This window comes from Psychrobacter piscatorii, assembly GCF_001444505.1.
Lineage (GTDB): Bacteria > Pseudomonadota > Gammaproteobacteria > Pseudomonadales > Moraxellaceae > Psychrobacter > Psychrobacter piscatorii_B.
Genome location: NZ_LNDJ01000054.1, coordinates 1 through 49,547 on the forward strand (window position 1 = coordinate 1; position 49,547 = coordinate 49,547).

The 49,547-nt window shown below is 45.1% G+C and carries 41 protein-coding genes; 19 read left to right on the forward strand and 22 right to left on the reverse strand.

Going from position 1 to position 49,547, the window contains the following annotated elements; genetic code table 11:
- The first annotated feature begins 172 nt into the window (after positions 1-172).
- Positions 173-919, forward strand: coding sequence for a siderophore-interacting protein (locus AS194_RS04390; protein ID WP_058024259.1), 747 nt, complete (start codon positions 173-175; stop codon positions 917-919).
- A gap of 75 nt (positions 920-994) precedes the next feature.
- Here AS194_RS04390 and AS194_RS04395 read toward each other — a convergent pair whose 3' ends face one another.
- The 4 genes from AS194_RS04395 to hppD all read right to left on the reverse strand — a co-directional run bounded on the left by AS194_RS04395 (position 995) and on the right by hppD (position 5,161).
- Positions 995-2,401 carry a Na+/H+ antiporter NhaC family protein gene (locus AS194_RS04395; protein WP_058024260.1) on the reverse strand — a complete coding sequence of 469 codons (1,407 nt, stop codon included), beginning with the start codon at positions 2,399-2,401 and terminating at the stop codon, positions 995-997.
- A 104-nt stretch (positions 2,402-2,505) separates the two neighbouring features.
- Entirely contained in the window at positions 2,506-2,847 is a 342-nt protein-coding gene (locus AS194_RS04400; RefSeq protein WP_058024261.1) for a 4a-hydroxytetrahydrobiopterin dehydratase, read from the reverse strand.
- 115 nt (positions 2,848-2,962) lie between these two features.
- The gene (phhA, locus tag AS194_RS04405; protein WP_083499591.1) at positions 2,963-3,904 is read right to left on the reverse strand and encodes a phenylalanine 4-monooxygenase; all 942 of its coding nucleotides are present in this window, start codon (positions 3,902-3,904) and stop codon (positions 2,963-2,965) included.
- Between the two features lie 141 nt (positions 3,905-4,045).
- Positions 4,046-5,161, reverse strand: coding sequence for a 4-hydroxyphenylpyruvate dioxygenase (hppD, locus tag AS194_RS04410; RefSeq protein ID WP_058024262.1), 1,116 nt, complete (start codon positions 5,159-5,161; stop codon positions 4,046-4,048).
- 161 nt (positions 5,162-5,322) lie between these two features.
- Between hppD and AS194_RS04415 the strand changes: the two genes are divergently transcribed.
- From AS194_RS04415 to AS194_RS13475, 5 genes are all read left to right on the forward strand, one after another.
- On the forward strand, positions 5,323-6,270 hold the full coding sequence (locus AS194_RS04415; protein ID WP_058024294.1) for a LysR family transcriptional regulator: 948 nt from the start codon (positions 5,323-5,325) through the stop codon (positions 6,268-6,270).
- Positions 6,271-6,427: 157 nt separating this feature from the next.
- On the forward strand, positions 6,428-7,624 hold the full coding sequence (locus AS194_RS04420) for an aromatic amino acid transaminase (RefSeq protein ID WP_058024263.1): 1,197 nt from the start codon (positions 6,428-6,430) through the stop codon (positions 7,622-7,624).
- Positions 7,625-7,824: 200 nt separating this feature from the next.
- Complete coding sequence (gene fahA, locus AS194_RS04425) at positions 7,825-9,114, forward strand: fumarylacetoacetase (protein WP_058024264.1); 1,290 nt, start codon at positions 7,825-7,827, stop codon at positions 9,112-9,114.
- 127 nt (positions 9,115-9,241) lie between these two features.
- Positions 9,242-9,817 carry a VOC family protein gene (locus AS194_RS04430; protein WP_058024265.1) on the forward strand — a complete coding sequence of 192 codons (576 nt, stop codon included), beginning with the start codon at positions 9,242-9,244 and terminating at the stop codon, positions 9,815-9,817.
- A gap of 58 nt (positions 9,818-9,875) precedes the next feature.
- On the forward strand, positions 9,876-10,031 hold the full coding sequence (locus AS194_RS13475; protein WP_200960317.1) for a hypothetical protein: 156 nt from the start codon (positions 9,876-9,878) through the stop codon (positions 10,029-10,031).
- Positions 10,032-10,262: 231 nt separating this feature from the next.
- Here AS194_RS13475 and AS194_RS04435 read toward each other — a convergent pair whose 3' ends face one another.
- The gene (locus AS194_RS04435; protein WP_058024266.1) at positions 10,263-11,120 is read right to left on the reverse strand and encodes an IclR family transcriptional regulator; all 858 of its coding nucleotides are present in this window, start codon (positions 11,118-11,120) and stop codon (positions 10,263-10,265) included.
- A gap of 182 nt (positions 11,121-11,302) precedes the next feature.
- Between AS194_RS04435 and maiA the strand changes: the two genes are divergently transcribed.
- Positions 11,303-11,950, forward strand: a complete 648-nt coding sequence (gene maiA / locus AS194_RS04440) for a maleylacetoacetate isomerase (protein WP_200960318.1) — start codon at positions 11,303-11,305, stop codon at positions 11,948-11,950.
- A 38-nt stretch (positions 11,951-11,988) separates the two neighbouring features.
- On the opposite strand, the gene AS194_RS04445 is transcribed toward maiA, so the two are convergent.
- From AS194_RS04445 to AS194_RS04455, 3 genes are all read right to left on the reverse strand, one after another.
- Positions 11,989-12,735, reverse strand: coding sequence for a hypothetical protein (locus AS194_RS04445; RefSeq protein WP_083499593.1), 747 nt, complete (start codon positions 12,733-12,735; stop codon positions 11,989-11,991).
- A 186-nt stretch (positions 12,736-12,921) separates the two neighbouring features.
- Complete coding sequence (locus AS194_RS04450; protein ID WP_058024269.1) at positions 12,922-14,520, reverse strand: sensor histidine kinase; 1,599 nt, start codon at positions 14,518-14,520, stop codon at positions 12,922-12,924.
- On the reverse strand, positions 14,520-15,206 hold the full coding sequence (locus tag AS194_RS04455) for a response regulator transcription factor (RefSeq protein ID WP_058024270.1): 687 nt from the start codon (positions 15,204-15,206) through the stop codon (positions 14,520-14,522). Before AS194_RS04455 ends, AS194_RS04450 begins: the two co-directional genes overlap by 1 nt.
- 275 nt (positions 15,207-15,481) lie before the next feature.
- Here AS194_RS04455 and AS194_RS04460 point away from each other — a divergent pair, with 275 nt between their 5' ends.
- Positions 15,482-15,997, forward strand: a complete 516-nt coding sequence (locus AS194_RS04460; RefSeq protein WP_058024271.1) for a Spy/CpxP family protein refolding chaperone — start codon at positions 15,482-15,484, stop codon at positions 15,995-15,997.
- A 110-nt stretch (positions 15,998-16,107) separates the two neighbouring features.
- On the opposite strand, the gene AS194_RS04465 is transcribed toward AS194_RS04460, so the two are convergent.
- Positions 16,108-17,694, reverse strand: a complete 1,587-nt coding sequence (locus AS194_RS04465) for a hypothetical protein (RefSeq protein WP_058024272.1) — start codon at positions 17,692-17,694, stop codon at positions 16,108-16,110.
- Positions 17,695-17,749: 55 nt separating this feature from the next.
- Positions 17,750-19,882: a hypothetical protein gene (locus AS194_RS04470; protein ID WP_058024273.1), complete on the reverse strand. Its 2,133-nt coding sequence runs from the start codon at positions 19,880-19,882 to the stop codon at positions 17,750-17,752.
- Positions 19,883-20,199: 317 nt separating this feature from the next.
- On the opposite strand from AS194_RS04470, the gene ggt reads away from it, so the two are divergent.
- The 5 genes from ggt to cysE all read left to right on the forward strand — a co-directional run bounded on the left by ggt (position 20,200) and on the right by cysE (position 28,597).
- Complete coding sequence (gene ggt / locus AS194_RS04475; RefSeq protein ID WP_058024274.1) at positions 20,200-22,149, forward strand: gamma-glutamyltransferase; 1,950 nt, start codon at positions 20,200-20,202, stop codon at positions 22,147-22,149.
- A gap of 297 nt (positions 22,150-22,446) precedes the next feature.
- Positions 22,447-26,166 (forward strand): DNA polymerase III subunit alpha, encoded by a 3,720-nt coding sequence (dnaE, locus tag AS194_RS04480; RefSeq protein ID WP_058024275.1) that lies wholly within the window; start codon positions 22,447-22,449, stop codon positions 26,164-26,166.
- Positions 26,167-26,237: 71 nt separating this feature from the next.
- Entirely contained in the window at positions 26,238-26,618 is a 381-nt protein-coding gene (locus AS194_RS04485; protein ID WP_058024276.1) for an Hpt domain-containing protein, read from the forward strand.
- The gene (locus tag AS194_RS04490; RefSeq protein WP_058024277.1) at positions 26,618-27,496 is read left to right on the forward strand and encodes an RNA methyltransferase; all 879 of its coding nucleotides are present in this window, start codon (positions 26,618-26,620) and stop codon (positions 27,494-27,496) included. Before AS194_RS04485 ends, AS194_RS04490 begins: the two co-directional genes overlap by 1 nt.
- 189 nt (positions 27,497-27,685) lie before the next feature.
- Entirely contained in the window at positions 27,686-28,597 is a 912-nt protein-coding gene (cysE, locus tag AS194_RS04495; protein WP_058024278.1) for a serine O-acetyltransferase, read from the forward strand.
- A gap of 170 nt (positions 28,598-28,767) precedes the next feature.
- Here cysE and AS194_RS04500 read toward each other — a convergent pair whose 3' ends face one another.
- From AS194_RS04500 to pheA, 6 genes are all read right to left on the reverse strand, one after another.
- On the reverse strand, positions 28,768-29,271 hold the full coding sequence (locus tag AS194_RS04500; protein ID WP_227511575.1) for a 2-amino-4-hydroxy-6-hydroxymethyldihydropteridine diphosphokinase: 504 nt from the start codon (positions 29,269-29,271) through the stop codon (positions 28,768-28,770).
- A 19-nt stretch (positions 29,272-29,290) separates the two neighbouring features.
- Positions 29,291-29,728, reverse strand: a complete 438-nt coding sequence (gene folB, locus AS194_RS04505) for a dihydroneopterin aldolase (protein WP_058024279.1) — start codon at positions 29,726-29,728, stop codon at positions 29,291-29,293.
- 57 nt (positions 29,729-29,785) lie between these two features.
- Positions 29,786-30,736, reverse strand: a complete 951-nt coding sequence (gene rarD / locus AS194_RS04510; RefSeq protein ID WP_058024280.1) for an EamA family transporter RarD — start codon at positions 30,734-30,736, stop codon at positions 29,786-29,788.
- 226 nt (positions 30,737-30,962) lie between these two features.
- Complete coding sequence (locus tag AS194_RS04515; protein WP_058024296.1) at positions 30,963-33,254, reverse strand: bifunctional prephenate dehydrogenase/3-phosphoshikimate 1-carboxyvinyltransferase; 2,292 nt, start codon at positions 33,252-33,254, stop codon at positions 30,963-30,965.
- Between the two features lie 222 nt (positions 33,255-33,476).
- Positions 33,477-34,619 (reverse strand): histidinol-phosphate transaminase, encoded by a 1,143-nt coding sequence (gene hisC, locus AS194_RS04520; RefSeq protein ID WP_058024281.1) that lies wholly within the window; start codon positions 34,617-34,619, stop codon positions 33,477-33,479.
- A gap of 95 nt (positions 34,620-34,714) precedes the next feature.
- Positions 34,715-35,887, reverse strand: coding sequence for a prephenate dehydratase (gene pheA, locus AS194_RS04525; RefSeq protein WP_058024282.1), 1,173 nt, complete (start codon positions 35,885-35,887; stop codon positions 34,715-34,717).
- 499 nt (positions 35,888-36,386) lie between these two features.
- On the opposite strand from pheA, the gene AS194_RS04530 reads away from it, so the two are divergent.
- Together AS194_RS04530 and AS194_RS04535 are read left to right on the forward strand one after the other, a co-directional pair.
- A complete protein-coding gene (locus AS194_RS04530) occupies positions 36,387-37,331 on the forward strand; it encodes a transaldolase (protein WP_058024283.1) in 945 nt (314 codons plus the stop codon).
- Between the two features lie 102 nt (positions 37,332-37,433).
- Entirely contained in the window at positions 37,434-37,886 is a 453-nt protein-coding gene (locus AS194_RS04535; RefSeq protein WP_058024284.1) for a hypothetical protein, read from the forward strand.
- A gap of 86 nt (positions 37,887-37,972) precedes the next feature.
- On the opposite strand, the gene AS194_RS04540 is transcribed toward AS194_RS04535, so the two are convergent.
- Positions 37,973-38,539: an adenine phosphoribosyltransferase gene (locus AS194_RS04540; protein WP_083499595.1), complete on the reverse strand. Its 567-nt coding sequence runs from the start codon at positions 38,537-38,539 to the stop codon at positions 37,973-37,975.
- Positions 38,540-38,888: 349 nt separating this feature from the next.
- On the opposite strand from AS194_RS04540, the gene AS194_RS04545 reads away from it, so the two are divergent.
- Together AS194_RS04545 and AS194_RS04550 are read left to right on the forward strand one after the other, a co-directional pair.
- Complete coding sequence (locus AS194_RS04545) at positions 38,889-39,053, forward strand: rubredoxin (RefSeq protein WP_057759803.1); 165 nt, start codon at positions 38,889-38,891, stop codon at positions 39,051-39,053.
- A gap of 27 nt (positions 39,054-39,080) precedes the next feature.
- The gene (locus AS194_RS04550; RefSeq protein ID WP_058024285.1) at positions 39,081-40,130 is read left to right on the forward strand and encodes an alpha/beta fold hydrolase; all 1,050 of its coding nucleotides are present in this window, start codon (positions 39,081-39,083) and stop codon (positions 40,128-40,130) included.
- A 111-nt stretch (positions 40,131-40,241) separates the two neighbouring features.
- Here AS194_RS04550 and AS194_RS04555 read toward each other — a convergent pair whose 3' ends face one another.
- A complete protein-coding gene (locus tag AS194_RS04555) occupies positions 40,242-41,252 on the reverse strand; it encodes a WG repeat-containing protein (protein WP_227511576.1) in 1,011 nt (336 codons plus the stop codon).
- 380 nt (positions 41,253-41,632) lie between these two features.
- On the opposite strand from AS194_RS04555, the gene AS194_RS04560 reads away from it, so the two are divergent.
- Positions 41,633-42,565, forward strand: coding sequence for a DMT family transporter (locus AS194_RS04560; protein ID WP_058024287.1), 933 nt, complete (start codon positions 41,633-41,635; stop codon positions 42,563-42,565).
- Between the two features lie 155 nt (positions 42,566-42,720).
- Here the strand turns inward: AS194_RS04560 and AS194_RS04565 are convergent, their stop codons facing one another.
- Positions 42,721-44,172, reverse strand: a complete 1,452-nt coding sequence (locus tag AS194_RS04565; protein WP_058024288.1) for a solute carrier family 23 protein — start codon at positions 44,170-44,172, stop codon at positions 42,721-42,723.
- Between the two features lie 548 nt (positions 44,173-44,720).
- Between AS194_RS04565 and AS194_RS04570 the strand changes: the two genes are divergently transcribed.
- On the forward strand, positions 44,721-46,154 hold the full coding sequence (locus AS194_RS04570) for an L-serine ammonia-lyase (protein WP_058024289.1): 1,434 nt from the start codon (positions 44,721-44,723) through the stop codon (positions 46,152-46,154).
- A 119-nt stretch (positions 46,155-46,273) separates the two neighbouring features.
- On the opposite strand, the gene AS194_RS04575 is transcribed toward AS194_RS04570, so the two are convergent.
- From AS194_RS04575 to xthA, 3 genes are all read right to left on the reverse strand, one after another.
- The gene (locus AS194_RS04575; RefSeq protein WP_058024290.1) at positions 46,274-46,672 is read right to left on the reverse strand and encodes a DUF4377 domain-containing protein; all 399 of its coding nucleotides are present in this window, start codon (positions 46,670-46,672) and stop codon (positions 46,274-46,276) included.
- A 406-nt stretch (positions 46,673-47,078) separates the two neighbouring features.
- Entirely contained in the window at positions 47,079-48,302 is a 1,224-nt protein-coding gene (argJ, locus tag AS194_RS04580) for a bifunctional glutamate N-acetyltransferase/amino-acid acetyltransferase ArgJ (protein WP_058024291.1), read from the reverse strand.
- 173 nt (positions 48,303-48,475) lie between these two features.
- Positions 48,476-49,300 carry an exodeoxyribonuclease III gene (gene xthA / locus AS194_RS04585; protein WP_058024292.1) on the reverse strand — a complete coding sequence of 275 codons (825 nt, stop codon included), beginning with the start codon at positions 49,298-49,300 and terminating at the stop codon, positions 48,476-48,478.
- Positions 49,301-49,547: the final 247 nt, after the last annotated feature.

The window sequence follows — 49,547 nt, forward strand, 5'->3', positions numbered from 1 at the left end:
CGAATGTTCAACACGCCCTAATAAAATCATCCACTTTCTAAAACCATTTTTACCCATACATTTTTAAGATAGTCAATCATCAAAGCAATATGCTAGCCTTACAAGCTATCAGACGACAATAAATCATGCTTTGCGCGCTATCGTTACATGCTACAAAAGAAGGACATAGCAAATGGCAAAACCTACCCCTAGATTACTCGATGTGATCGGTAGCAAATACCTCACCCCAAATATGTGCCGCGTCACGCTTGGTGGTACGGGGCTGACGGATTTCCCCGTAGATCAAGAAAGCGCCTATATCAAACTGATGTTCCCTCAGGGTGAGGATGCTCGGCCCTTAGTACGCACTTATACCGTCAGCGCTCAGCGTGATGATGAGATAGACGTTGATTTTGCATTACATGAAGCTGAAGGTCCTGCGTCGATATGGGCACGCAACACTAAAGCTGGCGATCAAATATTGGTGGGCGGCCCTGGCCCAAAAAAACTCATCAACAATGACGCCGATTGGTTTTTATTGGTCGGTGATATGACAGCATTGCCAGCGATCACGGTCAATTTGGCACAATTGCCTGCCGATGCTCGCGGCTATGCCGTGCTTGAAGTGACGACTGAGGCAGACCAGCAAACACTCAAAAAACCAGATAACGTCGAGATTCAATGGGTGGTCAACCCTCATCCAAATGCAGACAGCAGCCCGTTACTTGACTGCGTCAAATCACTGACTTGGCTTGAGGGACAGCCCGCGGTTTGGGCGGCTTGCGAGTTTCATAGTATGCGAGTATTGCGCCAATACTTCAAAGTTGAGCGCGACGTACCAAAGACGCATCTATATGTGTCTAGTTATTGGAAAGTCGATAGCACAGAGGATCAGCATAAAGTGGTGAAAAGTCAGGATGCCCAAACGGCAGATCAATAAAAGCTTATTTAATGAATATTTAAATGCAAAAGACGCGGCTTATATAAGCCGCGTCTTTTTATAGATCGTCACCTATTATGCTTCGACGACTTTTGCTTCTTTATCCACTCGGCTAATCGTCAGCCCCGTAAACCCGAACAGCAGTGTTAATAGCAATGACAAATAACAGAAAAAAGCATACGGCAAATACTCTAATACTGGCACCTCTAGTGCCTGACTGATAAACACCCCGCACACACTCCATGGCACTAATGGATTAATCACCGTTCCTGCATCCTCAATCGTCCGAGACAAATTCTTTGGATGCAGGTGCAAACGCTCAAACGTTGACCGAAATGCCGTACCGGATAATAAAATACTCAAATACTGCTCACCGATCAGCACATTGATACTGAGCGCCGACATCGCTGCCGCAAAGATCGCTCGTCCTGATGTCGTCAAGGTGTCCTTAATACCAGACAGTAATGCAGGTAGAATCCCTAGTGCCGTTAATAACCCGCCCAAACTCAGTGCCAGTATCACAATCGCTTGGGTAAAGAACATACTCTGTACACCGCCGCGCGACAGCATACCGCCTACTTCCCCTAGCTCTAACGACTCAGCAGGGGCATAGCCGGCAAACAGATAACCACCTAATTGACCAAAGCTTGGTGAGCTGTGCATATAAGTGATGATCAGTGCTGCGGCAATGGTACAGATAATCGTATAAATCGCATTGACCCGAAACAATGCCAATCCTACCAATATCACAAAGGGTAATACCGAATACCCATGCACCAGACCACTCTCTATTAGCTGTCCTTGTAGTATGGTCACTTGACTCAAATCAGCACTGACGGTCTGACCTGAGAATATCCAGAACAAAATTACCGTGAGTATCCACGCAGGGACGGTGGTATACATCATATTGCGAATGTGCTCAAACAGATCAATACCCACCACAGAGGAGGCAATGGTACAGGTATCAGACAAGGGCGACATCTTATCGCCAAAGAACGCACCTGATACCACCGCCCCAGCCGCTATCGCCACATTGGCATCAAAGGCATTACTCATGCCAATAAAGGCCACTCCCAGTGTGGCAGCAGTGGTCAAACTACTACCCAAGGCAATACCAATAATGGACGTCAAGATAAAGGCGGAGATATAGTAATACTCAGGGGAGATGAGCTGAAAACCAAAGTACATCAAGGTAGGTATGGCCCCTGACATCATGAGGGCGGCGACCATGAGGCCAATAAAGAAGAATAGATAGATGGCGCCGATACCGCGCATGACGCCTGAGGCCATTTGTGCTTGCATGTCGTTAAAGCTGAGTCCTTTATACATACCGATAGCCAGCAATACACAGATGGCAAGGATAAGAGACAGGTGCGGTACCCAACCAAAGCCAATCATGGTAATACCCATGATGGCGATGACGATGGCTGAGATAATAAAGGCAAGCTTGGCGCTGATCTGGGTGAGCGGTTTTGGTGGCATGACACATCCTTAAAAAATGCCAGTGGAAACTGGCATTAGATTGGGTTTGAGTTTGGAAGGGTTAGCATATGGGTTTGCTAGTGAACAACCGAATGACTGATGCGTTACTTATCAAGTAACGCATCGGTTTTAGCTGCCATGACGAAGTCATTACGATGCAACCCTTTGATACTATGTGACCACCATGTGACGGTCGCTTTGCCCCACTCTACCAATATGCCGGGATGATGCCCTTCTGCTTCAGCAATGTCTGCCAATTGATTGGCAAAATCCATCGCTGCGACGAAGTTTTTAAATTTGTACTGACGCTGCAACTGCTGAATACCCTCCACCTCAATCAATGACCAATCAGGAATTTGTGTCAATAGCTCGCGTGCCTCGGCCTCGTCGACTTTTGGTGCGCCAATACGGCAAGCTTCGCAACTGCTTTGTGATAATACTGTCATGATAATGTCCTTTTATCGAGTTTATTGTTTTGTGATGCTGATTTGTGATACTGAGGTTTGTTGACGCCACTCCACTGCTATGTGCTTATGTAGTAGAGCGGCTGTTTATAAAATTTTAATGGGATTTTTCTGGATAGGTCGGCTCAAATAACCCAAGTGACATCGCCTGCTTGACCGTCCCCATGATGTCGCTATCAACGATATCAAATAGCGTATCTAATTCGTCAATCACATAGTAAATCGGCTGTATTTGATCAATCCGATAAGGCGTACGCAGCACATCGAGTAAATCAAATACTCGGTGCTCAGGTTGGGGTGTGGGCTGCTGGTTAGATTTATGTTGGTGCTGACGTTGTGATTGGTCATTCAGTGCATAGATCGTTTCAGAAGGCGAGCTTAATATACCGCCGCCGTAAATTCTACGGTCTCCAGGCTGACTACCGACCAAGCCAAACTCAATGGTAAACCAATACAGCCGTGCTAAAAACCATCTTTCTTCTTTGGTTGCACTAAGACCAAGCTTGCCATACGTCTCGTTAAAAGCTGCAAAGGCTGGATGAGTCAATAGCGGGCAGTGTCCAACGATTTCGTGAAAAATATCAGGCTCTTCGATATAGTCCATATCCTCAAATCGGCGAATAAACGTTGCCACAGGAAAGGATTTATCGGCTAATAGTTTGAAGAATTTGCCAAAGCTGATTAATGCAGGCACCGCCGCGGTTTGCCAACCGGTGGTCGCTTGCAATACCTCGTCAATATCATGCAATTGCGGGATATGCGTCGTTGGCAAGTTTAGCTTCGTCAAACCTTCTAGATAGGCAGGACAAGCGCGGTTAGGGATTTGCTCATCTTGACGCGTAAGCAACGCTTGCCACATTGCATTTTCATCATCACTATAATGAATATGACCATGGCTATCTGGCTGATGTGAGATATAGGGCTGCTTTTTATCGGTCGCATTATGATGAGCAGATGCATCACCGCCCTGCTGCTTGGCTACAGAACTATTGGCACCGATGGCTGTATTAGGAGAATCTATCTGTGAGAGGCGTTCCATGCCTGTGTTCCTTTTATCGCAGTGAATATTTGCACTCATACTGATTAGTCAGTGGCTAATATCAGTCACTCATGCAGGACAAGCCAAACTCCTTTTGCCTTGTCCGTTTGTTTTTTAAATTTTTTCTAAATGTAGTGTGATCTACGGCGTTTCTGTTTCTGATTGATTGGTCTCTTGCTGACCGACCGTGCCACGACGCACTTGGTCGCGCTCTATGGATTCAAACAGGGCTTTAAAGTTACCTTCACCAAAACCGTCTGCATAATCCCCTTTACGCTGGATAAATTCAAAAAACACTGGGCTACCCAAGATGGTTTCAGAGAAAATCTGTAGTAGCAGACGCGGTGCGCCGCCCTCTGTCGTACCATCTAACAAGATACCGCGCGTTTGCAAGTCAGCGACGTTTTCACCATGGTTTGGTAAGCGCTCGCTCAGCATCTCGTAGTAGGCTGCATTTGGTGCAGTCATAAGTGGAATACCGGCGGCTTTTAGCATATCGATACTGGCAAATAAGTCATCACTAGCCAAAGCAATGTGCTGAATCCCCTCGCCATTGAAGTGCATTAAGTACTCTTCGATCTGACCACCGCCCTGCTTGGCTTCTTCGTTGAGCGGAATACGGATTTTGCCATCAGGGGCAGTCATCGCTTTGCTGGTCAGACCTGTATACTCACCTTTGATATCAAAATAGCGAATCTCGCGGAAATTAAAGATGCGCTCATAAAATTTTGCCCAGTACGCCATGCGGCCGCGATAGACGTTGTGCGTGAGGTGATCGATAACTTTGAAACCATATCCAACAGGGTTTCTATCGATATCTGCAAAAAACTCAAAGTCAACATCATAGATAGATTCACCGTCTTTATAACGGTCAATCAAATAGATCAGTGAGCCGCCGATACCTTTAATCGCTGGCAGTCTCAGCTCCATCACACCTGTTGGCACCTCTACTGGCTGCGCACCCATCTCCACCGCACGCTCGTAGGCTTTTTTGGCATCTTTTACCCGAAAACCCATGCTGCAAGCACCAGCACCATGCTCTTCGACGAAGTAACTGGCTGGGCTTCTTAGCTCACGGTTTAAGATTAGGTTGATGTCACCTTGGCGATATAGCGCCACATCTTTTGATCTGTGATTGGCCACGTGGGCAAATCCAAGCTGTTTAAACAATGCATCGACCGCATCAGGCTGCGGAGAAGCAAACTCGACGAAGTCAAACCCGTTTAGTCCCATTGGGTTGTCAAATAAATCTGCCATTGCAATCATCCTTAATGTCAATTGGTGGTAAAAAGTCGATTAGTAATAAAATGCGATAAAACGATTGATAATCAATCTTTATTGTTGACGTTGTATTTATATTAGATTAGCTTTATTTATAAGACTAATTGTTTTTTATGATTTATTTATCAGGTTTACTTATGAATATTAGCATTCGTCAACTGACCGCTTTTATCAAAGTCGCTGACAACGGCAGCTTCACTCGTGCCAGCGAACAGATGTATCTGACCCAATCTGCTGTTAGCGGACTGATCAAAGAGCTGGAGACTGGCCTCGGCATCGTGTTATTTGACCGTACTACCCGCCAGCTGTCGCTATCCGCTGTCGGACGCCATCTGTTGCCACAAGCGCGGCGTATCTTGAATGAGATGCAGCTGTTCGAAAACGAAGCAAGTAGCTTGACCAGCTTGGCGCAAGGTCAGGTGCGCTTAGCGGTGTCGCAGTTTGCGGCATCCTCCCTGCCCGCCGTCATCGCGCAATTTGCTAAGGAATATCCAAATATCGGGGTGTCGCTATTGGATTGCTCAGCAGAAAATTTGCTCAAGCATGTTCAAGACATCGAGGTCGATTTGGGGGTTGGTACTGAACTTGGTTTTATAGAAACTGAAGATGATATCGGTGCTGATCTGTTATACAAGCTGCCGTTTTGCGTGGTCATGCCAGACGATCATGCACTGGCGCAAAAAGACGAAATCACTTGGCAGGAGTTGCTTGATATTCCACTTATCACTCTACAAGGCCCGTTTCTTGAGCAGGTGACAGTCGAGCTGGATGACTCTATCGCCGCTCAGATTCAGCAAGCGCGCTACAAAGTCAACTTTATGTCCACCGCGCTTGAGATGACCCGCCAAGGATTCGGCATTACCTTATGCCTTCCCTATATGCCTGAGGTCATCGATTGGGTCAGCGCCAACGGCTTGCAAATGCGCCCATTGACGCAGCCTATAAAAATGCGCCAGTTCTTTATCTATCAGCGTGCCTCACGGGCGCTGTCTCCTGCAACCATCGCCTTTAAGCAGTTTTTGCAGACTTACTTTGCCACCCATTATCACGATTTACATCAGCCTGAAACACTGTCGATTAAGTGATGCATCACGCCACAAACTCATCTGCCAGATAAAGAGACAAGATATTTGGTGATTTATTTTATTAATTGCGCAAGATAACGCACTCGCGTGTTGAGTTCATCAGCAATTTGCTCTATGATTTTCGGCTGCTTGGTTTATATTATTATAAGGAAATGGCATGTTTGAACGTATCGATTATTACGCTGGCGATCCAATTTTAGGTCTGATGGAAAAATACTCAGCAGATAACAATCCTAACAAGGTTAACTTGGGCATTGGCATCTATTATGATGAGAATGGCGTACTACCTGTGCTCGACTGTGTGAAAACAGCTGAGGCGCGTATTGCTGATCCTATCGCGCCACGTCCCTATCTACCTATGGCAGGCTTGCCTGGACACCGCAAAGGCTGTCAGGAATTATTGTTCGGTAAAGATTCACAAATCTTACAAGACGGTCTGGTTGCGACCATCGCCACTATCGGTGGTTCTGGCGCGCTAAAAGTGGGCGCTGAGTTTATCCATGAATGGTTCCCGCAGTCTAAGTGCTATGTGAGCGACCCGACATGGGGCAATCATATCGCTATCTTTGAAGGTTCTGACGTAGAAGTCGGCAAATACCCGTACTACGACAAAGCCAACAGCAGCATCAAATTTGATGAGATGATTGCGTTTTTTGAGACATTGAACAAAAATGATGTCATCTTGCTACATCCTTGTTGCCACAATCCAACGGGGCTGGATTTGACTCAAGCGCAATGGGACACGGTACTCAACGTCATCAAAGCACGTGAATTGATTCCATTCATGGATATCGCTTACCAAGGGTTTGGCGAAGACATGGACAGCGATGCTTACGCTATTCGTAAAGCCGTTGAGATGGGCTTGCCACTGTTTGTCAGCAACTCATTCTCTAAAAACCTATCGCTATATGGCGAGCGCGTTGGCGGTCTATCAGTCGTCTGTCTCACCGTAGACGAAGCCGAGCGCGTATTTGGTCAGCTAAATGCGATGGTACGCCGCATCTACTCAAGCCCGCCATCACATGGTGGTCATGTGGTTGATATCGTCATGAACGATGAAGCGCTACATGAGCAGTGGGTTGGCGAAGTCTATGCCATGCGTGACCGTATCAAAGCCATGCGCCTAAAGCTAAAATCGGTACTAGAAGCAAAAATCCCTAACCGTAATTTTGACTACATCACGCGTCAAAACGGTATGTTTAGCTTTACTGGATTGACGCCTGAACAGGTCGAGCGCCTACAAAGCGAGTATGGTATTTATATGGTATCTAACTCACGTATGTGTGTAGCTGGCCTAAATACCAGTAACATCGACTATGTGGCCAACGCGATGGCAGATGTTTTAAAAGACTAAATTCATCAGAAGTAAAGACTAAGAAATGAAAAAAGGCTGAGCGATTGCTCGGCCTTTTTTTGTGCTTAGGGTTTGTTTCATCAATCAGCAAGCAAAAGACATGGCACAAAAAACTTGCAATCAACATATCAATAAATTACATTATACGTAAGTCATTAACTATAACGTAATTAAATTATATTTTTAGCAAGGAGCAAACCATGTCAACGACTGACAGTACTCTCACCTCTTTTATCGACATCAAAGCGGACTCTGACTTTTCCATCCACAATCTGCCTTATGGCATCTTTAGCGACACTAAAGATAGTGCTCGCCGTGCAGGGGTTGCCATTGGCGATCAAGTACTAGACTTGTCTGTGCTAGAGTCAGAAGGGTTACTGAGCCTAAATGGTGGGCCTTACTTTGATCAGTCGACGCTAAACGCTTTTATTGATTCTGGTCGAGACAATTGGACAAAAGCACGCACGACCATTCAGTCGCTACTATCTAGTGACAACAGCGACTTACGTGACAATGCCGATCTGCAAAAAAAGGCGCTGTTCAAGCAAGCAGACGTTACCATGCATCTACCTGTTCAAGTACCTGGCTTTACCGATTTTTATTCATCGAAAGAACACGCGACCAACGTCGGTACGATGTTCCGCGATCCAAACAATGCCCTGCTACCCAACTGGACGGAAATGCCAGTTGGTTATAACGGACGCGCCAGCACCGTCATCATTAGCGGGTCTGATATCATCCGCCCTTCAGGTCAGCTAAAGCCTAACCCTGATGAGCGTCCTGTTTTCACCGCCTGTAAGCGTTTGGATTTTGAGCTCGAGACCGCTTTTGTCGTTGGTAAAGGCAACCATATCGGTCAACCAATCGCCGTAGACGATGCCGCTGATCATATCTTTGGTATGGTACTGCTCAACGACTGGTCGGCTCGAGATATCCAAAAGTGGGAATATGTCCCTTTAGGCCCATTTAATGCCAAGACGTTCGCCTCGCAAGTTTCTCCGTGGATAGTGACGATGGATGCATTGGCACCATTTAGCACCGCTTGCCCAACCCAAGAGCCTGAACCACTGGCTTATCTCAATGAAAAAGACAAAGAGAGCAGCTTTGATATCAATCTGTCGGTCGAGCTACTGCCTGAAAATGCAAAAACGGCTACGGTTATTTGCGAGACCAATTTTAAATACATGTATTGGTCAATGGCGCAGCAATTGACGCATCACACCATCACTGGCTGCAAAGTTGAAGTCGGTGACATGATGGGCTCGGGCACAATCTCAGGGCCAACGCCTGATTCTTATGGCTCGATGCTAGAGATCGCTTGGAATGCCACCAAACCCGTAGCACTTGAGGGCGGTGAGTCGCGCACCTTCATCGAAGATGGCGATACCGTCATTATGAAAGGCTATAGCGAAAAGAACGGTGTGCGCATTGGCTTTGGGGAAGTACGCGGCAAAATACTGCCCGCACTTAGCTTTGATTTTAACAAATAATAATGGCATAGAAAAAAGGCGTAGTGACAGTGGATTTGAGCCGTTAGAACCATCATGACATTTGGTCTATTAGTACGGGCATCGTTCCTCTTACATTCACGCTACGCCTTATCAAAAGGAGTTGGATATGAGCTTTCAAATTGAAAAAATCCATCATGTGGCTTATCGCTGCAAGGATGCCAAAGAAACGGTCGAATGGTACAAAAAAAACCTCAATATGGATTTTATCTTGGCATTTGCAGAAGATCACGTACCTTCGACCAAAGCCTTTGACCCCTATATGCACGTCTTTTTGGACGCTGGTAATGGCAACGTATTGGCGTTTTTTGAAGTGCCCAACCAGCCTGAAATGGGCTTTGACCCCAATACTCCAAACTGGGTACAGCACTTGGCGCTCAAGGTAAAAGACCGAAATGAGCTGATGGCAGCCAAAGAACAACTAGAACGTGCAGGTATTGATGTCATTGGCGTGACCAATCACGGTATCTTCCACTCGATATATTTCTTTGATCCTAATGGGCATCGTCTCGAGCTGACTTATGACGATCCGACCTCAGAGGACAAAGTCTCGATGATTACGGAGGCCATCAAGCACGACATGCTAGATGAATGGTCACGTACCAAACGCGCCCCAGCCCACACACAGTTTTTACACAGTGATGAGTTCGCTGAAGCCCGTGACATTGCGCCTGTCGGCGAGTAACTGCGTCGTCTTTCTACCTGCTACTTTTTTTACATTATCTATCAATCGTTACTTTGTCATGATCGATATCTCTGACCCACTCAATGATCCCGACTGGAGGGGCCCATTGATGGAAGGCTCAAAGCACTATCTAGATGAAGTCAATGCCACTGGTCTAGATGCTAATAATGTATACGAAAAAGCAAAAGCCGCAAGTAGCGCCTGCGTGGTTTAGAGAATGGACTGAATCAGACAACATGAGTAAATAAATCTCTCGACGCGATAACGCGATATAGTGAAACCATTACAAAAATGGTATAGCAAGATTAAACGCTATTTTTCGCAGCCTCTGGAGACGCAGTCACAGCAAGCAAGAAAAGTAGCGTTTAATCGAGCGCGTTTCCTATGCTGTATTAATTTTATTAAGGTTCTACTATAGCCAATCAGCTTGTAGTTAACATTTTGGCTATGCTATTTGATAGCGCTGCGCGATTGCTAGTATTTGCTCAACCACGTTCTGTTGCTCACTCATTGGTAGTTGCTCTGTGGTTCCAATGATAGTAATGGCATATTCTAGCGGCAGAGCCTCGTTAGCAGTTTTATCACTGCTCGTGGATAGATTGGCAGCACTATTGGCAAAATGCGGCAATATCACAGGTATCGTAATAGCATTAATACCCATGAGCATATCGCCTGTCACTGTCGCATAGCCTTGAGTACGTATCTTGGCTTGCAGCTGAGCAAAACTCTGCAACTTCTCTGTCATATCTGCTACGGCATTACTTGACTGCCATTCAGCGGTGACCAATGGCTGAATGACCGCGTCAGGTTGATAGCTGGCAAACAATTGTCCTGTGGCTGATGTCGTCAAAGGCATACGTGAGCCGATGCGAGTGATGATGCTAATCGGACTGTCTGGTTCAACAGACTGAATAATAATTGGGCCTTCGCTAAACCACTTAGCAATTTGCACACCGCAATTTAGGGTATCTTTAATCTCATTGGCCACCTGCGTGAGACGCGCCAAGAGATTGTTTTGACTGAGCTCAGTATGTCCTAATGCTGCCAATGCATTTACTCTATCGCCAAGCCCATAGCGCCCATCATCAAGCTTACGAACATAGTTTTTGCGAATAAGACTCACCAAATAACGATGGGATTTTGCGGGATGCATCTGCATGGCCTCAGCGATATCCTTTAGCATCATAGGCTCATGGCGATCGATAAGCACATCTAGTATCGACAATCCAATCTCAAGTGACTGAATACCCCCTTGGTTTTTGGTATTAGCGGATTGATCTAAAGCGTTTTTGGCTACTGGCATGATTGGCTCGATTCTAGTGTACTTAATTATGTTTTCTTGATACTGAGTTGCTCAATGAGAATTGCTCAATGAACTGGCGGTGACATACAGGCCAAATTAATAGTGACACGACTCAATAATACTAACTTTATCTCACATAAGCTTGATACAAATAACCTATCACAATAAGGGCATAAATAATGATGACACTTTACGGCTATTTTCGCAGTGGTACTTCTCACCGTACCCGTATTGCCTTGAATTTAAAAGGCTTAGATTATGATGATATCGCGATCAATCTGGCACAAGATGAGCAGTTAGAGGACGCATTTAAAGCGATTAATCCGCAAGGACTGGTGCCAGTCTTAAAAGCGGACGATTTATTATTATACCAAAGTCCCGCTATCTTGGAGTGGTTAGAAGAAGCCTACCCTGAGCACGCTTTATTGCCCCAAGATGCCGCTGGTCGCATGCACGTGCGTGCGCTAAGTGCGATGATTGGCTGCGATATCCATCCGATTAATAACCGCCGTATTTTACAGTACTTACGTAATGAGTTGTCAGTAGATAAAGAGGCAGTCATTGCATGGTGCAATCGTTGGATTACTGAAGGGTTTGCAGCGTTAGAGACACGGTTGGCAGCAGATAAAAACCGGGGGCAGTTCTGCTATGGTGACAGGCCCACTTTTGCAGATTGTTATTTGATTCCACAAGTCTCTTCTGCTCGCCGCTTCAAAGTAGATTTGAGCGCTTACCCCAATATCGTCGCCATTGATACTCATTGCCGTACACTAAAGGCATTTGCAGTTGCGGATCCTATGATGCAACCTGATGCGCCAAAACATGCATAAATATCAATATATTAAAACAGGACTTAATAAGGATATTATTATGTTAACTGTTGATTGTAAATAATATCGACTCTCAACTTCCCTATTACTTGCAGTTTCTTTACAAGGATTCGTATGAAACATACTACAAAAGCATTAATAGCAGCCATGGCATTTTTCGCTTGCTGAAGCACCGATGCCAAAGGCAAAAGACGCAACACCAGATGACGATGACTGCACACCAATTGCGGTAGATAATGCGCCTTCAGATAGCGCTTTTGCTCCAATAGCGATGGAGGCGGCGCTGCCTGATTCGGTATTAATCTTATAGCGAGGTGTTTCAACCAGATCACGACCTGTGTAGGAGAAAAAGTAGTATTGACATCGCCGCCATTGAGGGTGGATGCTGAGATCCCATTGATGTTCGCTTTGGAGGCATCATCTAGATCATCGCCGCCAATAGCAATAGAAGAATGCCCTTTTGAAACGACGTTTGCACCGATGGCAATAGACTGCTGTCCACTAGCTACGGTGTTCTGACCACTTTGACCGCTACCAATAGCGATGGCTTGCCCGCCATTAGCACTAGCATTGGGTCCGGTTGCACCATCGTTGTTGACATTGCCAATAGCGGTTGAATTAACACTATAGTACTTGGTTTTGTTAGCGGCGACGGTCTTAGCTAAGTTATCTAACTGTGAGCCATTCACTGCATCTTTACTTGTAGAGTTGATTGTCCCATTAGCGACATTGATTATTTTGTTATTGCCTTCATTAGCCCAAGTGCTATGGCACTTAAGCGTAATGTTAGGAAACGCGCTCGATTAAACGCTACTTTTCTTGCTTGCTGTGACTGCGTCTCCAGAGGCTGCGAAAAATAGCGTTTAATCTTGCTATACCATTTTTATAATGGTTTCACTATAGAACATAGAACATCAATCCATGAAAAGTATCTACTGGTACGTTAAACTTTTTCCTCATGATAAATTTTACTATTTAATCGGTAATACTATCTGCACCACCAATCCCAAAGCCCCGTCTTGTCGGTTATAAGCGTTGATAGATCCCCTGTGTGCCATTACGACAGCATGAACAATGGCCAGCCCCAGCCCATAACCACCCGTATCACGATGCCTAGCAGAATCAAGCCGCACAAAGGGCTGAAAGATACGCTCTAAGTCATCGTCAGCGACGCCGCCGCCCTCATCCGTGATACTGATTTGAATCGCAGGCGCTTTATTATTCATCTGCACGGCTGTCATCTTAGCAGTGACGGTCGAACCTACTGCCGTATGCATAAAAGCATTGCGAACGACATTCTCAAGTGCGCTATGCAACTGCTCTTGATTGCCTTGTACTGTCCAAGCGCTTTTTAAGTCATTGCCAAATGAATATTCAGGTGGTTGCCACTGCCATCTCACCTCTTTATGCTGAAACTCGAAACACACATCCTGTCCGATGTCACTGATAATCTCGGACAAATCGACGGCTTCGCTCTCCAAATTATCAATCGTGTATTGCTGCATTTGTAGGGATTGAATATGGATAATTTGCTCAATTAACTCATTCATCCGCGCAGACTCTTTGTCAATACGGTCTAAATAACGATGGGCGTTGGGTGCAAAATCACGAGTCAGCTCAGTTGCAACATCGAGACGCGCGAGCGGTGAGCGCAGCTCATGCGAGATATCACTGAGCATCTGCTTACGCGCCAGCTCACTATCAGCCAGTCTCGTTGACAAATGAGCCACGTCTTTGGCCAGTAATCCCAGCTCATCATCACCCATTTTTGATAGCGCTGGATTGGCTTGATAATCCCCATCAATCATACGATGAACAGTACTCTGCACACGTCCAATACGCTGAGTCAGCGTACGGCTGAGCCAGACACAAACCAACACACTAAAGGCAATAATCAATAGTAAACGTATGGGAAAATTGCCATGCTGTAGCTCCACCACATCTGCAAAACGTAGATGCGGGCGCAACTGTATGATGACTGATTGTCCATCAGGCAGTTCAACCGAGATATCTGCCAGCTCAGGGCGCGCATCAATATCCGCTATCGCAGCACTGCTCGACATTATTGGTTTTAGGATCTCGTGCAAAACAGAAGGCTGTTTTATGGGCATTTCATCATTCAGATTGCTTGGTTTATTGTTATCGTAAGCTCTAGGCGGTGGCGGCAGTGGTTGCTGCATGGCACGTTCCATCGACTGCTGGCCGCTCTGCCCACGTCCTTGCGTGCGCTCGTCTCTGTCCCGATAACGCGGAAATATAATAGCGCCTTGCTCATCGTAGACTCTGATTTGACTCATGAGGCGTCGATCTTGACGATACATCTGCCTGACAGCTATCAAATCACCCACTCGCAGCGCATCGACCATCTCTTGACGTTGAATTAATAGACTCTCAATTTGTACGTCCATACGAGCCGTTAGCTCTTTTTCAGCCAGCCAGCGCTCCACCATAATGGATAACAGTGAGGTAACTAGTATCGTCAGTAATAGACTCAGGAATAAACGCCAAAACAGCGTGATTCGCACTTTGAATTTCGGTGATTTGACGGGATTACTGGAAGTTTTTATCATTAGAGCACCAGTTGATAGCCTTTACCGCGCACCGCTTTTATTGGTTCGTCATGAAAAGGCTGAAGTTTTTTGCGCAGGCGAGACACATGCACATCAAGGCTACGATCAAAAGGCTGCAACTCACGCTGCAAGACATTCTCTGACAGCCATGCTTTGCTGACCACTTCCCCTTTTTGCTTGAGCAGCGCCACGAGTAAGTCAAACTCTGTTCCCGTCACTTGTAGCGCCACACCATCTATTTCACAAACACGCTGGTTTTGATCAAGATGCAAGCGACTCTCTGGTAGCGGCGTATGCTCAGACGTGGTCGTGTTGGTACGCTTAATTACAGCATTGATACGCGCTAGTAGCTCGCGGGGGTTACAGGGCTTGGTGATATAATCGTCAGCGCCCAGCTCCAAACCAATAATACGATCAATCTCCTCACCCTTTGCCGTCAGCATAATCACAGGGATATCACTGATATTTGGCAGTTGCCGCAGCACACTTAGCCCATCTATTTTTGGCATCATGATATCGAGGACGAGCAAATCATAAGCGGAATCATCGTGCGCCACCGCTTTTAATCGTTGTATAACTGCCGCCCCATCATGGACACAGTCGCAATGAATATCATGGTTGTGCAAATACTCTTGTAGTAACTGAGTCAATTCTTCATCATCATCGCCTATCAATATATTTGGCACACTTACCTCCTTTTCATGATTTTAATTGGCTTTTATTCGTTTACTTGCCCATATTATCAGGCAAGCGCGTGTCAATTCGCTATAAACGTTACCTTTCTTAATACTTCATAAATGTTCGTAACCTTTAACTGCCGTAAGATAGCTTCTATCAACCGCAAGACCTGCACTTTTAAGACGACTAATCACAACGATTAATAGCGCTTAAAACGCGATGCTTGCAAGATAAGACTTTAGTATTTACTTAACCAAACTCACTGTAATTAAAGGATGTCATCATGAAAAAATTATTATTGGGCTCAGTATTAGCAGCTTCTAGCGTATTTACTGTGACAGCATGTTCTAGTGTCAATGCAGCCTCTGACACCGCGCCAATGAATCAAATGCAAAAGAACCATAAAGACGGCGCCATGAGAGGCCCAATGTCAAAACTGAATCTAACAGCGACGCAGCAAGCGCAAATCAAAGCCATCATGCAAGAAAAACATGGCGACCGCGTAGCTGACCGTGAAAAACATCAGGCAGAACGCGCACAAATGGAACAACAAATACAAGCACTGACCAATGCAAGTACGTTGAACAACGCGGCGGTAAACCGTTTGGCCGATCAGCAAGCGGCAAAAGCAAAACAACGCTTTATTGAGCGCGTCCAAACGCAGCATGCCATCTCTCAGGTGTTGACCGCTGAGCAGCGTGCAAAAATGGAACAGCTCAAATCAGAAAGACAAGAAGAAGGTCGTAAGCACTCAAAAGATCGTAAAGGCCATGACAAGCCACATCATCAAGGCATGTAAAAAATCTGTCACAACATAAGTGATGGCCATATTAAAAAAAGCGCACCGTTTATACGATGCGCTTTTTTACGACAGTATCCTACTTAACACTCAATGATGCTATCTTCCAGTTAGTCTGTCGCCCCAAAACGTTCTTTCGCCATTGGCAGCACGTTAAATATCATTTTACCCACTGCTGTGCCATTACCATCGCGATAATATTGCAACAGCTCAGGGCCGTATTCTCGCATATCAATGCTATTACTGGCGTTCGGTGATTGAACATTATTTGGCAGATTCGGAAATGCCTTATCTTTGCCATTAGTAGCAGAATACTGCTGCAAGACATCTATTGTCATACTTTTATCTGGCGCAGTTTTGCCAGTGTTATCTAATTGGCGGTGCAGATGCTGCCATTTGAGCTGACCACGTTTGTCAAATCCATATAGCTCTTCTACTGTGGCGTTTGCAGCGACTTTAGATTCCGTCTTATCTTCATCATTTATTTGAGCATTTATCATAGCCAGTATTGTTTGCACCATCGCTTTACTAGTGAGTTCCTTTGAGCTTTGAATCGTCTCAAAGGCTGTCATAGGCTCGGCTTCTTTTACCAGCTCTGGATATTTTTGGCTAATGCGCTTGTAGAAGATTTGCAGATAATTTTGATAATCGTCTTGATAGCTATCAAAACTTTGTACTCGGCGAATGATTTGGTCAGTTGAGAGCATTGCTGATAGCTGATGCGCAGGCAACTTGGGAGACAGCGATGCAAGCGTACTAGCCGCGACATAGTTGAACTGGCTAACAGGCGCCGCCTCATAAGTCAGATCCGATGCAGCAAAGTGGCTTTTTATCACCTCACTACCGAATCCTTTAGGGAGCGTTCCATCATCAATCGCTATTTTTAGCCATTTGTTTTGCCATTTTGTACCGAGCTTATCGTCTAATAGCTCAGAATTGAACATCGCAACATTATCTGCCCATAGGTAGATATCACCATTTTTCATGTCGACATAGATGGGCTGATTGATACTGCTGTGATGATTGCGTGCTAGATATTGGGCGCTGGCGAGCATCGTCGCCTTACCTGCCAATGGCTGATAGACACCCTGAGCATCGATAGACAGTGGTTTTAGTAGATACTCATCGAGCAGTTGCGCTTTTTTAATATCTAGTGGTTTTGGTTTGTCTTCATAACTGTCAAACAGCGCTTGATAGTCTGCTGGCACTGTCACATCGCTATCGTACTGGTGCTCCTCCCACGCATAATAAGCATCCACGCACTCAAGATAAGATTGCTTGAGGGCATCACGCTCTTTATCGTAATCGGTGGCGAAAATGTCTTTATTTTGCTTTTCTGCCTGCATGATCAATGCCGCATAGGCTTGGTCATGTGTCTCTTCGCAGTGTGCATCCACATAATCTGATGCCACGACTTGTGCGCCAGATGCCGCCGTACGCTGCTGGCGGTTACTGATCTCAATATTGCTATGGTATCTGAACGATTGGCGGCGCTGTTTTTGTAATGCGCTGGCCAATGTTTTTTTGGCGGTGCTGGGTGACGGGTTCGCCGCCAGCGTATTTGAAGGGTTCACATTGGTCGTTTGGCAACCAGTTAGCAAAAGCGCCCCTGATAGAAAAACACTGGTCAATAATAAGTGATTTTTCATCATAGATGGCAGACGACGTTGGATCAGATTTTGAGGTGCGATTTTCATTTTTTATCCTTAATAGAGATGAGGGTACATACGATAAGTTGATGCGACTTATTTTTTATTGTGTATTGTCGTCATCATACGTAGAGCTCTCATCAATTGATTCTGCATCATAACGATTCTCATATTCGTCACTACTATAATCAGTCTCTAAGCTGCCATCCTCATAATCGTAACGCGCATAGCGTGCCGTTTGTAGTCTGTCTTTTTTCTGGCGCTGTGCTGCTATCCATGCATTACCATCGATAGGCGCTACCGCATTTGAGCCAAATGACTCTGCCAATAGTGGCGTTAGGGCATGTCTTTTAAAGCTGGCTTTATCATAGCGGACTTGATTGAGCATGGTCGTCGTAGAGCCAAGTAAATCACCACCGATATTGACGCGCTGCTGCTTGGCAAGCAGGCGATCTGAGTTATCTAAATAATAGTAATTAATCTGATTAAAAGAGATAGGGCCAATGGCTTCGATAAACTGCAATAACGAACCCACATCCGCACTTTGATAGCCTTTGTTGTATAGCTGTGCTTTGGCAAGCGCCGCCTTTAGTATAGCGCCATCAGGATATTTTTCTAGATGGGCATCCACATACTCTTGCAACGACTTGGTCACATATTTCAGAGTCTTACCAATCATTTCACCACTTTGTTGACTGCCAAAATAAACTTTTACTGCTCGAGTCGCGCCAACTTCTTTGGCAAACGCATCACCACTGATGTCTACGGCGCTAAAGTGCTCAGGTGCCAACTCTGCCATGCTGCTCTGTATGGCATTTAGCACTGCATCATAGAGTACCGCGGGCGGCAACTGCGCCGTGATACTTTCAGGCAAACCAAAGCTGACCGTATGTGAGGCCATCTGCGAGGGTAATGGGGTGTTCTCAGGATTGACGAGCGCAACGATTGGCATGATTGCCGATGGGTCGAGCGTGACACTGCTGTTGTTAAAATCAAATGCCACTGGTATCTGTATGGATGAGCTGATGGTTGGCGTGGCATAGTCGTAGCTATAGACGCTTTGTAATTGCCGCTGTTTTGGGTTGTACTGACTGACGCTATTGAATGTCAAATGCTGATATTGATAGGCGTTGGATGCAGCGATTTGCTCAGGAGTGCGGCTGAACATCGTCAGTATGTTACCAATCAAGCCAGTAGAAGACATTGATAGCTCCTCGCTATTGGTCGGCTCTGTCTTAGCACGCTGTTTTGCCATTTGCATGGCTTCATATTTTGCAGCCATTGTCTTCGGGCTTAACCTCGACATGCCGGAGAGCATGCCTCCAGTCTCACCGCCGTACTCATCATATTCGTCAGTGGCATATTCATCAGTAGAATAGTCATCACTGACATAATCGTCGCTATCACGGTCTTCTGCATCGTAGTCGTACTCTTCATCAGCACTGGCTGGCTCATTCTCCCCTGCTTCAGCCAATATAGCAGCAATGGCCTTTCTTTCTGCTTCAGCTTCTGCTATAGACTTATCATAGTCACTAGGATAGTCGGACTCTATCGAATCTTTCGCATCATCATAATCGTAGTTAATACCCTCTACCACACAGACTTCATAAGCGTCATCATCTTCGTTTTCATTGCATTTATTCGACTCTACACCTACCGCTGCTAATTCTGCTCTAGCCTCAGCTTGCGCTTCATCATCGCTACTATCATACATACCCTCAGGCTGATAGGCATAGGTCTCTATAATCGTTCTAAGTAAGCTGCTTGAGCCTGCATCGATACTATCGGCATCGATAAATGGTACTGCTTGGTAATTGGCTTGCGCGACGGCCACATGCTCTGTTGCCAAATGCTGGCGAATCGCTGTCAATAAATGCGCCTTGGCTTGGTGTTCAGTGTTGGGATATTTTTCTTGATTAAACAGTTGCGCGTAACGCTCAGCTTGGGCCTCTTGACTAGCCGTAAAAGCGCGACCTTGACGTTGGCTCTGAGCAAGATTTGCAGTGCTAAAATCCATAAGGGTACTGGAGGCTGCCACATCCGCTGAGGCAGTCGGATTTGATTGACAACCTGTAAGCACAAGCGACGCACTACCAACTAGCAAAGCGATAGAGGTTAATTTGCTTGTTTGAAATACATGACCATTATTATTTTTATTGTCAGTGATAGGCAAATAATTACTCGCCATCTCAGAGTAGCACTGTCGATTACGGTTATTAACATGGTTTGATGACATAAGAATCTCTTTGTATAAATAGCCAGTCGTTAACGGATGTACATTAGTACTGTACTTTATATCACAAGACGTTACAATTTAGTAATATTAAGACCCATTTTTAAAGAAAATCTTCACTGGTTAGTGAGCTTCTCTGCACAATTCATATGACACTAATTATGTATATATCGATAGAAAATCACTCGTACTGCACATCATATAAAAACTCAAATGACAAAAGATGATAAACAACTTTCTACTATTTGATATTTTCGTTACTATTTAAGCGTATTTATTTGATACCCTCTTTTTTCTACTCGCCCAAAAAGGACTTTGCGATGTCACCATCATTATCTCACCAGCATCGAATGACTCAGCAAAAAACCCCCAAGACTCATAACAAGTTAAAATCTAGTGCTTTACTGATTACGAGTGCGCTACTACTCTCTGTCTCAGCCCATGCGCTAGAGCCAACCGTTTCAGCCAACAGCCCCACAGTCAATAACACATCCATTGATACCAATGCGCTAAATCTAGCCATTATGACGGACAATCCAACTGTCCTATCTGAAACCAAACGCATCACACGGGCAAAAACCAGTACTCTAAAAACCACCTCAAACAATGCCAATAGCGACCAAGCTATCTACTCTGAAGATGCAATTCATCATCCAGTATGGGCAAAAAATGGCATGGTCGCCACCCAAGAAGCGCTTGCTTCTGACATCGGATTACAGATTTTGAAAGACGGTGGTAATGCGGTAGATGCTGGGGTTGCGGTTGGCTTTGCCCTTGCTGTGACCTTGCCACGTGCTGGTAATATCGGTGGTGGCGGCTTTATGATGATTTATGACGCCAAGCAAGACAAAACCGTCGCGCTTGATTATCGTGAAAAAGCACCAAGTAGCGCCTCTCGCGATATGTATCTCGACGATGAGGGCAACGCAGTCAGTGACTTATCTCGTTATCATGGCTTAGCCGTTGGGGTGCCGGGGACAGTAGCAGGGCTACTAAAAGCATTAGAAGAGCATGGCACCATGAGCCGCGAGCAAGTCATGGCACCAGCGATCGCATTGGCAGAAGACGGTATAGAGGTTACTGCAGGTTTGTCCGAATCGCTTACTGCTTTGAGTGATCGCTTGCAAAAATGGCCAAGCACCAAAAAGGTATTTTTCAAGCCTGATGGCAGCGCTTATCAACCGGGTGAGCGGTTAAAGCAGCCTGAGCTTGCCCGCTCGCTAAAGCGAATCGCGGTACAAGGCGCAGACGGATTTTATAAAGGGAAAACCGCGCGTGACATCGTAAAAACCGTCAATGAAGCAGGCGGTAGTATGAGCTTGCAGGATTTAGCCGATTACGAAGCCATCGCCCGCGTGCCTGTCAAAGGTGATTACCGTGGTTATGAGATTGTCTCTATGCCACCGCCCTCCTCTGGTGGTATTCACATTATTGAAATATTAAATATCTTAGAAGGCTATCCACTGGGGGACTATGGTCAAAACAGCGCACAAACCATTCACTTGATGGCGGAAGCAATGCAACTGGCTTATGCAGATCGTGCTGAGTACCTAGGGGATTCTGACTTTATCGACGTACCTGCTAGCGGCCTAACGTCACAAGCCTATGCGGATAACCTGCGTACGTTAATTGATCCAAATAAAGCCACGCCAGCCGCGACCATCAAAGCAAACAACCCGCTCCCTTATGAGAGCGATCAAACCACGCATTTCTCTATCGTTGATAAAGACGGCAATGCCATCGCCAACACCTATACGTTGAACTTCTCTTATGGCACTGGTCTCGTGGCTGACGGCACAGGTATTTTGTTAAATAACGAAATGGATGATTTTTCTGCCAAGCCGGGCGTACCAAATGGCTATGGACTGATTGGTGGTGACGCCAATGCTGTTGAAGCCAATAAGCGTCCGCTATCCTCGATGAGTCCAACGCTGGTATTCAAAGACAACAAACCGTATATCGTTACGGGCAGCCCAGGCGGTAGTCGTATTATCACGACCGTCACTCAAATCATCTCCAACGTCATCGACCATGATATGAACATCGCTGAGGCAACCCACGCGCCGCGTATTCATGACCAATGGCTACCTGATGAGATTCGAGTTGAAAAAGCACTAAATATTGATACGGTCAAAAAACTAGAATCTATGGGTCATACCGTCAGTCCAAAATCAGCCATGGGCTCCACGCAGTCGATTATGCTCACACCAAACGGCCTGTATGGATCTTCTGATCCCCGTATTGTGGATGCAGCGGTGGTTGGATACTAAGTTAAATTGTCATTACTTATCAATTATATAGCCCTCCGCACTTTACCTTGTTGAGGGTTTTTTTATATCATTTCTTACGTAATTAAATTGACATGATAATTCACATCCCTCAGATTAAACCCTTGCAATCGGTGGCTGCATGCCACAAATAATGCTATTATTAACGACCCCATTTAAAGCGTATCAACATGGCTACCGAGGTCTTAACCACCTCTCGATAACACTACAAATGATTGATAATCATCCTGTATTTTATCGCTAGCTTATTTCTTTTGATCGTACTAGTAAGAGTCTTCTATGGCATTTGTACACCTTGGTATCCACAGCGAATATTCCATCACCGATTCTATCGTGCGCATCAAGCCGCTCGTGAAAGCGGCGGCAGCTGACAATCAGCGGGCGCTGGCTTTGACTGATTTGTCCAATTTATATGCCACGGTGAAGTTTTATCGTGCTTGCCTAGGCGCGGGTATCAAGCCCATTATCGGCAGCGAAGTCATCATGGATAATGAAGACACGCGCCTCACCCTACTTGCGATGAATAACGAAGGCTATCAAAACATTACCCGTATCGTGTCTCTTGGGTTTACCGAAGGTCGCGCTGACCCTGTCAATCATGGCGTCCCTGTTATCAAGCGTAGCCATATTCTAGAACATGCGGCAGGTGTGATTGTTCTACTGACCGAAAAGTCAGACGTAGGCCAAGCACTGGTAGGCTCTATGCCAGAAAAAGCCGATGAGCTGCTCACCGAGTGGCAAGCGCAATTTGGCGATCGTTTATACTTTGCCATCAAGCGTACCAATCGCTCAGGCGAGGACGCTTTTATTAGAGCAGCCATTCACTCAGGTGCCAAGCACCATATTCCTATCATTGCGCACAATGATGTGCGTTTTTTGGAGCAAGAGGATTTTGATGCGCATGAAGCCCGCGTGTGTATCGCAGGCTCTTATGTCTTAGCTGATCCCAGTCGTCCGCAAACCTACTCAGATGAGCAATACCTCAAAACCCAAGAGCAAATGGCGCAGCTGTTTGCTGATATTCCGCAAGTAGTTGATAACACGTTGCGCTTGGCAACCCGCTGTAATGTCACTTTGACACTGGGCATTAATGTACTACCCGACTTCCCTGTCCCTGAAGGCGAGACGATTGAATCGTTTTTTCGGGCAGAGTCAAAGCGCGGTCTGGAAGAGCGCTTAGACAAGCTTTTCCCTGTCGAAGCACGTACGGACAATTGGAGCGACTTCCGTCAAAGATATGACGAGCGCCTCGCCTACGAGCTGGATATTATTCTATCCATGGGCTTTCCCGGTTACTTCCTAATTGTGATGGACTTTATCCGCTGGGCAAAAGCCAATGGTGTCCCCGTAGGCCCTGGACGTGGTTCTGGTGCAGGTTCATTGGTCGCCTACGCGCTCAATATTACCGACCTTGATCCGATTCATTACGATCTACTATTCGAGCGCTTCTTGAACCCTGAGCGTGTATCGATGCCCGATTTCGATATCGACTTTTGTATCGAAGGGCGCGATCGCGTGATTGACTATGTGGCGCAAACCTACGGTCGTGATGCCGTTTCACAGATTATTACCTTTGGTACGATGGCCGCAAAAGCGGTGGTGCGCGATGTGGCACGCGTCCAAAGTAAATCATACTTCTTGGCCAATAAAATATCCAAGCTCATTCCCAAAACACCGGGCATCACCCTCAGCCAAGCGCTTGAGCAAGAACCACAGCTCAAAGACTTGATCTCTAACCCTGACAACATGGATTATGAAGATGCCATTGAAATCTGGGAGATGGCAGTCAAGCTCGAAGGCGTCTGCCGAAACGTCGGTAAACATGCTGGTGGTGTATTGATTGCGCCGCATAAAATCACGGACTTTAGTGCCATTTATTGTGATGATGAGGGTCACCGTGTCAGCCAGTTTGATAAAGACGATGTCGAGGCGGTAGGACTGGTGAAGTTTGACTTTTTGGGTCTACGTAACTTAACGGTCATCAACGCAGCGGTTGAGAATATCAACTTGCGCCGTGCCAAAGAAAACGTACCCGCATTGGTATTGGAAGATTTGCCGTTAGATGATGTTAAAGCCTATAAGTTGCTGCAAGATGCCAAAACAACCGCCGTCTTTCAGCTAGAAAGTATGGGTATGAAAAAGTATTTGGCCAAACTGCAGCCGACCAATATCGAAGATGTGATCGCCATGTGTGCGCTGTATCGTCCCGGCCCACTTGATGCAGGCATGGTAGAGATGTATATCGACCGTAAGCACGGCCGTGAGGAAGTCATTTATGACCATCCCAATCTCGAACCGATTTTAGAAAATACTAACGGCGTTATTGTCTATCAAGAACAGGTCATGCAAATCTCGCAGGTCATGGCAGGTTATAGTTTGGGCGGTGCTGATATGCTTCGCCGCGCCATGGGTAAGAAAAAACCTGAAGAGATGGCAAAGCAGCGCGATATCTTTGTCACTGGTGCAACCTCACAAGGTATTGATGAGGTCACGTCAGGCGGCGTGTTTGATTTGATGGAAAAGTTTGCAGGTTATGGCTTTAACCGCTCGCATTCTGCGGCTTATGGGGTACTTGCCTATCAAACGGCTTATCTCAAGCAGTACTACCCTGCCGAATTCATGGCAGCGGTATTGACGTCCGATATGAATAACACCGACAATGTGGTGTTCTTTATCAATGATTGCCGCGAAAACTTTGATTTGACTGTGGTCAATCCGTCAGTCAATCGCAGCGAGTGGCACTTTGTCGCAGACACCCCGACCAATATCATTTATGGTCTTGGGGCGATCAAAGGTGTTGGTGAAGGGGCTGTCGAGTCCATCGTTAATGCTCGTCGAACGGATGGACCTTTTAAAGACTTATATGATTTTTGCCGCCGTGTGGACATCAAAAAGGTTAATAAGCGTACACTAGAAGCATTGGTTAGCGCAGGCTGTTTTGATGACTTTGCTACGACGCTACGACCCGACTTACCAGCAGACGAAGCTTACGAGATTCGCGGTGCATTGATGAGCCAATTGCCAAGCGCGGTGCAAGCAGCTGAGCAAGATCGGCAGAACAACGAGCTTGGCATGATGGATTTGTTTGGCGAAATGGACGGTGTTGTGGCAGCGCCGCCACTCGTGATGACGCCAGAGTTGATTTGGGGTGACAAGCATCGCCTAAAAGCGGAAAAGAACACCTTAGGATTGTACCTAACGGGTCATCCAATTAATGAATACTTAGATGAGTTAAAACGCTATACCTCAGGCGCTCGTCTTAATAAACTGGCAGATACTGGTTATAACGGTAGTTGCTATTTTGCAGGACTCATTATAGACATCGCTAACTTTGGTAATCGTAATGTGATTACTTTAGATGATGGCACGTCGAGATTGGAAGTCAGCTGCTATGCTGAGCGTTTCAACCGTGTCAAAGAGCAATTGAAAATCGATGAAGTCGTCATTATCAAAGGCAGTATTCGTGAGCGTGATGGGCGCTTGTTTGCGCGTCTTGATAGTGCCATGAGCATGGTCGATGCGCGCCTGCGTTGGCTCAAAAAAATCAGTATCAAAGTCCATGGTAGCGATATCGACCTTCTTACACGCTTGCAACCATTACTCAAATCTGCACAGGCTGATATCATACCTGAGCCACGCTTGGCTTATAATCAAGAGCAAGATGAGCCAGGCAATAGTGGTAGTAACACTTACGACCCTGCCATGGGCGGCAGTTTGTATGATGAAAATGGCAATGACTTACTGGCTCTAGAGAACGATATAAACCATGACGCAATTAATCAAAATAGCATGCCACAAAGTTATGCGAACAATGCGCTCAGTAATACAGATACTTCTATCAATGATAACTGCTTGCCACTTGGTTTGAGCGTGTATGACGTTTATGGTATCGCCAATGTGGGACTATCCGAACATTGGCGGGTTTACCCGAACGATGATAACTTGCAACAACTGAAGACGTTAGTTAGTGAAGATAACTTACACTTTCATTACAGCTAAAATGCACAATCCCACCAAAAATCTACTATAGTAACTTGACTGCTTTAACTTTTAACAATTGGATAAAAGCCATGACTGACATGACGAATAATAATATGACTGGTCAGACTGATGAAGAGATTATCAATCACGAACAGTTCGAAGACATGCGTGACTTGCTAGAAGAAGATTTTGTCGAGCTGATACAAGTGTACATCAATGACAGTCAAAAACGCGTTGCAGCTCTGCGAATCGCTCAGCAAGAAGATGATAACGCCAATGGCTTTGAAACCGCTCATGCCCTAAAAGGCGCAAGTGCCAATTTGGGTACGACTCAGCTGGTTCGTCTTAGCAGCCAGCTACAAGAATGCTGCCGTGAGCGCCGCATTAGTGAACAAGCTGATCTTATTGAAGAGATTGCCGACGCATTACAACGTGCTGAACAAGAAATCAATCAAAGATTGGGGCAATAATGAGTAACGACTCTTTATCATCTACTGAGCAAGCCCTTACAGTGAATGACTACCTCGACTGCTTACAAGTCATCATGGTCAATACGACTTTGCCTGCCAATATCGGCTCAGCCGCACGCGCCATGCATACAATGGGCTTGTCCCGTTTGACCGTTGTCGACCCCAAATTGCCAATTGATGAGACCAGTGTCTCTCATGCGGCAGGTGGTAGTGAGCTGCTGTCATCTGCTGTGATCGCACATACTTTAGAGTCTGCCATTGCCGGCTGTCAGCTGGCATTTGCAGCCAGCAGTCGCAGTCGTCATATGCCGCGCCCTGTTGTGACACCCACGCAAGCCGCTAAGATTATGTTTGATTTTATTGATACACAGTCGATTTTAAGTGCAAATGACAGTAACGTTAACACCTCATCATCTGCTGTTTCTAGCAAACCAAGTATCGCGATATTATTTGGGCGTGAAGATCGTGGGTTGACCAATGAAGAGTTGGCTTATGCTGATTATCATATTCAAATTGACGCCAACCCTGCTTACCCTGTACTAAATGTCGCCTCAGCAGTGCAGGTCATTGCCAGCTTTATCTTTGCTTATGCTCAAACGCATACTCATGCAGCGAACAGTTTAGACGAGAACAACGACTCCCAATCGACGATTAAAGTGAATTTGCGTCAACAATGGGATGAGCCCGCTATCAATCAGCAGCAGCTGCAACAGCTTACTCAGCGTACTACTGACCTTATGGTACAGCGCGGTCTAGCAAATAGCGAACATCTAAAGTCATTGCCATCACGCTTGTCTAGACTTGGGTCACGCCTACAGCTTGATCAAAAAGAGTATCAACTATTAAGTGCTTTGATTGCAAAATTATCCAAAGACTAAAACAAGTCATTGTTTATCAGCTTGCCTTAATTTGAGAGCTTTTTACTATATTTTGCGGTACAAAGCTGTTATAACTTAGAAAAAATGAGCAACAATATACCCTCATCATTATTTAACCATCATGACCATAAAATAAAGACATTGCTACTTTAGCAACGCTACTTTACCGACGAATAGATAGGACGCTTTATGTCATTGCCATCCAAATTGTTCAGATCGCTTGTCAGTATCAAAAAAGATCTGAAAGAAGATATCGATGCGGTATTTAACCGCGATCCTGCAGCGCGCAATAGTCTGGAAGTCATCCTAACCTACCCAGGTATCCATGCGCTCATTCTACATCGCGGTGCGCACTGTCTGTGGAATCATGAACAGAAACTGGCGGCTCGCGTCATCTCATATGGCTCGCGTATTATTACAGGTATTGAGATTCACCCTGCTGCCAAGATTGGTAAGCGCTTCTTTATCGATCATGGTGTTGGGGTCGTCATCGGTGAGACTGCTGAGATTGGCAACGACGTGACGTTGTATCACGGTGTTACTCTAGGCGGTGTGTCTTGGAATAATGGCAAACGCCACCCAACGCTAGAAGACGGTGTAACCGTAGGTGCTGGTGCAAAAGTCTTGGGGCCATTTACAGTCGGCAAAAACGCCAAAATTGGCTCGAATGCAGTGGTAGTCAAACCAGTACCAGCAGGCGCTACGATGGTTGGCAGTGCTGCTCGTATGATCTCAGATCATCACGATGAAAAAGGCAATCCCATCGCGACAAAAGTACAAGATGCCAAGCAACAAGAAAAAGTCGCGCAAGCTGGCGAGAGCATCAAGGATCAAGCAGCTGACACCACCTCTACTGCAAAACGCACCAATACCTTTCGCGCCTATGGTATCGACCCTTATTCGCAAGACCCTGTCGCAGAAGCGTTTGCTAAAATGCTCGAACACATTCAACAATCAGAGAATCGTCTCGATCAGTTGCAGTCAGCGATGTGTGATATCGATCCTAATTTTTGTAAAAAGAAATACGATAAGCTGTGCCTAGAGGATTTAGATGTGATTGGTCGTGCTGATATCGATGCAGCAGATAACGAGCAGAAGTGAATACGAGAGTTTCAGTAAAACAAATAAAACTAGGGGGCGTACAATACATTTTACGCCCCTTAGTCTTATCTACTGCAAAAATATCAGATGTTATCAGTGTGAGTTAAAATAAGTCACCCCACTAACTGTCTATTTATTATCAATTTTTTCTCAAAACGCTATTCAAACAGCTAATCAGTAAATGTAGTTAACTCTTCAATCCCTACAATTTCATGCGCTTTAAAGGGATAACGATTCGCCATTACAATCCAATCAGATATTGATTTAGATGTTAACCCTTTGCTTAGGCTATTTTCTATAGTAGCCAATTTAATCATCAAAATATCAATATCCATTGTCACTCGTCGCACTTGATTTGGCTCAACCTGTCGATGTCTATTACAGTTCCCTTCAAGCGTTTTAAAGGTTTGCTGTAGTTGTTGTAGACTCATCGGTGTATTCAGTACTAGATGAACACACTGATTGGTATAGTCAGGCTTTGGCTGTTCCAAGGTTGCAGTAAAATCAGGGTTTTGAAAAGCCGTAGATAGTCGTATCTCACCCAGCGCTGCCAAACTCTCTCGAGCAATCGGTAGATATTTTTCGGCTTGATAGTTACTACCTAGCGCTAACACTGCCTCTACCACGGACTGCGCTTGCAGAATCTCAGGTGCGCATTGTGTTAGCGTTGCCATATTCAAATCCATTGACGTTTTATGCATCATCGGCTTGGCTGTCATTAACTTCTTTGGTAACGTCTTTAGTAGCTGGCTCATTGGTTGATGCTGGCGCATAACGTGTTATTTGTACCCCTACCGCATCTGCTTGGGCAATAGCAGTCGGCTTGGCAATGCTCAACGTGATTTTTTGGCAGTCATATTTTGCAAATAGCTTATCAGATATTTGTCCGGCCAAATGCTCAAGCAGCTTTGCCTGAATCTCTTTGCACCACTCGTTCACATCATCGCATACTTCTTTATAGCTTAGCGCATCGCTGACATCATCGGACACAGCGGCACGGCTAATGTCGGTCTCAAGCGTGATATCGATCAGTAACGGCTGAGTAATGGCGCGCTCCCAATCAAACACACCAATGACCGCTTCAACTTTTAGACCTTTTATAAATACCACATCAGACTGGGTATGAAACATGCTTCCATCCTTGTTTGCTAATTTTTTGTTCGTATTTTTGATTTTTTAATTAACCGATTATAAAGCCTCTTTACGGAGACGCTCAGCCTTTAACACTTTACTTGGACGATGTCGCCACAGATCAATGCTAAATAAGAGTAACCCTAACCAAATCAAACCAAATACTGCCAGACGATGTAGATCAAATGGTTCATTGTAATAAAATACCGCTAAGAAGAAAATAAAGGTCGGCGTCAGATAATTCATAAAGCTTAAGATACTATATGCCACAAGCTTGGTCGATTTATTAAATAATAAAAGCGGTATCAACGTAATCGGACCTGCGAGCATCAGTAGCCAAATGTTTGAGCTGAACCAAAAGCTTAGCTGATGGCTGACGACATCTGACTGCCAAAACCACCAAATACATAAAGGTACTAGCATGGCCGTTTCAACAAACATAGCATCGACAGCAGTCAATGGGGTTTGCCGCTGAATGGTGCCATAAGTACTAAAGCTGAATGCTAAAATCAATGATATCCACGGCAGACTACCAAGCATCACCACTTGAATGACCACAGACAGTAGTGCAAAGCCAATGGCTACCCATTGTAGCGTGCGCAGGCGCTCTTTGAATAAAATCATCGATAAGCCAACACCTACCAATGGCCCAATAAAGTATCCCAAACTGGCCTCAAGGATACGATCATGATTGACCGCCCATACATAGGTCAGCCAGTTGGTTGCGATAATTAACCCAGAGACGAGTGACAACGCGATCCATCTTGGGTTTTGTTTGAGCGTCTCTATCCATCCCCAACGCTTGGTCGCTACCAATACAATGAGTAGGCAAAAAAACGTCCAAACAATACGGTGCCCGATAATCTCTGTTGCATCGTAATTGGATAATTGCTTAAAGTATAAAGGGAAACCACCCCAGATAAAAAAGGCAACAAGGGCAGTGATAATACCGCGTCTGGTTGTGGTAATCGGGGCAACAGGTTTTTTGACGACATTTTGGGTAGTCATAGTACAGGACAACTTTTTAGAGCAAAGCGCACCCTCACCTAATTCTGATTATTATTATCAATTTAGTGGTGAAAGCGCAGGGTCACTACAGTGAAATTATAAGATAAAAAGCAATATACTCATGCCAATAGTGACATGAGTACATTGCTAACAATATTAGATTGAGCTTTTTATGGATGCTTTACAGTGCATGATTATAGGAAAATGTTGATCCGCACTCACTCATTTATTCAGCATCAGTATCCACTTGAATAGACATACCGATTTGGTTAGCCAGCTCAGCAAAACCTGGGAAGCTGGTATTGACCGTCTCAACCCCCTCAATGGTAATTTGCTCAGCAGCACGTAGACTCGCAACAGAGAAACTCATCGCAATACGGTGATCATGATGCGAGACAATGTGACCACCACCAAAGACAGGCTGGCTATTATTTATATCGCCGTTCTCAGTAGCAGTGCCTTTGCCTTCAATAATCAGCCCATCATCAGTGACAGTACAATCGATGCCAAGCGTCTGTAAACCTTCAGCCATCACCGCAATACGATCCGACTCTTTGACGCGTAACTCTTTGGCGCCAGTCAAGACGGTACGCCCTTTGGCACAGCTAGCCGCGACAAACAGTACAGGGAACTCATCAATCGCTAGTGGTACGAGATGCTCTGGTATCTCAATACCGACCAAGTTTGAGCTGCGAATGGTAATATCAGCCACTGGCTCGCCGCCAACATGGGCCTCATTGCTTAGGCTAATATCTGCATTCATTAATTTTAGAATATCAATAACGCCAGTACGCGTAGGATTGATACCGACTTGCGTCAAGGTCAACTCGCTGTTTTGGCTAATAGCTGCTCCTACCATAAAAAACGCCGCAGATGAGATATCAGCAGGAACCGCAATATCGCCACCTGTTAGTGTGCCGCCACCGGTGACACTGATACGGTTGCCTTCTACAATTACTGGATAACCAAAGGCTGATAGCATACGCTCGGTATGGTCACGGCTGATCTCAGGCTGAGTGACCGTTGTCGTACCCTCGGCCCATAGACCTGCTAGCAGCAAACAAGATTTTACCTGTGCTGATGCCACTGGCATATTATATTCGGTGCCTTGCAATGGCTTACCAGCGGTATCACGACCCGTAATGCTAAGCGGTGCCGTACCACTATGACCCGTACTTTGGATGACGGCACCCATCGTGCGTAACGGTGCAGCCACACGCTCCATCGGGCGTTTGTTTAGGCTAGTATCACCCGTTAATACGCTATCAAATGATTGCGCCGCCAAGATACCAGATAGTAGACGCATGCTCGTGCCCGAGTTACCCATATACAAAGGCGTTTTGCTAGGCTTTAGGCCATTCATACCGACACCATGAATGGTCAAATTACCATTATCAGGGCCCTCAATCGTGACACCCATATCACGAAATGCTTGCAGCGTTGCAAGGGCATCTTCCCCTTCCAAGAATCCAGTAACGTGGGTTACGCCTGTGGCAAGACTGCCAAGCATAATGCTGCGATGCGAGATAGATTTGTCACCAGGAATGGCAATGGTGCCAGAGACAGTATTGCTAGGGGTAATATTATAAGAAGCTGACATGGCAGAAGTATCCGTATAAGGGGTGCTGGCTAACATATGGCCAAAATGTCGCCGTGCGGCTTGCGCGCGGCCCAAAAGTCCCATCAGGGCGGTTGAATCTTTATCAATGATGAGCTGGCGCATGGTTTGCAGATAGACACCATACTCATCAAGGGCGCTCACAATGGCGCTTTTATTGGCAAAAAATATATCATGCCACATTTTGGGGTCGCTTGCGGCGATACGCGTAAAATCGCGGAACCCACCGGCAGCATAACGAAAAATATCTAAATTATCATCGTGGCTTGCCAATTGCTCAACCAAGTTAAAGGCAAGCAGATGCGGCAAATGGCTGGTATGCGCCAATATACGATCATGGTGACCTGCATCCATCGATATGACATTTGCACCCACTGATTCCCACAATAGTCGCAACTTAGTAATCGCGACATTGCTTGTGGTAGCTAGCTCACAGATGATGACACTATGATTGACAAATAAACTGGCGCGGCGGGCATGATACCCTGAATTTTCAGCCCCAGCAATTGGATGCGCTGGCACTAGACCTACCGGCAACGAACCAAACACCGCTTTGGCCGCGTCAATGATATTGACTTTGGTACTACAGACATCGGTTAAGATACAGTCAGCGGCAAGCTGTCCGTTATCCATTGCCTGTTTGATATCTACAAACACTGCTTGTACTGCCTGTACAGGCACTGCAATGATGATTAAATCACTACCGCTTATGACGTCTTGTAGGTTTGCACTACCAGCATCAAGCAGACCATGCTCGATAGCTTCTGTAATACTTGGTGCATGACTATCGACTGCGACCAGACGCTCACTTAAGCCATTATCTTTAATAGCTTGCGCGAAGCTAGCACCAATGAGCCCAAGTCCAATCACACAAACTTGTTCGAATATAGGTCGATGCATATTTAAAGAGGGCTGAAGATTGTTTTTTTTCTGACGACTCACGGCTTTTCTCGTTGAACGCGCTCGGATAAATTTCGGTAAATCCCAGCGTTATATAAGTTAATGGCTAGTTAAGATCACTTCTTACTAAATAATACCTTTGATCAAAACATATCGATGGATGTGATGAGGACATGTCCCTATTTTAAAAATGGTGATAAACGTTTGAATTGGGGACATGCTCTAGTCTTCACTGAGAATAGAACGCAAAGTATCAATCAAACGTAAATTGTCCTCAGCCACACCTACCGTAATGCGTAACCAGTTTGGCAACCCATAAGCGCCCAATGGCCGAACAATAACGCCTTGCTCAAGGAGTGCTTGATGGATTGAAGCGGCAGTTATATCTTCCATCTCAACCTGCACTTCAACCATAATGAAATTGGCATGCGACTTCACAAAACCCAACCCCAATGTATCAAACTGCTTTTCTAACCAACGCATTTGCTCATCATTCATCTGGCGCGTTTTTTCGATAAAATCTTGATCAGCAAGTGCTGCAGCGGCAGCAGCTAGGCCTACACGGCTGACATTGAATGGCTGACGAATTCGGTTCAATAACTCTGCAACAGCTACTGAGCTTAAGGCATAGCCCACACGTAAACCTGCCAGCCCATAAGCTTTAGAAAACGTACGCACAATGATGACATTATCAAACTCATCTAACAATGCGCGGTTGTTACTCTCAGGGCTATACTCGATATAAGCTTCATCCAATACAACCAAGACTGAGCTTGGCACACTGGCAACGAACTGGCGCAGCTCTTTTTGCTCTAACTGCGTACCCGTTGGATTGTTCGGATTGGCAATAAAGACGATTTTGGTATTGGGATTATCTTGTACCGCTTGGCTCATGGCTTTTAGGTCATGACCAAACCGATGAGCAGGCACCTCAACATCCATCGCGCCTTGCATCTTTGCCAGCATAGAGTAGACCACAAATGCATACTGACTATAGACGATAGCATCATCAGCACCCACAAAACTACGTGCCAAAATATCGAGCAAATCATCAGAGCCATTGCCAAGCGTAATCTGCTCGACCTTGACATCATTAAAGTCAGCTAACGCTTGCTTCAGATAATAGCCATTGCCATCAGGATAACGTGATAATTGACCCAGTTGCTCAGTGATGGCTAGTGTCACTCGCGGTGAGCACCCCATCGGGTTCTCATTGCTAGCCAGCTTCACCACATCTGAGACACCATATTCGCGCGTCAGCTCTTCAATTGGTTTACCTGTCTGATAAGGTACCAACGCCAGAATACTGTCATAAGCTGGCGTTAATGGCGATAGGTTTGATGCTGTCAATTGATCAGGCTGCATGGTTTATCCTTGGAGGTTATCACTAAATGCGATCGCCCATCTATTAGGTGTCAATCTCGATAGATAAACAAGCTAATAGATGAGCCAATATATTTCTACAATACTGCTTTTGGATATGAGCCTAAGATGCGCAGATCTTTTACCAATGGGCGAATATCGTTGATAGCGGCGCTAACATTTGGATCATTGATATGACCGTTCATATCAATAAAGAACACATATGCCCACTTATTAGGACGCTCAGGACGTGTCTCGATACTGGTCATCGAGACGCCATGATATGACAAAGGTTTCAAGATTTCGATCAATGCACCAGCTCTGTCATGGGCTGAGACCACGATGGAGGTTTTGTCTTGACCAGAAGGCGCAATGGCCTCATGTCCGATGATAAGGAAACGAGTGGTATTGCTTGGATTGTCTTCAATGTTTGAGTAAAGCTTATGCAAGCCGTACTCTGCAACCGCAACGTCGCCAGCGATTGCTGCTGAATGCCATTCGTTTTTGAGGCGACGTGCCGCTTCACCATTGCTTGATACCGCAACGCGCTCCACATTAGGAAAATTCACATCTAGCCAATGACGACACTGCGCCAATGACTGTTGGTGCGAATAAATACGGCTTAAACCATCAAGCTTAGTATGCTCAGCGACTAAGAAGTTTTGGTGAATCGGTAGCTCAACTTCACCAATAATTTTTAGCGTAGAAGATAAAAATCCGTCCAAAGTATGATTGACAACCCCTTCTGAAGAGTTTTCGACAGGGACAACGCCATACATCGCCGTGCCCGCTTCAACCTCACGGAATACATCGGTAATGGTCGTCATTGGCACGGTATCAGCAGCTTTACCAAAATGCTTTAATGCAGCGGCATGGGTAAAGGTGCCAACTGGTCCTAAGAAAGCAATACGCTGCGGCGCTTCTAAGTCTAGGCATACCGACATGATTTCACGGAACAAACGCGCCATCTTTTCGTCAGCGATTGGACCCGTATTACGCTCCATAACCGCTTTTAACACCTGTGCTTCACGCTCAGGACGATAAAAGATAGGATTGGTATTGTCATCAGCGGCCGTGTGGTTTTTCTTTACTGCTGCCACTTGTTGCGCCAGCTTGGCACGGTTATTGATGAGTGTTTGGATTTCGCAGTCGACCGCATCAATGTTTTGGCGAATATTGTCTAAAAACTCTTTTTCAGTTGCGGTGTCGCTAGCGCCTGCGGCGGTTTGATTTAGATTGTCCATGGTTTGTTCTGGTGACTGCTCGCTCATTACCGCCCATCCTTTTTAGATTTTATCACTGTTAGGTATTACTAATATTTAGATATGAATATCTGCTAAATTTTACTATGTTTTTTAAATGCTTCGATTATCTCTACATACCGATAGTGCTTGAGAGTGTCATTATGAAGTCATTGGTAAATAGCGGTCAATGACCAAAACTATTTTGACCATCATCCAAAAACAGTCTATCAGAAACATCGCGCGTCATTGGCGTTCTCTGGTATTACTGCTATATTGGTCGCCAAGTACATAAGACCAACGGATGACCGGCTCTACTATAGCAAAAACTCGAGTCAGTGCCCATTCGTAAATAGTGATAAGTCAGCAAATTATTATTAATATTATCACAGTTAAGTGATATGACAGTGGCGCATAGCACAACTATGAGCAAACACACGTAGAAAACTGTGTTACAGTTTCCATTCAGCTCCCTACCCTGCGATATATAAGAGGAGCACCAAATCATTAATAAGAAAAAGGATATCTGATGAGCGCATTACAACAATTACGTACTATGACGACCATTGTCGCTGATACTGGCGACCTTGCTGCTATTGCCCGACTAAAACCTATCGATGCGACCACCAATCCAAGCCTCATCACCAAAGCCCTCATTCATCCTGATAACCAAGGTATGCTATCAGAAACAATGAGCCGCCATAATGGCGATGTAGATGCAGTGATTGACGCCCTGACCATTCAAGTTGGTTGTGATATTTTGGCGCTTATTGAAGGGCGCGTTTCTACCGAAGTCGATGCGCGTTTGTCTTATGATACTGGGGCGACGATCGATAAGGCCCTTGAGTTTATGGACGCTTATCAAAAAGCTGGCATCGACTCAGAGCGAGTATTGATCAAAATGGCAGCAACTTGGCAGGGAATTGAAGCGGCACGTTATCTTGAAACCCAAGGCATCCACTGTAACTTGACTCTATTATTTGGTCAGCATCAAGCAATCGCCTGCGCAGATGCGGGCGTGACGCTCATCTCTCCTTTTGTAGGGCGTATTTTAGATTGGCAAAAACGCCAGCAAAACCGCCAAAATGTACCGGCTTCTGAGGATATGGGCGTACAATCTGTCAAACTTATTTACCAATACTACAAGCAGCATGGCTATCATACGCAAGTCATGGGGGCGAGTTTCCGCTCAACTGAGCAGATATTGGCACTCGCAGGTTGCGATTTGTTGACCATTGCACCCAACCTAATCGATGAGCTGGCAGCCATGGATATTGATGTGCCTCGTCAGTTATCGCCGAGCATAGCCATGGATATGCAAGCGATGAGCCAAGTGAGCTTGACGCATGAAGAGTTCAGCGCGGCCTATCAGCAAGACACAGTCACACAAGACCTATTACCAAAAGGTATTGATGGTTTTATTGGGGCACGTGATGAGCTGGCGAAGACGCTAGCGGCCATCCGCGGGCAATAAACGAGGCACGATAAGCACTCGTCTGGCACAAAAGATATTTGCCTGCCCACAGTAAGTTGGCTATCATGAGCGACTTCAGATAACAAGAAGCAAGGCTTAAGTATGAAACGGCTATCAATGTTATTGGCAGGCAGTGTTTTAGTGACCAACGCCCATGCGGTCAATTGGGTCGAGGTGACCGAGAGCGACTTTGGATCGACGTTTAGCTTAGATGTAGACTCTATTGAACACTCTGACATCAGCATCATAGACGAAAAAGACGTCGAAAATATCACTGTCTCTTTGCTAAGAACCTATCCTACGCAAAAAGATAAGAGCACAGTGAAAGAAAAACCCATCCATCATAGCGATCAGCAATTACTGATTTCTTGTAAAGATTTCAGTTACTATAAAAGAGCTTACGTCGATTATAGCGCTGATAATAAAGTCATTAAGTCGTGGCAATCAGAAAAGCCTATACTGACCACCAAAGACTTTAAGATCACCACACCAAAGACGGTTGGTCGCACGCTGATCGAGTACGCCTGTAAAAGCTATGAGCAAAACAAATCGTAATATCATTAGACTCACCACAAAAAAAGCGCCCTGATGATTTTCAGGGCGCTTTTTTATACTCTATAAACTCTCTTGAACAATCAAACTTACGCCTTTAATACCGTATAGACAGGTACTGGGAACTCGCCATGTAGCTCAACCAAATCTAATAAAACTAATGCGCCGACCACAGTATGATCGGCTGACTGGCATAACTCATAAGCGGTCGTCAATGTGCCTCCAGTCGCCAAGATATCATCGACCAGTAGTACGCGTTCAGGTGGCAAGTTGTTTTGCATCTCAAGCGTGTCTTTGCCATACTCAAGCGCATAGGCCTTATTAGCGACAGGTGGCGGCAGTTTACCTGGTTTGCGGAGCAATATCATACCCTTACCCAATCTTCCTGCCAGCATACTGGCAAATACAAACCCGCGCGCCTCAACAGCCCCTAAGCAATCCACCTCATCCATCAGTCCCTCTGGCAACGCGGCAAGCAGCGCATCAATGACAGCATCAATATGACTGCGCAGTAACGGGGTAATATCATAAAAATCAATGCCAGCTTTTGGAAAGTCTGGTACTGTGCGAATAATCTGCCAAAACGGATGGACAGTATTGAGCATTGGAGTCGTCTCATTTTTGATAGTGGCAGATGTGGCGGCGTTAATACTCATGAAAACCCTTAGCTTGTATATGTTATATGGCTTGGACAATAGTTAGACACTGATAGATCAGCAGGCAATTATGGCTGACAGTGTCAATTTAGCGGCCGTTATTATAGCATGATTGGCTTTTTTGTGGCGGCTTATAGCCCAAGATCGTACTTCGCTTCGGTACGATGGTTCAGATGATGGACTTGATAAAAGCCAATTTCATCTCAATATACAAGTGTAAACTTAACTATGAAAATAACGGTTATATGCTAAACTACGTGCGCTTTTACCGTCTAATATAATGACTGTAATACGAAATATAAGCGTTTATGACGCACTGTGACACTGGTAATGATCGATAGGACTATTTATGAAACGTTATGAATGTATTGTCTGCGGCTGGATCTATGACGAAGCGCTTGGCTGCCCTGAAGAAGGTATTGCCCCTGGCACCAAATGGGAAGACATCCCTGATGACTGGACCTGCCCTGAGTGCGGTGTCGGCAAGCTTGATTTTGAGATGCTTGAGCTGTAGTAGATGACCCTCTAATTAGGACACTTCATGACAACATCAAATGACATTAATAGTGCCAAATTGCCGGAAACGTCAGATACCAGTTTAGACAATATTCTAGACTTTTACCCTACTCCTGAATGGCGACGGTTTGGGGAGCATCAGTGGCGCGACTCCGATCTTAGCCAACACCTTCATCAAGCGATGATTGATATTGGTGATGGTATAGAGTTGTGTGTCGAAGCGGGTGGCAACCCTAATAATCCGCCCCTACTGATGATCATGGGACTGGGTTCGCAAATGATATTTTGGCCAGACAATTTTATTAAGCGCTTTATTGATGCTGGTTTTTTTGTGATCCGTTTTGACAATCGTGATATTGGCCTGTCTTCTAAAGTACAGATCGAGGGCCTACCGCGTATCAACCAGCTCAAAATGATGGTACGCCTACAAACGGGGCTATCGAACAAAAGCACTCAGGTGGCTTATAACTTGACTGACATGGCAGAAGACACTGCCCGTTTGATCAAGGCGCTAAAGCTTGGCAAAACACATCTGCTTGGTGCCTCTATGGGCGGGATGATTGCTCAAATTGTGGCGGCACGTTATCCAAGCTTGGTGCAGCGTATGGCGCTTATGTTTACCACGACCAATCGAGCATTTTTAAAACCGCCAAGACCTAAGCAGCTATACACCCTTATCAATCGTCCAGAGAGCCACTCTGAGCGTGATATCGTACGCCATAGTGTCTGGTTTATGAAAACGGTTGGCACACCAGGTCACGTCAATGTGCGCATGGTGCGTGAAATTGCCAAAATTCGCTATCAACGCAATTTTCACCCTCTAGGTACGGTGCAGCAGCTCAATGCTATCTTGGCATCAGGCTCTATCAGCCGCTTTAGTAAACAAGTCAAAGCACCAACGATTGTCTTACATGGTAGCGCTGACGGACTGCTACCGGCGTCACAAGGTCGAGTGGTGGCAAAAACCATTCCTAATGCCAAGTTTCATTTAATCGAAGGTATGGCGCATGATATTCCAGAGTATTATCAGCCTTATATGGTCGATTTGATTAGCAATCATTTGTTAGAAAAATAGCTATTCGCCTATAGTAACACTAGCCATAAAAAAGAGTGTATACCCTATCGATAACGAATAGGGTTTACACTCTTTTTCGTTGTATACCAATTATAGATTATGGATATAACGCTAATCGCAGCTGACACCTGTGCCTTCTTTATTGATACACATTTTATTGCCGTTTTTTAAATTGCCGATCCATGCCTTACCACCTGTAAATGCAAATGAGGGTTGACCCTTATAATTATCATCAGTTAATACCCCATTACTAGTGAAGCGAAAAGGAATCACTAGCTCACCGCCCAGATTAACAAAGCCCCACTCCTCTCCGATACGAACGCCCGCTAATCCTTCAGAGAATGGACGCACTTCATCAAACGAATAGGTAATCATCGTGACGTCGTTGTCGTCAACGAAGCCCCATTTTCCATCTTGCTGACGTGATTGTAATGTCGTAAAACGTGTAGGTGCAGGTTGTCTTGATTGTGATGACGTATTGTTAGTAGAAGCTGTGGATTTTTTAGCCGATTGACTATTATCCTGAGCATTTGGATCACGCGTTGCATTACCATTTTTATCTAACCAACTTATCGCACTGTTTTTACGGACGCGCGCTCTCCCATTACGATAATCATCGATCTCGTCAATCGATGCTGAAAACGAGACAACCGTGCTGTTGGAGGTATTGATAACACCGTAGTTACCATCTTTTTTTACGACGATACGTCCTTCAGATACTGGACGCGCCCACCCTTGATTTCCTGTGAGCATATCGTACATTGCAGGCACGACTTCGCGTCCCTGCATATTGAGATAACCGACCCGACTGTTGCGCAATACAGGTAGTAGCCCGCCCGATATCTTGTCGGCATCGACTTTCTGATAGCGTGATAAATCAACGACCCTTTTACCTTTGCTGTCAATCAGAGCGACTGGCGCACCAAAATCTTTGATTGCCAAAAAATAGCCGCTAGTAGACGTACAAGAGACGTTTTTATAGTAGCTTTTGGGGAGCTTGCAACTGGCCGCTTGTGCGCTAGGCATTAAAAAAAATGCACTAGAGACGATACCTATCGCAAAGCTAAATTGCGATATTTTTAGAGGCAAACAAGAGGTCACATTTGGTTGTATTTTTGACATAAAATGTCGGAGCATAAGCAAACCTAGGCAAATAATATAGATTGTTTGATATAGCGGTTGATGACTGGTGATTTTATGAGTACTAGACTAACAAATTGCAATATCAGAGCCAATATCATTCCTGTAAGGATGTGACTCGATTATATAAGCGCTGTTGTACAAGCATTATTGTGTGAGTAAGGTCACAAGATGGTTCTACTGCCTACGAGACTTTTTCTTACTATTTGGTTTAATAAATTATCTACAGCAACGATCTATCTAATAACCAGAATAAATTTTGGTTTTGCCATTTTATTTTTTGCTTAAAACCACGACAATAGGGCTTTGGCTAACCCTCACATTGGTCTAGGACCATAAGAATAATAATATAAGGACGTTTTATGGCGACTGCTTCTTCACGCGCTGCCCCTATTGGCCTAGTTATCGGTTGTATTATCTTCGGGCTGGGCAGTCTGATTGTCGCTCACGTCGATATCGGTGGCTGGGCGATGTCGTTTTGGCGACTGGCCATTTCAGGGGTTGTCTTTGCGATTTTAGCCAAGGTGATGCGCCAACAGATGCCACAATCAAAACGTGCTATTTTTTATGGTTTATTGTCAGGTGCATTTTTAGGATTAGACTTGGCGCTTTGGCACGAGAGTATTTATGCTGTGGGTCCTGGTATTTCGACCCTGCTCAATAGCTTACAAATCTTCTTCTTGGCTGCCATTGGTTTTTTATATTTCAATGAGCGCCAATCTATCGTGCAGATCATCAGTTTATTTTTAGCGATGCTGGGCGTTGCAATGATAGGCAGTCCTGAATTTGCACACAATTCAGCGGCCACTTGGGGATTTGTCACGGGTATTGTGTCAGGAGCAATGCTAGCCGCGTCGATGACTTTTATTCGAAAGACACATGATACCGAACCGACACCGATATTTATGCTGATGCAGCTGATTAGTATCGGTGGCGTCTTAGCGATGATTGTGCCTATGTTCATATTCGATACAGGTCATATCTTGCCCAACACATGGTCGGAGATTGGTTGGGTGCTTATCTACGGCACAGTGATGCAGTGTTTGGCATGGGGTCTGATTGCTTATTCTATTCCTAAGTTGTCTCTGGCTTTGACTGGTTTGTTACTATTAACTGAGCCTATTGCAGCACTTGTCATTGATTATAGCTGGCTGGACAAACCTATCAATGGCTTACAATGGGGCGGCGCGTTATTGACCATGCTTGCAATCTACTTAGGCTCCTTAAAGCCAAAGCCACATTCTCTGCGGCGCTATCGGTTTTTTTCGCGGTTTTATAAGCGAGACTATAAGTAATTAAGTAGTATTGATACGATTCTCTCACGCAGACATTTAATAAAAAGCGCCCATACTATTCATAGCATGGGCGCTTTTTGTTGACGCTGTAAATACACTGATAAAGCCTTTTTAACTTGTCTCAATATTTAAGACTCAAACAACTGACAGATTGATTATTTGGCCAACGATGAAGGCACGGTTTTGGTCTCGCTACTTCTTTGGTTAAATAAGGCATTTAGCAAGATAGCAGCCAACGTAGCGGTGCCGATACCACCCAAATCAAAACCACCTAAGTGCAAGCTAAAGTTACCTGTACCCATGATTACGGTCACTGCCGCGATGATCAGATTGCTGTTTTTACTAAAATCAATGTGGCTGTCGATCCAGATTTTTATCCCAGCGATCGTGATCAGACCGAAAACGACGATAGAAGCGCCGCCCAATAAAGCCGCTGGTATCGTTTGGATAATGGCACCAAATTTTGGTGATAACCCTAATATAATAGCGACCATACCTGCGACGACAAATATCGTTGTGCTATATACTTTGGTGACCGCCATCACCCCGATATTTTCAGCATAGGTAGTCACACCCGTACCGCCAAATCCTGCTGAGAAAGTCGTTGCCAAGCCATCGGCAAAAAATGCTCGGCCCATATAAGGGGTCACGCGAGACTTAGTCATACCTTCCACTGCCTTAAAGTGACCTAAGTTTTCAGCCACCAAAATAAAGGCGACAGGCGCAATGAGAATAATAGCGCTCATCTCAAAGCGTGGGGTATGGATGCTGGGCAGACCAAACCATGCAGCCGCAGCGACTGCGCTAAAATCAATTGCCGTCCCAAAACCTAGGATATTGGTCAACACAAAATAAGCGATGTATGATAATACCAAACCCACGAGTAGCAGCAAACGACGTAACATGCCACGGGTAAATACCGCCACTCCACTGATGAGTAGTACGGTCAACGTAGCCATCCAAGCATCAAACTGATTGGCAGATACGCCCTGAATAGTGACTGGTGCCAAATTAAGACCAATAATCATGACAATAGCACCGGTGACGATAGGCGGCATCAAGCGCTCAATCCAGCCAGTGCCTGTTTTCATCACCAGCAGGCCAATCAGCGCATAAATGATACCGCAGGCCATGATACCGCCTAGCGCGACATTCAAATTGGCATTGAACCCTGCCCCTGCATACGCAGTTACCGCAATCACTGGACCAATAAAAGCAAAGCTTGATCCCAAGTAGCTTGGCATACGCCCACCAGTGATCATAAAGAACATCACCGTACAGATACCAGACATCAAAATGGCTAAGTTAGGGTCAAATCCCATCAATAATGGCGCAAGGACGGTCGCACCAAACATGGCAAATGTATGTTGTATACCAAGTAATACACTCTTTGACGGTGGCAGATAATCATTGATACCCACTGGATCACGATCCAAATCGCCTTTGTAAGGTCGCCATGTCGGAAACCAGCGACCATTTTCAAAATCTGGATTGTGCGGATAACTGATGGCTGCTGAATCAATACCTGCAGCTTCCAATGCATTGTGAGCTGACTGATTTTGAGCGCTGTTGTCTGAAGCTGATGATGGGTCTTTTTGAGATGGCATGCGCGCGTGTCCTATGTGAGCTGAGGTAATAGGCTAAAATAATGGAAAAAGTAAAAACGGTGCGAAATTGGGAGGATAGTAGCGAACGCGATAGAAGTCGTAAACAATATAAATAAGCACTATCGTCTTCTATCGATAATATGTCATCCCAATTCATTCATTTATGTTGTAATATGACAAACCAAAAGTATTATTTGGTATGATAGCCAGTTCTTGGCTGGTTGTATTAGATCACTATGTATAACCAAAGATACTGTATGATCAAAAGCACGTTTGCTCTTCTACCAACCAGCCTATTTAATAGCGATATTGACTTACAGGATGTTACATAGTCGTTGACTCCGAGCATGATAGCGGAGTTTCAAAACAAATAAAAGTGATTATTCAGTCACCATCTGTACTCTTTAATAGCAATATTTTTATAGACGGTCGTTCACAAGTCTTCTGTAGTGGGCCTTGAGAGTGACGACTGCCTATTATATTTTCAATAAAAGCGCTCAAGGCAATCATCACAATTGCACAAGCCTTTGAATTTTCGGTAACTCATTATGATTAGTATTTTTGATTTATTTAAAATCGGCATTGGTCCATCGAGCTCACATACAGTGGGACCAATGGTGGCAGCCAATTTATTTTTAGCCTCATTGACCAAGCAAATGGAACTGACGGCTATCGCAAAGATTGAAATCGAGCTTTATGGCTCTTTGGCGGCGACAGGAAAAGGGCACGCAACAGATACTGCCATATTGTTAGGGTTACTTGGTCATACACCTAGCACCATCGATACACGTATGACCAGCAGCTATCTTTCTCCTATTTTTTCTGGCAAGACATTAAATGTGTCAGGTATTCACACGATTGCATTTGATACAGAGCAGGATATTTATTGGTACGACGATACTGTCCTGCCCTATCACCCTAACGCACTGACGCTTCGTGCTATATCGACTGACGGTACTCGTTATCAGCAGACCTACTATTCGATTGGTGGTGGTTTTGTCATCAATGAAGAAGATGCCACCGATCCAGATGAAGATCATGCCAGCCCAACGATCGATAGCGTTCCTTATCCTTTTAATAATGCAGCAGAACTACTAGAACAATGTCGTCAGTATGATTTGAGCATCAGCGAATTAGTACTGGCCAATGAATGCCACTTCCATGACAAAGAAGAAGTATTTGCCTACTTAGATAGTATTTGGGAGGTCATGCAAGATTGCGTTAAGCAAGGCTGTGAAAATGGCGGTATTTTGCCAGGCGGCTTGGATGTCAAACGCCGCGCACAAGATTTGCACAGGCAACTGTCTGCGGAAAAAGACCAACCTATCACCAAAACTGATAAATTAGCCGCCATGGATTGGGTAGACTTGTACGCGCTCGCCGTCAATGAAGAAAACGCCAATGGCGGCAAAGTTGTGACCGCACCCACCAATGGCGCAGCAGGTATTATTCCTGCAGTATTGCACTACTATCGTGATTTTTTACCTAACTATAGCCAAGATGGTGTCCGCAAGTTTTTATTGAACGCCACCGCTATCGGTAGCCTAATCAAGCAAAACGCTTCCATCTCTGGTGCTGAAGTCGGCTGCCAAGGCGAGGTTGGATCGGCATGTGCGATGGCAGGTTCTGCATTAGCAGAGATCATGAATGGGACACCAGCTAAATGTTTAAATGCGGCAGAAATCGGTATTGAGCATAATTTAGGTCTAACCTGCGACCCTATTGGTGGACTGGTGCAGGTGCCTTGCATCGAGCGCAATGCCATGGGGGCGGTCAAAGCTATCAACGCAGCACGTCTAGCCTGTAGAGGAAATGGCCAGCACTTCGTCTCTTTGGATAAGGCTATAGAAACCATGAAGCAGACAGGTGCTGATATGTCTGATAAATATAAAGAGACCGCTCGTGGTGGCCTAGCTGTCTATGCTGATAATAGAATTCCTACTGCGACGCGCGGCGTTAGTGTTAACTACAGTCAATGTTAATGCAATTGATAAATGTTACCTTTAACCACGCTATCTCATCATAGCAGCAGATATCGTATCAATAAAAAGGCCGCTATATATTAGCGGCCTTTTTATTAGTTGTATACTTTCAAGCTGTACTATTCAGCAGTTTTTGAAACGACTTCGTTTAAAATCCAAACTGGTTTGACCACATTAGATCCTTCAGCAGTGACTGCTTCTTGGCGTACATCTAATACATAACGGTAGTTTGGCTCATAAGTGAAGCCTTGAATGTTACCACTTAAAGTGGTGTAGTTTTTCTGATAAGTTTGGCGATACTGTAGGCACTGTGATTCAACCATCGTACCGTCTGTTGCAGTCAGATCACAAACTGCTTTACGCGGTGCGATTTCTACTTCAAAACTTGGAATATTTACCACTTTGACGTTCATAGGCTGTCCTTCTACAACCATTGTACGCTCATTGTCCATGTCCATAGTAGAACAACCAGTAAGAGCAAAAGTTGTCATCAATGCTGCAAGTGCTAATCTTTTCATTATTCAATCCTCAGATAATTGGTAATAATTCTTCATTTTCTATCTAAATTTATTATTTTAAAAACTCTACTGCATTTCTTCATACAACAAAGCTTCTTTCTACCATGATGATATTTAGAGTCACGCTAATTGAAATCTCTAGCCAGCTTTACTAGCGTTTACTAGCGTTGTAGTGAATATCATCTGTTCACCCCAGCAAGTATAGGTCGCAACTCACCTTACTCTCTATGACTGCTTTGTAAAGTAACGTCAGCTTTTGCAACTGATGTTAATAAAGCGTATTGAATAGCAGAGTAATTTGATAACAGCTTAGTATTAGACACAAAAAAGCCAGAGCAATCATTACTCTGGCTTTTTGTAAATAGATTTAAAAAATCTGTCAAGATTGAAACTTTTAAGACCGTTTCTAACTGCGATAGTCAGCGTTTATTTTGACATAGTCGTATGACAAATCGCAGGTATACACCGTATCGCTAGCATCACCACGAGCAAGATCAATGTGAATGGTAATCTCAGCGCGGCTCATGACTTTTTTACCTGCTTCTTCTGTATAGCTGGGCGCGACACCGCCATTTTGACAAATCATCACCTCATCTAAATACACATCAACTTGTTCGGTGTCTAGGTCGTCAATACCAGCATAACCGACTGCCGCCAAGATGCGCCCCCAGTTTGCATCACTCGCAAAGAATGCCGTTTTTACCAGTGGTGAATGCGCCACAGCATAAGCCACATCGCAGCACTCTTGCGTGGTCTGCCCGCCAGTCACTTTAACCGTCATAAACTTGGTCGCCCCTTCACCGTCACGGACAATGAGCTGTGCCAAACGTACAAACACTTCGCGCAGTGCATCAAAAACGGCCTGATAATGCGGATGCGCTGGACTATCAATCACCTCTGAGCTGGCAGCACCTGTCGCAATCAATACGCAGCAATCATTGGTCGATGTATCCCCATCAACGGTAATACGGTTAAACGACTGCTCATTGATAGCGCTGAGCATCTCTTGCAATAAGTCGGCCGCGATATTGGCATCGGTTGCGACATAACCCAGCATAGTCGCCATATTTGGACGTATCATGCCTGAGCCTTTTGACATGCCAGTGATATGATAGCTAGTACCTGCAACGTCGACTTTTTGGCTTGCAAGCTTAGGGATAGTATCTGTCGTTCGGATACCATTAGCAGCAGCCAACCAGTTATCAGAGGCTAAGTTTGCTAGCGCATCGTCTAAACCTGCAATGACCGCGTCACTATTTAATGGCTCGCCAATCACGCCAGTAGAAAATGGCAGTACTGTATTAGCCTCTACGCCAGCTTTTTCAGCCAAGGCAATACAAATTTCAGTAGCGCGGCGTTTACCATCAGCGCCCGTGCCTGCGTTTGCATTACCTGTATTGGTTACCAGATAACGCGGACTAGCCTTGGTAAAGTGCTCACGTAATATACGTACAGGCGCGGCGCAGAATGTGTTTTTGGTCGTGACAACTGCGGTCGAGGCCTGTTCAGCGATTTCAATCACGACCAAATCATCACGATTTTTATAACGTACGCCCGCGGCAGTTGCGCTCAGCTTAATGCCATCAATGGGATAAATAATATCAGGTACTGCTACGTTTCCAACAGACATAGTAAAATCCTTATTTTTCAATTTTTATCGTTGTTTTTAGGTGATGTAATAAACACTATAGTTGATCCAATTTAAAGGTGGTACAAGGCAACCGAGTGCAGATTTATATGTCATACTTCAAGCGAGGTTAACGCCGTAACGCCTTTATAGTGGATTGACTATATATCTGAATATTACGGTTTTCTTAGATCAAATGCCGACCAAATGGGTGCATGGTCAGAGGGTTTTTCCATAGCGCGTAGCTCATAGCTGATGCCAGCACCAATGCATTCTTCTACAAGATCAGAGGTGCATAAAATATGATCGATACGTAAACCGCGCTTGGGTTCATCATTAAAGCCGCGGCTGCGATAATCAAACCAGCTGTATAATTCGGTACTCTCTGGATAATGCAAACGGTACGTATCGGTCAACTCACGCGACATTAATGCTGAGTACCATTCGCGTTCCTCTGGCAAAAATGAGGTTTTTCTATTTTTTAACCAGCGCTTAGCATTGACCTCACCGATACCGATATCGATGTCTTCTGGCGCAATATTCATATCACCCATCACAATGATCGAACGACCTTCTGCCTTTAGTGTATCAATATAAGCCATTAAATCTGCATAATAAGCACGCTTCATCGGAAATTTGGTCGGATGGTCTTGGCTCTCTCCTTGCGGAAAATAACCGTTGAGCACATCCACTTCGCGCCCTTTAAACTCATAGCGTGCATGTATAAAACGCTTTTGTGCTTCGGTATCTTCGCTAGGAAAACCTTTTTGTACAAATATAGGCGCCACTTTTGACAGTAATGCCACGCCATAATGTCCTTTTTGCCCGAAATACTCTACGTGATATCCTAGAGCTTTTATGTCATCAAGTGGAAATTGATCGTCATGGACTTTGGTCTCTTGTAGACCCATGACATCAGGATCGATTACTTCGCGCACTGCCTCAAGCTGATGCTGGCGAGCGCGGATACCATTGATATTAAAACTGACAAAACGGGTCATAAACTGTCCTATACTGATTGATTAAAATACGATGCTGATATAGATGTATGCGATGCAAATGTCTATGATAACAGACCTAGGCTACCCTAGCTGTTACATGGCCTTATATCTTGAGCTAGAGTAGCGCTTATTATAAATATAATAGACCTCTTGCAAAAGTAGCAAAGGGAATTAAAATAAGAAGGCACTCATAATTTTTTAGGAACCATGCCAAACATAAATAAGCTACTCAAACAAAGTGACGCTG

Coding starts and splice junctions, on each gene's coding strand:
- phhA (WP_083499591.1), bottom strand. CDS start 3,904: ATGGAACGCCTCTCACAGATAGATTCTCCTAATACAGCCATCGGTGCC.
- AS194_RS04530 (WP_058024283.1), top strand. CDS start 36,387: ATGAGCGCATTACAACAATTACGTACTATGACGACCATTGTCGCTGAT.
- fahA (WP_058024264.1), top strand. CDS start 7,825: ATGTCAACGACTGACAGTACTCTCACCTCTTTTATCGACATCAAAGCG.
- AS194_RS04470 (WP_058024273.1), bottom strand. CDS start 19,882: ATGTCATCAAACCATGTTAATAACCGTAATCGACAGTGCTACTCTGAG.
- AS194_RS04515 (WP_058024296.1), bottom strand. CDS start 33,254: ATGCATCGACCTATATTCGAACAAGTTTGTGTGATTGGACTTGGGCTC.
- AS194_RS04460 (WP_058024271.1), top strand. CDS start 15,482: ATGAAAAAATTATTATTGGGCTCAGTATTAGCAGCTTCTAGCGTATTT.
- cysE (WP_058024278.1), top strand. CDS start 27,686: ATGTCATTGCCATCCAAATTGTTCAGATCGCTTGTCAGTATCAAAAAA.
- hppD (WP_058024262.1), bottom strand. CDS start 5,161: ATGGCAGATTTATTTGACAACCCAATGGGACTAAACGGGTTTGACTTC.
- AS194_RS04565 (WP_058024288.1), bottom strand. CDS start 44,172: ATGCCATCTCAAAAAGACCCATCATCAGCTTCAGACAACAGCGCTCAA.
- AS194_RS04415 (WP_058024294.1), top strand. CDS start 5,323: ATGAATATTAGCATTCGTCAACTGACCGCTTTTATCAAAGTCGCTGAC.
- AS194_RS04485 (WP_058024276.1), top strand. CDS start 26,238: ATGACTGACATGACGAATAATAATATGACTGGTCAGACTGATGAAGAG.
- AS194_RS04575 (WP_058024290.1), bottom strand. CDS start 46,672: ATGAAAAGATTAGCACTTGCAGCATTGATGACAACTTTTGCTCTTACT.
- folB (WP_058024279.1), bottom strand. CDS start 29,728: ATGTTTCATACCCAGTCTGATGTGGTATTTATAAAAGGTCTAAAAGTT.
- hisC (WP_058024281.1), bottom strand. CDS start 34,619: ATGCAGCCTGATCAATTGACAGCATCAAACCTATCGCCATTAACGCCA.
- AS194_RS04500 (WP_227511575.1), bottom strand. CDS start 29,271: ATGGCAACGCTAACACAATGCGCACCTGAGATTCTGCAAGCGCAGTCC.
- AS194_RS04555 (WP_227511576.1), bottom strand. CDS start 41,252: ATGTCAAAAATACAACCAAATGTGACCTCTTGTTTGCCTCTAAAAATA.
- AS194_RS04545 (WP_057759803.1), top strand. CDS start 38,889: ATGAAACGTTATGAATGTATTGTCTGCGGCTGGATCTATGACGAAGCG.
- AS194_RS04400 (WP_058024261.1), bottom strand. CDS start 2,847: ATGACAGTATTATCACAAAGCAGTTGCGAAGCTTGCCGTATTGGCGCA.
- rarD (WP_058024280.1), bottom strand. CDS start 30,736: ATGACTACCCAAAATGTCGTCAAAAAACCTGTTGCCCCGATTACCACA.
- pheA (WP_058024282.1), bottom strand. CDS start 35,887: ATGAGCGAGCAGTCACCAGAACAAACCATGGACAATCTAAATCAAACC.
- ggt (WP_058024274.1), top strand. CDS start 20,200: ATGTCACCATCATTATCTCACCAGCATCGAATGACTCAGCAAAAAACC.
- AS194_RS04535 (WP_058024284.1), top strand. CDS start 37,434: ATGAAACGGCTATCAATGTTATTGGCAGGCAGTGTTTTAGTGACCAAC.
- argJ (WP_058024291.1), bottom strand. CDS start 48,302: ATGTCTGTTGGAAACGTAGCAGTACCTGATATTATTTATCCCATTGAT.
- maiA (WP_200960318.1), top strand. CDS start 11,303: ATGACACTTTACGGCTATTTTCGCAGTGGTACTTCTCACCGTACCCGT.
- AS194_RS04390 (WP_058024259.1), top strand. CDS start 173: ATGGCAAAACCTACCCCTAGATTACTCGATGTGATCGGTAGCAAATAC.
- AS194_RS04465 (WP_058024272.1), bottom strand. CDS start 17,694: ATGAAAATCGCACCTCAAAATCTGATCCAACGTCGTCTGCCATCTATG.
- AS194_RS04570 (WP_058024289.1), top strand. CDS start 44,721: ATGATTAGTATTTTTGATTTATTTAAAATCGGCATTGGTCCATCGAGC.
- AS194_RS04540 (WP_083499595.1), bottom strand. CDS start 38,539: ATGAGTATTAACGCCGCCACATCTGCCACTATCAAAAATGAGACGACT.
- AS194_RS04450 (WP_058024269.1), bottom strand. CDS start 14,520: ATGATAAAAACTTCCAGTAATCCCGTCAAATCACCGAAATTCAAAGTG.
- AS194_RS04560 (WP_058024287.1), top strand. CDS start 41,633: ATGGCGACTGCTTCTTCACGCGCTGCCCCTATTGGCCTAGTTATCGGT.
- AS194_RS13475 (WP_200960317.1), top strand. CDS start 9,876: ATGATCGATATCTCTGACCCACTCAATGATCCCGACTGGAGGGGCCCA.
- AS194_RS04435 (WP_058024266.1), bottom strand. CDS start 11,120: ATGCCAGTAGCCAAAAACGCTTTAGATCAATCCGCTAATACCAAAAAC.
- AS194_RS04550 (WP_058024285.1), top strand. CDS start 39,081: ATGACAACATCAAATGACATTAATAGTGCCAAATTGCCGGAAACGTCA.
- AS194_RS04430 (WP_058024265.1), top strand. CDS start 9,242: ATGAGCTTTCAAATTGAAAAAATCCATCATGTGGCTTATCGCTGCAAG.
- dnaE (WP_058024275.1), top strand. CDS start 22,447: ATGGCATTTGTACACCTTGGTATCCACAGCGAATATTCCATCACCGAT.
- AS194_RS04395 (WP_058024260.1), bottom strand. CDS start 2,401: ATGCCACCAAAACCGCTCACCCAGATCAGCGCCAAGCTTGCCTTTATT.
- AS194_RS04420 (WP_058024263.1), top strand. CDS start 6,428: ATGTTTGAACGTATCGATTATTACGCTGGCGATCCAATTTTAGGTCTG.
- AS194_RS04490 (WP_058024277.1), top strand. CDS start 26,618: ATGAGTAACGACTCTTTATCATCTACTGAGCAAGCCCTTACAGTGAAT.
- xthA (WP_058024292.1), bottom strand. CDS start 49,300: ATGACCCGTTTTGTCAGTTTTAATATCAATGGTATCCGCGCTCGCCAG.